Origin of the sequence: Pseudomonas sp. PDM09 (genome assembly GCF_014852305.1) — a bacterium.
GTDB lineage: Bacteria > Pseudomonadota > Gammaproteobacteria > Pseudomonadales > Pseudomonadaceae > Aquipseudomonas.
In genome coordinates this window covers 55912-112781 of record NZ_JACVBI010000007.1, presented here as the reverse complement: position 1 = coordinate 112781, position 56870 = coordinate 55912, and the positions used below count along the sequence as shown (strand labels likewise).

Annotated in this window: 54 protein-coding genes and 1 pseudogene (2 of these 55 only partly in view); 33 read left to right on the top strand and 22 right to left on the bottom strand. The window is 58.5% G+C overall.

Annotated features, from left to right (window positions below):
• From IB250_RS17880 to IB250_RS17770, 23 genes are all read left to right on the top strand, one after another.
• Positions 1–308: the 3' portion of a hypothetical protein gene (locus tag IB250_RS17880; protein ID WP_192345075.1), read on the top strand. 157 nt of this gene lie to the left of the window's left edge; 308 of the gene's 465 nt are visible here — the last part of the coding sequence; its start codon lies off the left edge, out of view; the stop codon is at positions 306–308.
• Between the two features lie 102 nt (positions 309–410).
• A complete protein-coding gene (locus IB250_RS17875) occupies positions 411–800 on the top strand; it encodes a hypothetical protein (RefSeq protein WP_192345074.1) in 390 nt (129 codons plus the stop codon).
• A 50-nt stretch (positions 801–850) separates the two neighbouring features.
• Positions 851–1303, top strand: coding sequence for a hypothetical protein (locus IB250_RS17870; RefSeq protein ID WP_318652700.1), 453 nt, complete (start codon positions 851–853; stop codon positions 1301–1303).
• A gap of 15 nt (positions 1304–1318) precedes the next feature.
• Entirely contained in the window at positions 1319–3106 is a 1788-nt protein-coding gene (gene tssF / locus IB250_RS17865; protein ID WP_192345073.1) for a type VI secretion system baseplate subunit TssF, read from the top strand.
• The gene (gene tssG, locus IB250_RS17860) at positions 3070–4077 is read left to right on the top strand and encodes a type VI secretion system baseplate subunit TssG (protein WP_192345072.1); all 1008 of its coding nucleotides are present in this window, start codon (positions 3070–3072) and stop codon (positions 4075–4077) included. The genes tssF and tssG overlap by 37 nt, the downstream gene beginning before the upstream one ends.
• A 13-nt stretch (positions 4078–4090) precedes the next feature.
• A complete protein-coding gene (gene tssH, locus IB250_RS17855) occupies positions 4091–6739 on the top strand; it encodes a type VI secretion system ATPase TssH (protein ID WP_192345071.1) in 2649 nt (882 codons plus the stop codon).
• A gap of 10 nt (positions 6740–6749) precedes the next feature.
• Positions 6750–8267, top strand: coding sequence for a sigma-54 interaction domain-containing protein (locus IB250_RS17850; protein ID WP_192345070.1), 1518 nt, complete (start codon positions 6750–6752; stop codon positions 8265–8267).
• Between the two features lie 93 nt (positions 8268–8360).
• Positions 8361–8501 (top strand): hypothetical protein, encoded by a 141-nt coding sequence (locus tag IB250_RS17845; protein WP_007894589.1) that lies wholly within the window; start codon positions 8361–8363, stop codon positions 8499–8501.
• 17 nt (positions 8502–8518) lie between these two features.
• Entirely contained in the window at positions 8519–9715 is a 1197-nt protein-coding gene (gene tagH / locus IB250_RS17840) for a type VI secretion system-associated FHA domain protein TagH (RefSeq protein ID WP_192345069.1), read from the top strand.
• 5 nt (positions 9716–9720) lie between these two features.
• Entirely contained in the window at positions 9721–10221 is a 501-nt protein-coding gene (gene tssJ / locus IB250_RS17835; protein ID WP_063342112.1) for a type VI secretion system lipoprotein TssJ, read from the top strand.
• A gap of 2 nt (positions 10222–10223) precedes the next feature.
• On the top strand, positions 10224–11555 hold the full coding sequence (tssK, locus tag IB250_RS17830; RefSeq protein WP_008007641.1) for a type VI secretion system baseplate subunit TssK: 1332 nt from the start codon (positions 10224–10226) through the stop codon (positions 11553–11555).
• Between the two features lie 5 nt (positions 11556–11560).
• On the top strand, positions 11561–12436 hold the full coding sequence (gene icmH / locus IB250_RS17825; RefSeq protein WP_007894606.1) for a type IVB secretion system protein IcmH/DotU: 876 nt from the start codon (positions 11561–11563) through the stop codon (positions 12434–12436).
• A 13-nt stretch (positions 12437–12449) separates the two neighbouring features.
• Entirely contained in the window at positions 12450–15989 is a 3540-nt protein-coding gene (gene tssM / locus IB250_RS17820) for a type VI secretion system membrane subunit TssM (RefSeq protein ID WP_192345068.1), read from the top strand.
• Complete coding sequence (locus IB250_RS17815; protein ID WP_192345067.1) at positions 15989–16717, top strand: PP2C family protein-serine/threonine phosphatase; 729 nt, start codon at positions 15989–15991, stop codon at positions 16715–16717. The genes tssM and IB250_RS17815 overlap by 1 nt, the downstream gene beginning before the upstream one ends.
• Entirely contained in the window at positions 16714–17730 is a 1017-nt protein-coding gene (locus tag IB250_RS17810; protein ID WP_192345066.1) for a serine/threonine-protein kinase, read from the top strand. Before IB250_RS17815 ends, IB250_RS17810 begins: the two co-directional genes overlap by 4 nt.
• Before the next feature lie 28 nt (positions 17731–17758).
• On the top strand, positions 17759–19795 hold the full coding sequence (locus IB250_RS17805; RefSeq protein WP_192345065.1) for a type VI secretion system tip protein VgrG: 2037 nt from the start codon (positions 17759–17761) through the stop codon (positions 19793–19795).
• A 5-nt stretch (positions 19796–19800) separates the two neighbouring features.
• Positions 19801–20820 (top strand): tetratricopeptide repeat protein, encoded by a 1020-nt coding sequence (locus IB250_RS17800; protein ID WP_192345064.1) that lies wholly within the window; start codon positions 19801–19803, stop codon positions 20818–20820.
• An 18-nt stretch (positions 20821–20838) separates the two neighbouring features.
• Positions 20839–24033, top strand: a complete 3195-nt coding sequence (locus IB250_RS17795) for a hypothetical protein (protein WP_192345063.1) — start codon at positions 20839–20841, stop codon at positions 24031–24033.
• The gene (locus IB250_RS17790) at positions 24023–24934 is read left to right on the top strand and encodes a tetratricopeptide repeat protein (protein ID WP_192345062.1); all 912 of its coding nucleotides are present in this window, start codon (positions 24023–24025) and stop codon (positions 24932–24934) included. Before IB250_RS17795 ends, IB250_RS17790 begins: the two co-directional genes overlap by 11 nt.
• Positions 24935–25126: a hypothetical protein gene (locus IB250_RS17785; RefSeq protein WP_192345061.1), complete on the top strand. Its 192-nt coding sequence runs from the start codon at positions 24935–24937 to the stop codon at positions 25124–25126. It begins immediately after the preceding gene.
• A 342-nt stretch (positions 25127–25468) separates the two neighbouring features.
• A complete protein-coding gene (locus IB250_RS17780) occupies positions 25469–25975 on the top strand; it encodes a hypothetical protein (RefSeq protein ID WP_192345060.1) in 507 nt (168 codons plus the stop codon).
• A gap of 135 nt (positions 25976–26110) precedes the next feature.
• On the top strand, positions 26111–26650 hold the full coding sequence (locus tag IB250_RS17775) for a hypothetical protein (RefSeq protein WP_192345258.1): 540 nt from the start codon (positions 26111–26113) through the stop codon (positions 26648–26650).
• A 42-nt stretch (positions 26651–26692) separates the two neighbouring features.
• Entirely contained in the window at positions 26693–28057 is a 1365-nt protein-coding gene (locus IB250_RS17770) for a lysozyme inhibitor LprI family protein (protein WP_192345059.1), read from the top strand.
• Between the two features lie 128 nt (positions 28058–28185).
• On the opposite strand, the gene IB250_RS17765 is transcribed toward IB250_RS17770, so the two are convergent.
• Complete coding sequence (locus tag IB250_RS17765; RefSeq protein ID WP_192345058.1) at positions 28186–28569, bottom strand: DUF6124 family protein; 384 nt, start codon at positions 28567–28569, stop codon at positions 28186–28188.
• 588 nt (positions 28570–29157) lie between these two features.
• On the opposite strand from IB250_RS17765, the gene IB250_RS17760 reads away from it, so the two are divergent.
• Complete coding sequence (locus tag IB250_RS17760) at positions 29158–29541, top strand: SCP2 sterol-binding domain-containing protein (protein ID WP_192345057.1); 384 nt, start codon at positions 29158–29160, stop codon at positions 29539–29541.
• Between the two features lie 120 nt (positions 29542–29661).
• Here the strand turns inward: IB250_RS17760 and IB250_RS17755 are convergent, their stop codons facing one another.
• From IB250_RS17755 to exbB, 7 genes are all read right to left on the bottom strand, one after another.
• On the bottom strand, positions 29662–29913 hold the full coding sequence (locus tag IB250_RS17755) for a hypothetical protein (protein ID WP_192345056.1): 252 nt from the start codon (positions 29911–29913) through the stop codon (positions 29662–29664).
• A 202-nt stretch (positions 29914–30115) separates the two neighbouring features.
• Positions 30116–31516: an aminoacyl-tRNA deacylase and HDOD domain-containing protein gene (locus IB250_RS17750; protein ID WP_192345055.1), complete on the bottom strand. Its 1401-nt coding sequence runs from the start codon at positions 31514–31516 to the stop codon at positions 30116–30118.
• Between the two features lie 78 nt (positions 31517–31594).
• Complete coding sequence (gene recG, locus IB250_RS17745; protein WP_123499435.1) at positions 31595–33670, bottom strand: ATP-dependent DNA helicase RecG; 2076 nt, start codon at positions 33668–33670, stop codon at positions 31595–31597.
• Positions 33671–33679: 9 nt separating this feature from the next.
• Positions 33680–34609 carry a hydrogen peroxide-inducible genes activator gene (locus tag IB250_RS17740; protein WP_008007618.1) on the bottom strand — a complete coding sequence of 310 codons (930 nt, stop codon included), beginning with the start codon at positions 34607–34609 and terminating at the stop codon, positions 33680–33682.
• Positions 34610–34884: 275 nt separating this feature from the next.
• Positions 34885–35631 carry an energy transducer TonB gene (locus IB250_RS17735; RefSeq protein ID WP_123499437.1) on the bottom strand — a complete coding sequence of 249 codons (747 nt, stop codon included), beginning with the start codon at positions 35629–35631 and terminating at the stop codon, positions 34885–34887.
• Positions 35628–36056 carry a TonB system transport protein ExbD gene (exbD, locus tag IB250_RS17730; RefSeq protein ID WP_192345054.1) on the bottom strand — a complete coding sequence of 143 codons (429 nt, stop codon included), beginning with the start codon at positions 36054–36056 and terminating at the stop codon, positions 35628–35630. Before exbD ends, IB250_RS17735 begins: the two co-directional genes overlap by 4 nt.
• A gap of 6 nt (positions 36057–36062) precedes the next feature.
• On the bottom strand, positions 36063–37019 hold the full coding sequence (gene exbB, locus IB250_RS17725) for a tonB-system energizer ExbB (RefSeq protein WP_008073416.1): 957 nt from the start codon (positions 37017–37019) through the stop codon (positions 36063–36065).
• A gap of 190 nt (positions 37020–37209) precedes the next feature.
• On the opposite strand from exbB, the gene IB250_RS17720 reads away from it, so the two are divergent.
• Positions 37210–38067 carry an SDR family oxidoreductase gene (locus tag IB250_RS17720; protein WP_192345053.1) on the top strand — a complete coding sequence of 286 codons (858 nt, stop codon included), beginning with the start codon at positions 37210–37212 and terminating at the stop codon, positions 38065–38067.
• Between the two features lie 140 nt (positions 38068–38207).
• Here IB250_RS17720 and IB250_RS17715 read toward each other — a convergent pair whose 3' ends face one another.
• The 6 genes from IB250_RS17715 to IB250_RS17690 all read right to left on the bottom strand — a co-directional run bounded on the left by IB250_RS17715 (position 38208) and on the right by IB250_RS17690 (position 43499).
• Positions 38208–38948 (bottom strand): hypothetical protein, encoded by a 741-nt coding sequence (locus tag IB250_RS17715; RefSeq protein WP_123499443.1) that lies wholly within the window; start codon positions 38946–38948, stop codon positions 38208–38210.
• Positions 38949–39004: 56 nt separating this feature from the next.
• Positions 39005–39385 carry a RidA family protein gene (locus IB250_RS17710; protein WP_095633622.1) on the bottom strand — a complete coding sequence of 127 codons (381 nt, stop codon included), beginning with the start codon at positions 39383–39385 and terminating at the stop codon, positions 39005–39007.
• 23 nt (positions 39386–39408) lie between these two features.
• Entirely contained in the window at positions 39409–41514 is a 2106-nt protein-coding gene (gene spoT / locus IB250_RS17705) for a bifunctional GTP diphosphokinase/guanosine-3',5'-bis pyrophosphate 3'-pyrophosphohydrolase (RefSeq protein ID WP_007934594.1), read from the bottom strand.
• A gap of 57 nt (positions 41515–41571) precedes the next feature.
• Positions 41572–41835: a DNA-directed RNA polymerase subunit omega gene (gene rpoZ, locus IB250_RS17700; protein WP_007894670.1), complete on the bottom strand. Its 264-nt coding sequence runs from the start codon at positions 41833–41835 to the stop codon at positions 41572–41574.
• 167 nt (positions 41836–42002) lie between these two features.
• Positions 42003–42623, bottom strand: a complete 621-nt coding sequence (gene gmk / locus IB250_RS17695) for a guanylate kinase (protein WP_007894672.1) — start codon at positions 42621–42623, stop codon at positions 42003–42005.
• 12 nt (positions 42624–42635) lie between these two features.
• On the bottom strand, positions 42636–43499 hold the full coding sequence (locus tag IB250_RS17690) for a YicC/YloC family endoribonuclease (protein ID WP_123499449.1): 864 nt from the start codon (positions 43497–43499) through the stop codon (positions 42636–42638).
• A 268-nt stretch (positions 43500–43767) separates the two neighbouring features.
• On the opposite strand from IB250_RS17690, the gene rph reads away from it, so the two are divergent.
• Positions 43768–44490, top strand: a complete 723-nt coding sequence (gene rph, locus IB250_RS17685; protein WP_008007612.1) for a ribonuclease PH — start codon at positions 43768–43770, stop codon at positions 44488–44490.
• Between the two features lie 29 nt (positions 44491–44519).
• On the top strand, positions 44520–44888 hold the full coding sequence (locus IB250_RS17680; protein ID WP_030132446.1) for a DUF4870 domain-containing protein: 369 nt from the start codon (positions 44520–44522) through the stop codon (positions 44886–44888).
• A 175-nt stretch (positions 44889–45063) separates the two neighbouring features.
• Here the strand turns inward: IB250_RS17680 and IB250_RS17675 are convergent, their stop codons facing one another.
• Complete coding sequence (locus tag IB250_RS17675; RefSeq protein ID WP_007934608.1) at positions 45064–45843, bottom strand: exodeoxyribonuclease III; 780 nt, start codon at positions 45841–45843, stop codon at positions 45064–45066.
• An 82-nt stretch (positions 45844–45925) separates the two neighbouring features.
• Between IB250_RS17675 and pyrE the strand changes: the two genes are divergently transcribed.
• Complete coding sequence (gene pyrE / locus IB250_RS17670; protein ID WP_007894680.1) at positions 45926–46570, top strand: orotate phosphoribosyltransferase; 645 nt, start codon at positions 45926–45928, stop codon at positions 46568–46570.
• 160 nt (positions 46571–46730) lie between these two features.
• Here pyrE and argB read toward each other — a convergent pair whose 3' ends face one another.
• From argB to coaBC, 5 genes and pseudogenes are all read right to left on the bottom strand, one after another.
• Complete coding sequence (argB, locus tag IB250_RS17665) at positions 46731–47636, bottom strand: acetylglutamate kinase (protein WP_007894690.1); 906 nt, start codon at positions 47634–47636, stop codon at positions 46731–46733.
• A 25-nt stretch (positions 47637–47661) separates the two neighbouring features.
• Positions 47662–49065: pseudogene (locus IB250_RS17660) on the bottom strand (phosphomannomutase/phosphoglucomutase); the annotation flags it as partial.
• Positions 49056–49256, bottom strand: a complete 201-nt coding sequence (locus IB250_RS17655; RefSeq protein ID WP_123720225.1) for a hypothetical protein — start codon at positions 49254–49256, stop codon at positions 49056–49058. The gene IB250_RS17655 and the pseudogene IB250_RS17660, both read right to left, overlap by 10 nt.
• 65 nt (positions 49257–49321) lie before the next feature.
• Positions 49322–49777, bottom strand: coding sequence for a dUTP diphosphatase (dut, locus tag IB250_RS17650; protein ID WP_007894692.1), 456 nt, complete (start codon positions 49775–49777; stop codon positions 49322–49324).
• A 5-nt stretch (positions 49778–49782) separates the two neighbouring features.
• Positions 49783–50991: a bifunctional phosphopantothenoylcysteine decarboxylase/phosphopantothenate--cysteine ligase CoaBC gene (gene coaBC / locus IB250_RS17645; RefSeq protein ID WP_063342132.1), complete on the bottom strand. Its 1209-nt coding sequence runs from the start codon at positions 50989–50991 to the stop codon at positions 49783–49785.
• Positions 50992–51126: 135 nt separating this feature from the next.
• On the opposite strand from coaBC, the gene radC reads away from it, so the two are divergent.
• On the top strand, positions 51127–51801 hold the full coding sequence (gene radC / locus IB250_RS17640; protein WP_192345052.1) for a RadC family protein: 675 nt from the start codon (positions 51127–51129) through the stop codon (positions 51799–51801).
• 135 nt (positions 51802–51936) lie between these two features.
• Here radC and IB250_RS17635 read toward each other — a convergent pair whose 3' ends face one another.
• Complete coding sequence (locus IB250_RS17635; RefSeq protein WP_192345051.1) at positions 51937–53523, bottom strand: ABC transporter substrate-binding protein; 1587 nt, start codon at positions 53521–53523, stop codon at positions 51937–51939.
• A 444-nt stretch (positions 53524–53967) separates the two neighbouring features.
• Between IB250_RS17635 and rpmB the strand changes: the two genes are divergently transcribed.
• Positions 53968–54201, top strand: a complete 234-nt coding sequence (gene rpmB, locus IB250_RS17630; protein ID WP_007894701.1) for a 50S ribosomal protein L28 — start codon at positions 53968–53970, stop codon at positions 54199–54201.
• An 11-nt stretch (positions 54202–54212) separates the two neighbouring features.
• Entirely contained in the window at positions 54213–54368 is a 156-nt protein-coding gene (gene rpmG / locus IB250_RS17625; protein ID WP_007894709.1) for a 50S ribosomal protein L33, read from the top strand.
• A gap of 175 nt (positions 54369–54543) precedes the next feature.
• Here the strand turns inward: rpmG and IB250_RS17620 are convergent, their stop codons facing one another.
• On the bottom strand, positions 54544–54906 hold the full coding sequence (locus tag IB250_RS17620; RefSeq protein WP_192345050.1) for a cupin domain-containing protein: 363 nt from the start codon (positions 54904–54906) through the stop codon (positions 54544–54546).
• Between the two features lie 227 nt (positions 54907–55133).
• Here IB250_RS17620 and IB250_RS17615 point away from each other — a divergent pair, with 227 nt between their 5' ends.
• Both IB250_RS17615 and IB250_RS17610 read left to right on the top strand, forming a co-directional pair.
• Positions 55134–56627 (top strand): aldehyde dehydrogenase, encoded by a 1494-nt coding sequence (locus IB250_RS17615; protein WP_192345049.1) that lies wholly within the window; start codon positions 55134–55136, stop codon positions 56625–56627.
• A 184-nt stretch (positions 56628–56811) separates the two neighbouring features.
• Positions 56812–56870, top strand: partial view of an MFS transporter gene (locus IB250_RS17610; RefSeq protein ID WP_192345048.1) — the start only. 1084 nt of this gene lie beyond the right edge of the window; 59 of the gene's 1143 nt are visible here — the first part of the coding sequence; it begins with the start codon at positions 56812–56814; its stop codon lies beyond the right edge, outside the window.

The following is a 56870-nucleotide window of genomic DNA, read 5'->3' as shown; positions in this document are numbered from 1 at the left end:
TTTCGAAAAAAAGCCCGTCTGGGCAATATCTTATCGAGTCTGTTCCTGCAAGCTCGCTTTTGACTCCGCGAGACTTTGTCTATCTGCGATTCACCGATTTAAACAACCAAAATCAGGTTTACCGTACACCTCTTTTTTCCGAATTGGAGTTGGATATGCGCGCCGATGAAGATGAAAAAACGGTGGGTGTTGTATTTATAGAACTTGATAAGTCGAGCAAGTCTTTTACGTTGGGAATTTCCAGCCCGAAAAAGCACTGGTTGAATTTTTTTATCAGCAATACGCCTTACAGGGTTCTGGAAAATTGATGCTGGGGTCAGTGACCCAGCAAAAAGGGGACTGTCCCCGTCCCCGTTTTTCCGGGCGAACTGGATAAATATGGAATTTGGAATAAGCAGGTTGGCAAATAAATGAATAGTCAAATAGTCATAGGGTTCCTGATTCATTTTCTGGCATGTGCACTTTACATTGTCATGAATAATTATGCGGTGCCAATCTACAAAGAGATGGTGGGCGGGTTGACGTCTCGTGGTGTCGCTATCGGGATGGGGATGTATGTGATTTTTTACTTTTTTGTCTTTTGTAATTTCATTATTGTTTTTGTTAAGAAGATACCAGTAAAAATTGGTATAGCCGTATTTATGGTCTTGGCTATTTTGTATTACATGCTTCCACAATACCCTGTTCGAGGTATGGCATATAGTGCGCTGTCGGGAAGTTTGACTTTTATTGCAATTGCCATGTCCAGTTTGCTGGTAAGGGTTTGGACGAAGTTTTTCCCAAAACGTGAATCGCTGTGAGCAAGGTAGTGATATAGGTACAAAAAAGCGTTTAATTAATGGAGCCTGATGTGAATTCCAATTCGACACCGATGAGTTGCGCCGTTTCTAATGGTTCTCAGGTCGCGAAAATAACTTTCGGGGCTATTGCTTACTTATTGGTGATCGTTTTGTATGTATTTGTTCATGATCTTGGAGTTTCTCTTTATAAAGAACGAATGGGCGGCTTCACGGCGAGGGGCGTTGCTATTGGGATAACTGCTGAGCTGATGTTTGGATTTTTTATATTCATCAATGTAGTTGTTTTCGTGCTGCCTAGAGTGGCTTTGAAGTTTGCAACGATAGTGCTGATGGTCGCGATCGTACTTTTCTATTTTCTTCCTGAGAATCCAGTTCGTGCGATGGCATACAGCATGCTGACAGGAGGTATGAGTGTCATCGCGTTATTCACACGCTCACTAGTTCATCGACTGATTGTCCGATGCTGGCTTCGTGCTAGTGCGGTAACTTCACTAAATTCATGATCAGGCAACTACTCCATGTCCTTTAACCACTACTACCAAAGCGAACTCACCGCACTTCGCCAGTTAGGTCGTCGTTTCGCCGAGCGTAGCCCGGCGTTGGCGCCTTTTCTCGGGCAAGCCGGGCGGGATCCGGACGTGGAGCGGTTGCTGGAGGGCTTTGCGTTCCTGACCGGTCGCCTGCGCCAGAAGCTCGACGACGAGTTGCCGGAGCTGAGCCATTCGCTGATGCACCTGCTGTGGCCCAACTACATGCGGCCGCTGCCGGCGTTCAGCATTTTGCAGTTCGACCCGTTGAAGCGTTCCGGGCCTGCGTTGAGGGTCGAGCGTGATACACCGGTGGAGAGTGTGCCGGTCGATGATGTGCGCTGCCGTTTTCGCACGTGCTATCCGACCGAGGTGTTGCCGCTGGATCTGGCCGCGCTGACTTACTCGGTGAAGGGCGACGGTTCGCTGTTGAGCCTGCGCCTGGAGATGAGCGCCGATGGTCACCTTGGCGAGTTGGAGCTGAGTCGTCTGCGCCTGCACTTTGCCGGTGAGCGCTACATCAGTCAGATGCTTTACCTGAGCCTGTTGCGCAACCTCGAAGGCATCGAGCTGATCCCGCTGGATGGCGCCGGCAAGCCTATCAACGGTGTGAGCGGCCAGCCGATGGCGTTCAAGATGCCGGGCGACCGTGTGCAGCCGGTGGGTTTTGCCGAAGAAGAAGCGTTGATCCCGTATCCGCTGAACACCTTCCGCGGCTATCGCTACCTGCAGGAATATTTCGCCTTCCAGGACAAATTTCTCTTCGTTGATATCAACGGTCTGGACCTGCTCAAGGCACTGCCGGAAGACACGCTCAAGCAAATGCGCGGCCTCGAATTGCGTTTCGATATTCGCAAGAGCGGCATCATGCGTATGCGTCCGACCCTGGACAACGTGAAGCTCTACTGCACGCCGATCGTTAACCTGTTCGAGCACGATGCTTTGCCCATTCGCCTCGATGGCAAACAGGACGAATACCTGCTGCTACCGGCCGAATACGACCTGCAAAACTGCGGCGTGTTCTCGGTGGAAACCGTCACTGGCTGGAAGCCCGGCGGCCTCGGTTATCAGGAATACGTGCCGTTCGAATCCTTCGAACACGACCCAAGTTTCGACGTGCCCACCAGCCGTCCGCATTACAGCATCCGCCAGCGTTCGTCCTTGCTGCACGACGGCCTCGACACCTACCTGAGCTTCGGCATCCGCCACACCGAAGCCCACGAAACCCTGTCGATCGAGCTGATGTGCACCAACCAGAACCTGCCGCGCAAGCTCAAGCTCGGCGACATCTGCATGGCCTGTGAAGAGACGCCGGAGTTTTTGAGCTTCCGCAACATCACCCCGGCCACGTCGAGTTTCGCGCCGCCGCTGAACCGTGACTTCCTCTGGAAGTTGATCAGCAACATGTCGCTCAACTATCTGTCGCTGGCCGACGTCAATGCGCTGAAGGTGATTCTCGAAACCTACGACCTGCCGCGCTACTACGACCAACACGCGGAAAAAGTCAGCAAGCGCCTGCTGGGCGGGCTCAAGTCGATCAAGCACCAACACGTCGACAGATTGCACCGAGGGTTGCCGGTACGCGGGTTGCGCACCGAGCTGACCATCGACCCGGAAGGGTATATCGGCGAAGGCGACCTGTTCGTGTTCGCTTCGGTTCTTAACGAGTTTTTCGCGCTTTACGCCAGTCTCAATTCGTTCCACGAGCTGCGGGTAAAAAGCACACAGGGAGAGGTGTACCAATGGACACCACGTATGGGCCTGCAGCCCCTGCTTTAAGCGGGCTGACCCGGGTAATACGCGAGTACTCGCTGTTTCAGGCCGTGCTGCTGGTGATTGACCGGCTGCGCGATGCGCACCCGTACCTGAGCGAAGACGACCTGTACGACCAGCTGGAATTCCAGGCCAATCCGAGCCTGGGTTTCCCTGGCAGCGACGTCGATCGCGTGGAGTTTTTCAAAGAGCATGGGCAGATGCGTGCGCGGTTGCGTTTCAACCTGATCGGCCTGGTCGGTTCCGGTTCGCCGCTGCCGGCGTTCTATGGCGAACAGGCCCTGGGCGACAGCGAAGACGGCAATCCGACCCGCAACTTCCTCGACCTGTTTCACCATCGCCTGCAACGGCTGATGCTGCCGATCTGGCGCAAGTACCGCTACCGCGCGAGCTTCCAGAGCGGCGCCCTCGACCCGTTTTCGGCGCAGCTGTTTGCCCTGATCGGCCTCGGTGGCGAAGAGATCCGCAAGGCCCAGGAACTGAACTGGAAACGTCTGCTGCCGTACCTCGGCCTGCTCAGCTTGCGGGCGCACTCGGCGGCGTTGATCGAAGCGGTGCTGCGCTACTACTTCAAGCACGCCGAACTGACCATCGAGCAGTGCATCGAGCGCCGCGTCGAGATCCTCGACGAGCAACGCAATCGCCTGGGCCGCGCCAACAGCATGCTCGGCGAAGACCTGGTGCTGGGCGAACACGTGCGCGACCGCAGCGGCAAATTCCGCATTCACATCCGCGAGCTTGACTGGCAACGCTTTCACGAATTCCTGCCGATCGGTTTCGGCTACCAGCCGCTGTGCGCGCTGGTGCGGTTCACCCTGCGCGACCCGCTCGATTACGACATTCGCCTGGTGCTGCGCCAGGAAGAAATCCGCGAACTGCGCATCGGTGAGCAGAACGCCTGTCGCCTGGGGTGGACCAGTTGGCTCGGCCGCGAGAAAGCGGACGGCGTGGTGACCCTGGGCAGCAAAATTCATTAAGGACAGATGACACATGATCAACGTAGACCTGCAACAACTGATCCAGGCGCTGGACGCCGAAACCCGTCGTGACCTGGAAAGTTCTGCCGAACGCTGCGTCGCCCGTGGCGGCAGCAAGATCCTCGTCGAAGACTTGCTGCTGGGCCTGCTGGAGCGCCCGCAAGGCCTGCTTGCACGGGCGTTGCAGGATGCCGAAGTGGACGCTGGCGAACTGAGCGCCGCGTTGCAATCGCGGGTCGAGCATAGCGCCTCGCGTAACCCGGTGTTCGCCCCGGAACTGGTGCAGTGGCTGCAAGACGCCTTGCTGGTGGCCAACCTCGAATTGGGCCAGAGCCAGGTCGAGCAAGCCGCGTTGATCCTCGCACTGTTGCGCAACCCGATGCGCTATGCCGGCAGCCGTTATCAGTCGTTGCTGGCCAAGCTGAACATCGAGCGCCTGAAAGAATTCGCCCTGTCGCAGAAAGAACAACCGGCCACCGGCAAACCCGCCGTGCCCGGCGAATCGCTGCTGCAGCGCTTCACCCACAACCTGACCCAACAGGCCCGCGACGGAAAACTCGACCCGGTGCTGTGCCGCGATGGCGCGATCCGCCAGATGGTCGACATCCTCGCCCGTCGCCGCAAGAACAATCCGATCGTAGTCGGTGAAGCCGGCGTCGGCAAAACCGCGATCGTCGAAGGCCTGGCCTCGCGCATTGCAGCCGGTGAAGTGCCGCAGGTACTTAAAGGCGTTGAGTTGTTGTCGCTGGACATGGGCCTGTTGCAGGCCGGTGCCAGCGTCAAAGGTGAATTCGAACGTCGCCTCAAAGGCGTGATCGACGAAGTCAAAGCCTCGCCGAAACCGATCATCCTGTTCATCGACGAAGCCCACACCCTGATCGGCGCGGGCGGCAATGCCGGCGGCTCCGACGCGGCCAACCTGCTGAAACCGGCCCTGGCCCGTGGCGAGTTGCGCACCATCGCCGCGACCACGTGGGCGGAGTACAAAAAATACTTCGAGAAAGACCCGGCCCTGGCCCGTCGCTTCCAGCCGGTGCAACTGCACGAACCGACCGTCAGCGAAGCGGTGACCATCCTGCGTGGCCTGGCTCAGGTCTACGAGAAGAGCCACGGCATCTACCTGCGCGACGACGCGGTGGTTGCAGCGGCTGAACTGTCTGCTCGCTATCTCGCTGGCCGTCAGTTACCAGACAAAGCCGTCGACGTGCTCGACACCGCATGCGCCCGCGTGCGCATCAGCCTCGCCGCCGCCCCGGAAAGCCTGGAGCGCTTGCGTGGTGAGCTGGCCGAAGGTGGCCGTCAGCGTCAGGCCCTGCGCCGTGACGCTGAAGCCGGTTTGCTGATTGACCATGAAGCGCTGGACGCTCTGGAAGATCGCCTGGCCGATGCTGAAGACGAAAGGGTCGCCCTCGAAACGCTGTGGACCGAGCAGAAAGCGCTGGCCGAGCGCCTGCTGGAGCTGCGTCAGCAACTGGCCAAGACCCGTGAGGCCGCCGCCGTCGAACCGACCATCACGGTTGAAGAAGACGCCGAAGGCACCGTGATCGAAACCCTGCCAATAGACGAAGCACAAAGCGTCGTGTCCCTGGAAACTGCGCTGAACGAAACCCACCGCGCCCTGACCGAGGCCCAGGTCAAAGAACGTCTGGTGAGTTTCGAAGTCTGCCCGCGTCTGGTGGCCGAAGTGATTAGCGCCTGGACCGGCGTGCCATTGGCGCAACTGGCCCGTGAGCACAACGCCAAGGTCGCGAGTTTCGCCACCGACCTGCGCACGCGCATTCGTGGTCAGGAACAAGCGGTTCATGCCCTCGACCGTTCGATGCGCGCCACCGCCGCTGGCCTGAACAAGCCTGATGCCCCGGTCGGCGTGTTCCTGCTGGTCGGCCCGAGCGGCGTCGGCAAGACCGAAACCGCCCTGGCCCTCGCTGATTTGCTGTACGGCGGCGACCGCTTCATCACCACTATCAACATGTCCGAGTTCCAGGAGAAGCACACCGTCTCACGTCTGATCGGTGCGCCGCCGGGCTACGTCGGTTACGGCGAGGGCGGCATGCTCACCGAAGCCGTGCGGCAGAAACCGTACTCGGTGGTATTGCTCGATGAAGTCGAGAAAGCCGACCCGGACGTGCTCAACCTGTTCTACCAAATCTTCGACAAAGGCGTGGCCAACGACGGGGAAGGGCGCGAGATCGACTTCCGCAACACACTGATCCTGATGACCTCGAACCTGGGCAGCGACCGCATCAGTGAACTCTGCGAAAACGGTGCGCGGCCGACTGCCGAAGTCCTCGAAGAAACCATTCGCCCGGTGCTCAGCAAGCACTTCAAACCGGCGTTGCTGGCGCGGATGCGCGTGGTGCCTTACTACCCGGTCGGTGGCCCGGTGCTGCGCGAGCTGATCGAAATCAAACTCGGCCGTTTGGGCGATCGCCTGAACCGTCGCCAGCTGGATTTCAGCTACTCCCAGGACCTCGTCGATCACCTGGCCGAACGCTGCACCCAAAGCGACAGTGGCGCACGCCTGATCGACCACTTGCTGGACCTGCACGTGCTGCCGCTGGTGGCTGACCGTTTGCTCGATGCCATGGCCACCGGCGAAAGCCTCAAGCGTGTGCACGCGACGCTCGACGGCGACGCCAGCGTGATGTGCGAGTTCGCCTGAGGTGGGTGTGATGTTCACTCAAGTGCCGCAACCGCTGGTCTATGCCGAAGCCTTGCTGGCGCAGTTTGCCAGCCTGTCGCGCGCGGCGGACGGTGCTGCGCTGCTGGGTGACTTCGTGCGCGGTTTGGCCGAGCTCAGCGGTTGCGAGCTGACGCAACTGTACCTGCTGGACGCCACACACACCTGCCTGGGGATGAACGCCGAGTGCCTGAACGGCGTCCTGCAACCCCGAGAAGCGGCGAGCCTGCCGGCGGATTACAACGGTGAACAACTGCTGCAATTCTCCTTATGCCAGAACCGCGTGGTATGCCTCAGCGAGCTGAGCGGCAGCCTGCACGAAACCAGTTTCCTGCCGCTCCAGGCCACGCCTTGGCAGTCGTTGTTGTGCGTGCCGTTGGTCAATCAGCAAAAGGCTGTCGAAGGTTTGTTGCTGTGTGCCAGTCGCCGGCAGATCGACCTGCAAGGCTTTGCTGATTCCCTCGGTCAACTGGGCTCGTTCGTGCTCGGCCAATTGCACTTGCTGCAACGTTTGCGTCGGCCGGCTGGCGATACACGACCGGCGTCGGTCAGCGTCCCGAGCGTCAGCGGTTATGGCTTGATCGGCAAGAGCGCGGCGATGCGCCAGACCTATTCGCTGATCAGCAAAGTTTTGCACAGCCCGTATACCGTGCTGTTGCGCGGCGAAACCGGCACCGGCAAGGAAGTGGTCGCGCGGGCGATTCACGACTGCGGCCCGCGCCGGTCCCAGGCATTCATCGTGCAGAACTGCGCGGCGTTCCCCGAGAACCTGTTGGAAAGCGAGCTGTTCGGCTACCGCAAAGGCGCCTTCACCGGCGCCGACCGCGACCGTGCCGGGCTGTTCGACGCGGCCAATGGCGGCACCTTGTTGCTCGATGAAATCGGCGACATGCCGTTGTCCCTGCAAGCCAAGCTGTTGCGCGTGTTGCAGGAAGGCGAGATCCGCCCGTTGGGTTCCAACGACACCCACAAAATCGACGTGCGCATCATCGCTGCGACTCACCGGGATTTGGCGGTGCTGGTCAGCGAAGGCAAATTCCGCGAGGACTTGTACTACCGCCTTGCGCAATTCCCGATCGAGTTGCCGGCCCTGCGTCAGCGCGAAGGCGACATCCTCGACCTGGCCCGGCACTTCGCCGACAAGGCCTGCGCGTTTTTGCAACGCGATGCCGTGCGTTGGTCCGACGCGGCGCTGGATCACCTGTCCGGTTATGCCTTCCCCGGCAACGTTCGCGAACTCAAAGGTTTGGTCGAACGCGCGGTGCTGTTGTGCGAAGGCGGCGAGTTGCTGGCCGAGCATTTCTCCCTGCGCATGGAAGCCATGCCGGAAGACAACAGTCTGAACCTGCGCGAACGCCTGGAGCAGGTCGAACGCAGTTTGCTGCTCGATTGCCTGCGCAAAAACGACGGCAACCAGACCCTCGCCGCCCGCGAACTCGGATTGCCGCGCCGCACGCTGCTTTATCGCCTTGGGCGCCTGAATATCAATTTGGGTGACTTCGATGGGTAGGCAAAAGACCGTCGATTTCACCTCATTCGCTTCTAACAGCGCCACCCAAACGGGTCGGCGCTTTGCGCTTTGTCTACCCCTGGAGACCCTCTGATGCCTGTTCGTCACTGGCAAGCCGTCCTGCTGACCCTCGTCGTTCTATGCGGCCTTGGCGGCTGTAGCGGCAATTACAAATACAACGACAACACCTATCGCCCATTGGGTGATCCGCAGGCGGTCAATCGCGGCAAGTGACCGCAAGGAGTATCACCATGGAACTGGTTTTCGAAATGCTGAACACCAAGCAGTTCGTGCCCACGGATTTGTGCCAGAAGACCTTCAAGCAGGCCGGTGGCGTGATCGGCCGGGGCGAGGATTGCGACTGGATCATCCCCGACCGCAAGCGTCACCTGTCCAACCACCACGCGTTGATCAGCTACCGCGAAGGCACGTTTTTCCTGACCGACACCAGCAGCAACGGTATCCAGGACAGCGAGAGCGGTGCGCGTCTGCGCAAAGGCGAGTCGATGCGCATCGAGCACGGCAGTGTGTACGTGCTGGGTGACTTCGAGATCCGCGCGCGACTGGTGCGCGACCCGGCGACCTTCGACGTTGAAGTTGGCCGTCCGCAGGCCGCGGGCAGCATCATTCCGGACGATGCCTTCCTTGACCTCGACCCGTTGAATGCCCTCGACCAGCAAGAGCGCGTGTACTCGGAAATCGATGAACTGATTTCCCCGAGCACCACGATCGAAGACACCCGTCAACGCGCCGACTACGCGCGCATCGACATGGAAAGCCTGATGGTGCCGGAGCTGATCGCCGCCCCGGCAGAACCTGCGCCAGCCCCGCCACCCAAAGCGGTCGAGCGTCAGAGCGAAGGTTTCTGGGAACGCTTCGGTGCGGCATTGGGCATGGACCTCAAAGGCCTCGACCACGACGCTCGCGAAGCCCTGGCCCTGAACGCAGCGCGCCTGCTCAAGCAGAGCGTCGGCGGTTTGCAGCAAAGCCTGCGCACCCGCAGCGAACTGAAAAACGAACTGCGCCTGGCTCAAACCACCGTGCAAGGCACTAACAAGAACCCGCTGAAATTTGCCGTCGATGCCGGCGAAGCGCTGGGCATTCTGTTGCAGGGCAACAAGCCGGGCCAGTTGCCGGCCGAGCAAGCGATCTCCCGTGCGTTCCGCGATTTGCAGGCGCATCAGGTGGCGTTGCTGACCGCTAGCCGTGCTGCCGTTCGCGGCACCCTGGAACACTTCTCGCCGCAACAGCTGACCCTGCGTTTCGAGCGCGACAACAAGCCGTTGCTCGCCACCTCCGGCAGTCGCTGGAGAGCCTACGGGCGTTATCACCAGGCTCTGCGTCTGGACGATGACTGGAGCGAGCGCCTGCTGGCCCGCGACTTTGCCCAGGCCTATGAAGAACAGATTCGCCTGATTTCTACCCTTCACACCGACCACCAAGGATGATGCGCATGTCTCGCTGCTCGACCGCTTTTTTCAAGACGCTGACGGCGCTCATTGCCCTCGTGCTGTTGGCCGGATGCTCGTCGTTGTCGCCGTATTCCAAAGTGACCAAAGTCAACCTGAAGCTCACCGGCAGCGATCAGCTGAACCCGGACCTCAACGGGCGTCCGTCGCCGATTGTCGTGCGTCTGTTCGAGCTCAAGCACCCGGTGACGTTCGAGAACGCCGACTTCTTCAGCCTGTACGAACGCGCCAAGGAATCCCTGGTCCCGGACCTGGTGGCCAGCGAAGAACTCGAACTGCGTCCGGGTGAAACCGTCGAGCTCAAGCTCAGCGTGGAGGAGGGCAGCCGTTACGTCGGCGTGCTCGCGGCCTACCGCGACCTGCCGGAAACCAAATGGCGCTACACCGTGCAAATCACTGCGCTGGAAGTCACCGTGGCTGACCTGACCCTCGATCAGGCCGGCATCCGCAATACCCATGAAACGCTCGCCAAGGCGGATGACTGATCATGAATGCGCATAAAGTCATTTGGCAGGAAGGCATGCTGCTGCGTCCGCAGCACTTCCAGCACAACGATCGTTACTACGACCACCAGATGAAGACCCGCACCCAGTTGCTGGGCAGCTACATCTGGGGCTTCCTGAACCTGGAAATCGACTTGCAGTTCCTCAACATGGGCAAACTGGTGATCAGCCAGGCCTCGGGGATTCTGCCGGACGGCAGCCTGTTCGAACTCGGCGGCAACACCGAGCCGTTGGCCCTGGACGTACCGCCGAACACTGGCAACACGCCAATCTATCTGGCGCTGCCACTGGTCACCGGCAACCACATCGAATCTCGCCGCCCGGAGCAGTCCGACGTGCTGGCGCGCTACACCGCGTACGACGCGGAAGTCGCCGACTCCAATGCCGGCGACGACTCCGCCAGCCAGGTCAGCTGCGGTCGTCCGGACTTCAAACTGTTGCTCGGCGAGCAGCAGAGCGACCAGGCCTACGTGAAACTGAAGATCTGCGAAGTGCTCGACACCACGCCCGACGGCGTGATCAGCCTCGACCCCGACTTCGTGCCGACCTACATTCAGGCGCACTCGTCCAGCTACTTGCTGTCGTGCCTCAAAGAAGTCATCAGCATGCTCGGCCACCGGGGCGACACGATTGCCGAGCGGATCAGCTCCAACGGCAAGGTCGGTGGCGCGGAAATCGGCGACTTCATGATGTTGCAACTGATCAACCGCACCGAAATGCTGCTGCGCCATTACCTGGGCCTGGAACAGGTGCACCCGGAAGAGTTGTACCGCACGCTGCTGACCATGCTCGGCGATCTGGCGACGTTTTCCAGCGAGAGCAAACGCCCGCGTCTGGACAGCCGTTACCAGCACAGCGACCAGGGCGCGAGTTTCCGCAAACTGATGGAAGCGATTCGTCAGGTGCTGTCGATGGTGCTTGAACAGCACGCCATCGAGCTGGTGCTGCAAGCGCGTCAGTACGGGATCATCGTGTCGCCCTTGCACGACCACAAACTGCTGGGCTCGGCCTCGTTCGTGCTCGCGGCCAGTGCCAACTGCGACTCCGAAGAACTGCGCCATCGCTTGCCGGCGCACCTCAAGGTCGGCCCGGTGGAGCGCATCCGCCAACTGGTCAACCTGCACCTGCCGGGCATCAAGGTCAAACCGTTGCCGGTGGCCCCACGGCAGATCGCGTTCCACTCCAACAAAACCTATTTCATCCTCGAACTCAGTTCCGAAGACCTGGCGCAACTCGAGCGCTCCGGCGGCTTCGCGTTCCACGTGTCCGGCGAATTCGCCGAGCTTGAACTGAAATTCTGGGCCATCAGGAACTGACCGACATGATCAAGGACATGGAATACAACCAGGACGACAAAACCGTCCTGCTCGACCGCCAGGGGCACGGCCCGGCGTCGAGTCCGCTGACTGACTTCGCTGCACCGCCGCGTTTCGAACAGCTGGAAGAACGGATGATCTACGCCGCGCGCCTGCGCCCGGCCGAAGCGTTCAACATCAGCCTCAATTCGTTGGTGGCAGCTGCTTCCGAGCTGCTATCGGAAGTGGTGCGACTCAAGCACAGCGACACCCGTGAAGACCTGTACGCGCTCAACGAGCGACTGACCGCCGGGCTCAAACTGTTTGAAGTGCGTGCGCTGCATAACGGCGCTGAAAGCAGTCAGGTGATGGCCGCCCGTTACGTGCTCTGCACCGTGGTCGACGAAGCCGTCGTCACCACGCCGTGGGGCAACGAAAGCGAGTGGTCGCAGATGAGCCTGCTCAGCAGCTTCCACAACGAAACCTTCGGTGGCGAGAAGTTCTTCCAGCTGCTGGATCGCCTGTCGAAAAACCCGGTCAAGCACCTGCCAATGCTGGAGCTGATGTACCTGTGCCTGTCCCTCGGTTTCGAAGGCAAGTACCGGGTGCAGGCTCGCGGCATGCTCGAGCTCGAAGGCATCCGCGACGCCTTGTATCGGCAGATTCGGCAACTGCGCGGCGACGTGCCGCGTGAACTGTCGCCGCATTGGGAAGGCTTGAACGATCAGCGCCGCAGCCTGGTGCGCATCGTGCCGGCGTGGATGGTGGTGCTGTTTACCGTGGTCTGCCTGGTGGTGATGTATTCGGGCTTCGCCTGGGTATTGGGCGAGCAACGCGAAACCGTTCTGCAACCTTACCAGCAGCTGGATCCGGCCGCGGTTCAGCCGCAGTCGAAGCCGTAAACAGGGACGTGTGATGAAAAAGTTTTTCAAGAAAGTCGGCGTTTTCCTGCGCCAGACCTGGGTCTGGACCCTGCTGCTGGTGCTCTTTATCGCCCTGCTGGTGTGGTTCGTCGGGCCTCTGCTGGCGGTCAATGACTACAAGTTCTGGGAAGGTTCGACCTCCCGCCTGCTGACCATCAGTGTGCTGTTCCTGATCTGGGGCCTGACCATGGTCTTCGTCAGCTGGCGCGCCGGTGTGCGCAAGAAGGCCATCGAAGAAACCGAAGACGGCCAGGACCGTATCCGCCGTGAAGAGCTGATCGACGAAGAGCAGAAAGAGCTTCGCGTACGCTTCAAGGATGCGTTGAAAACCCTGAAGACCTCGAGCCTCTATCGCGGTCGCAGTGAACGCTGGCGCAGCGATTTGCCGTGGTACTTGCTGATCGGCCCGCAGGGCAGCGGCAAGACCAGCCTGCTGGACTTCTCGGGGCTTGAGTTTCCGATCAACAAGATCGACCGCAAACTCACCCGCGACACCCTCGGCACCCGGCATTGCGACTGGTACTTCGCCGACCACGGCGTGCTGATCGACACCGCCGGGCGTTACCTGACCCAGCCGGATGCGGAAGTCGATGGCAGCGCATGGAGCACCTTGCTCGACCTGCTGCGCAAGCGTCGCCGCAACCGTCCATTGAACGGTGTGTTGGTGACCATCCCGGTGGAAACCCTGCTGGGCGGCAGCGAGCAAGACCTCGACACCCTGGCCCGCCAGGTGCGTGCGCGTCTGCAAGACGTGCATCAGAAACTGCACGTCGACGTGCCGATTTATCTGGTGCTGAGCAAGGCCGACCGCCTGCTCGGTTTCGACGAGTTCTTCGATCAACTGACCCGCGAAGAAAGCGATCAGGTGCTCGGCACCAGCTTCCGCAAAGAGCAGAGCGGCACTGACGTGGCTGTGCTGCGCGCCGAGTTCGAAGAGCTGCTGCGTCGCCTCAACAGCCAGGTGATCATGCGCATGCACCAGGAGCGCGACACCCAGCGCCGTGGTCGCATCCTCGACTTCCCGCATCAACTGGGGCAAATCGGCGAGCGTCTGTGCCTGTTCGTCGACATGGCGTTCACCGGCAACCGCTACCAGCGTGTCAGCCAGTTGCGCGGTTTCTACCTGATCAGCGCACCGCACCTGACCGAACAGATGGATCAGACCACCGCCAGCATCGGCGCCAACCTGGGCATGAACGCTGGCATGCTGCCGACCCTGCGCAGCGGCCGTTCGCGGTTCATTCACCATTTGCTCAGCCGGGTGATTTTCCCCGAGGCCGATCTGGCCGGTCTGGACAAGCGCGAGCGCAGCCGCATCCATTGGGGCCAACGTGCGCTGTACGTCGGCGCACTGGCGGCGCTGGCGCTGTTCGGCATGTTGTGGGCCGGTGGTTTCTCGGCCAACTACGAGCGTCTGGAAAACCTGCGCTCACTGGCGCAAACCTGGAATCAGCAACGCTCGGCCCTGACTGCACGCGATGATTCCATGGCGGTGCTCAAGACCCTCGACACCCGCTACGCGGCGACCCAGGTCTTCCCGAACAAAGGTGACGTGTCGTACCACGAACGCGGTGGCCTGTACCAAGGCGAAGACGTCAATACGGTGGTCAAGAGCGCCTACGAGCGTGAGCTTGAAGCGCAATTGTTGCCACGGGTCGCGACGCTGCTGGAAGGGCAGATCCGCGCCAACATGAAGGACCGCGAACGCCTGCTCAACAGCCTGCGTGCGTATCTGATGCTGAACATGAAGGATCGCCGCGATGCTACGTGGCTCAAGGATTGGGTCGCTACTGACTGGTCCTTGCGCTACGCCGGCAACACCGCAGTGCAGAACGGCTTGAACACCCACTTCGAGCGCTTGCTCAAGCAGCCGTTTATCTACCCGCTGAACGAGCAACTGGTGGCGCAGGCGCGTCAGGTGCTGCGTAGCGAGTCGCTGGCCAACGTGGTTTACCGGATGCTGCGCGAGCAGGCTCGCAACCTGCCGGAATACCGTCTGAGCCAACACATCGGCCCGCAGGGTTCGTTGTTTGTCGGCACCGATTACGTGATTCCGGGGTTCTACACCCAGCAAGGTTATCAGCAGTACTTCTCGGTCCAGGGTTCGGCGCTGGTCACCGATATCCTGCGTGACAACTGGGTACTGGGCGAAGGTTCGGGCATCAGCGGTATGGACTTGCGTCGCCTGATGGTCGAGCTGGAGCAGCTGTATTTTCGCGACTACGCCAACTTCTGGAGCGAAGCTGTGGGCCAGGTGGCACTGCCCGCGATCAGCGATTTCAGTGAGGGTGCCGAGCAACTGGCGGGCCTGACGTCGGCCAATTCTCCGGTGCTGCAACTGCTGGTGGAAGTGCGCGAGAACACCCGGTTCCCAGCGGAAGCCGAACCGGTTGATGAAGCTGCGGATGCCGCTGCAAAACTGGGCGAGCAGAAGGGCAAGCTCGGCAAGTTGGGCAAACTGGCGTCGGCCGCAGCGGATGCGGCGTCTGACATGGCCGCGACCAAAAACCTGCCCGACACCGCGAAGAAATCACTGCAACGTCGCTTCGAACCGCTGCATCGTTTGCTGGACGACAACAACGGCCCGGCCGCTGATTTGACCCCGGCACTGACAGCACTCAACGACCTGCAACTGCAACTGTCGAGCCTGGCCCGTGCCAGCGCGCCGGAACAGGCTGCGTTCGAAATGGCCAAGACCCGCATGAGCGGCCAGCGTGATGCGCTGAGTAACTTGCGCAATGCCTCGAACCGTCTGCCGCGCCCTGTCAGCGTGTGGTTCAACGTGCTGGCCGAAGACACCTGGCGTCTGGTACTCAACGATTCCTACCAGTACCTGAACCAGCGTTATCAGAGCGAGCTGTACAGCTTCTACGGCAAGGCGATCAACAAGCGTTACCCGTTCAGCGCCCACAGCACCAGCGACGTTGCGATCAGCGACTTCCGCGAGTTCTTCAAGGCCCAGGGCATCGCCGACCGCTTCTTCGACAACTACATGCGTCCGTTCGTGAGTGGCGATCCAGGCAACTACCGCCTGCGCAGCATTGACGGTCACAGCATGCCGATCTCCAAGGTCTACCTCGACCAGATGGCCGCGGCACAAGTGATCCGCCAGAGCTTCTTCGCCAGCAACCCGGCCGAGCCGCAAGTGCAGTTCAAACTGGAGCCGTACACCCTCGACCCGGCCGTCAGCCGTTCCGAGTTCAAGTTTGGCGACAAGACCATCGAATACCGCCACGGCCCGATCGTGCCGGTGTCCTTCAAATGGCCGACCGACGCTGAAGACGGTCGCACCAGTCTGGTCCTCGACAAAATGGCCGGCCGCCCGATCGGCATCGAGAAGAACTCCGGCCCATGGTCGCTGTTCCGTCTGTTCGATCTGATGCAGACCGAATACCTGACCGGCCGTGACGTGCTGGTGCTCAAGGCTGACGTGGGTGGCCTGCGCGCCAACTACTTGCTGTCGAGCCAGCGCACGCCGAACCCGTTCGACATGGGCGTGCTGCGTACTTTCCGTATGCCGGTGCAGCTCTGATGCTGGTTGCCAGTCCCTGGCGCAGCGCTGCGCGTACCGATCCGGGCAAGGTTCGGGCGCGCAACGAAGATGCTTTTCTCGACTGTCCACAGCAGGGGCTGTGGGTGGTCGCGGACGGCATGGGCGGTCATCAGGGTGGCGACATCGCCAGCCAGTTGATCGTAGCCAGCCTGGCGGAATTGCCGGTGCAGGACGACTTCGACGAACGACTCAAAGGGGTTCGCCAGTGCCTGCACTGGCTCAACCGCCGCTTGGGTCAGGAGTTGACCGTCACCGCCGGGCGCCACGACAGCATCATGGGCAGCACCGTGGTGGCGCTGCTGGTGGAAGGCAATCGCGCGGCCTGCATCTGGGCCGGCGACAGCCGCTGCTATCTGTGGCGCGGCCAGCGTTTATATCAGCTGTCCAAGGACCATTCGCTGCAACAACAACTGATCGACGAGCAGAACATGAGCGTCGAGCAAGCCCAGGCTCATCCGGCCGCCCATGCCCTGACCCGTGCGGTCGGGGCTGCCGAGCAGCTGACCCTGGACGTGCTCGAACTCGAGGTCTATCCCGGCGATGCGTTTCTGCTGTGCAGCGACGGTTTGTATCAAGGGCTGACTAGCGATGCCCTGGGCAACGCCCTGAGCCTGACCGCGCCGCACGTTGCGCTGGAACGTCTGTTCGACGGCGCGCTGCGTGGCTCGGCCCGGGATAATCTGACTGCCGTGGTGATCCGCCAATGACTGAACTCATGCCGCTGATCGACGACCTGCTGGTGACCGAGGAAGAAGCCAATAACCTGACTTACTTCGCCTTCGCCACGCCTCTAAACGCAAAGCCGCATCAGGCCGAGCCTGCGCTGATGCCGACCCGGGCCAGTATCGGCGAACTGCCGGACGTGCTGGCGGGACGTTACCGTATCGAGCGCCTGCTCGGTGCCGGTGGCATGGGCGCGGTTTACCGCGCACGGGACTTGCTGAGCGAACAGTTCGGCGATCCCGATCCTTACATCGCGCTGAAAATCCTCAGCGAAGAATTTGCCGAATCGCCGGACGCCAGCGCCTTGCTCTACAGCGAGTTCGCCCTGACCCGACGACTGCGCCACAACAACGTGCTGCGACCGCACACCTTCGAAGTGGACACCGACTGCCAGCGCGCCTTCATCACCATGGAACTCATGCGTGGGCTGACCCTGGACAAATTACTCTGCGAGCGGCCCCTGGGCCTGCCGTGGATAGAACTGCGCGACATCGCGCTGCCGCTGCTCGACGCGCTGGCCTACGCTCACGCTCGCGGTGTGCTGCACGGCGACATGAAGCCGAGCAACGTGATGCTCAGCGAAGAGGGCGTGCGCCTGTTCGACTTCGGCCTCGGCCAGGCGCAAGAGGGCATCTTGCCCGGCCTGCCACACCTGAGCCGCAACCGCTTCAACGCCTGGACCCCCGGCTACGCCGCCCCCGAACTGCTCGAAGGCCAACCGCTGTCGGCCAGCGCGGACGTGTACGGCGTGGCCTGCGTGATCTACGAACTGGCGGGCGGCAAACACCCGTTCCGCCGCTTGCCCTCGACCGAGGCCCGCGACGGGCACCTCGAGCGCGAGCTGCAGGCTCCGCGGAACCTACCGAAACACTGCTGGCCAGCGCTGCGCACCGCGCTGAGTTTCAACGCGGCAGAACGCAGCATCACTGCCACCCAATTGCGTGACGCCTGGGGCGCCACTTCGTCCTGGCTACAACGTCTGCGACTTGGGGCGTAACGGATGACATTCGAACAGGGAGCACTTTATGTTCAACCCAGCTAACGAAACGCACTTCAGCCTGACCGTCGAAGACTATGCAGGCGACCTGCAAGTGCTGTCGTTCACCGGCACCGAAGGCATCAGCCAGCCGTATCGCTTCGACCTGGAACTGGTCAGCGAAAACCCGGACCTGGACCTGGAAAAGCTCCTGCACAAGCAGGCGTTCCTCGCATTCGACCCGAAAGGCAGTGGCATCCACGGCCAGATCTACCGCGTAGCCCAAGGCGATGCCGGCAAGCGCCTGACCCGCTACAAAGTCTCCCTGGTGCCGCAGCTGCAATACCTGCATCATCGCACCAACCAGCGCATCTACCAGCAGATGTCGGCGCCGAAAATCATCGCGCTGATCCTCGAAGAACACGGCATCAAAGGCAACGCCTACCGCTTCCAGCTGAACACCCCGTGCCCGGACCGCGACTACTGCGTGCAATACGACGAAACCGACCTGCACTTCGTCCAGCGCCTGTGCGAAGAAGAAGGCATTCACTACCACTTCCAGCACAGCGAAAAAGCCCACCTGCTGGTGTTCGGCGACGACCAGACCGTGTTCCCCAAACTCGGCCAGCCAACGGCTTATGTACAAGGCAGCGGCATGGTCGCCGATGAACCGGTAATCAAAGGCTTCAAACTGCGCCTGGAAACCCGCACCGGCCGCGTCACCCGCCGCGACTACGACTTCGAAAAACCCAACCTGCGACTCGAAGCCGGCTATAAACCCGACGGCGAAAGCACCGAACCGGACCTCGAAGACTACGACTACCCCGGCCGCTTCCTCGACCGCGCCCGCGGCAAGTTCCTCAGCCAACGCGCCCTCGAACGCCACCGCGCCGACTACCAGCAAGCCGAAAGCCATGGCGACCAGACCACCCTCGCCAGCGGCCACTTCCTGGAAATCTCCGATCACCCGCGCACCGAGTGGAACGACCTCTGGCTACTCACCGAAATCGTCCACGAAGGCAAACAGCCGCAAGTGCTCGAAGAGTCCGTGACCAGCGACACCACCAACAACAAAGACGACTTCCACCAGGGCTACCGCAACCGCTTCCTCGCCACCCCGTGGAACGTCTTCTACCGCCCCGCCCTGGAACACCCCAAACCCCGCGTCCTCGGCAGCCAGACCGCCATGGTCACCGGCCCCAAAGGCGAAGAAATCCACTGCGACCAATACGGCCGCATCAAAGTGCAATTCCACTGGGACCGCGAAGGGTTGGCTGATGACAAAACCAGTTGCTGGATGCGCGTCTCTTCGAGCTGGGCCGGCGACCGCTACGGCGCCATCGCCATCCCGCGCATCGGCATGGAAGTGCTGGTGACCTTCCTCGAAGGCGACCCCGACCAACCGCTGGTGACCGGTTGCCTGTACCACAAGGAAAACCAGGTTCCCTACGACTTGCCAGCGAACAAAACCCGCACCGTATTCAAAACCCTCAGCTCACCGGGTGGCGGTGGGTACAACGAACTGCGGATTGAAGACAAGAAGGGCGCAGAGCAGATCTTTATTCATGCCCAGCGGGATTGGGATGAAAACATTGAGCACGACCAGAAGATTCGCGTGGGGAATGAACGCCACGACACGGTGGTGAAGAACACCTACACCGAGCTGAAGGCTGAAGAACATCGGACCACGATTGCGGATCGCAAGAGTGAAGTGCGGGTGGATGATCACCTGACGGTTGGGCAGAACCAGCATGTGAAGTTGGGGACTGCGCAGCTGACCAGTGCGGGGAAAGAGATTCACCTGAAGGCTGGGGACAAGATTGTTATCGAAGCCGGGATGGAGCTCACGGTTAAGGCCGGTGGGAGTTTTATCAAGCTCGATGCGGGTGGTGTGACGGTTGTTGGGCCGGTGGTGAAGATTAATGCCGGTGGCTCGGCGGGGAGTGGGACCGGGATTGGGATTAAGCCACCGGTGCTGCCGGGGGCTGCGGATAAGGATAAGGCGGGGAGTTTGATGGATCAGGCGGTGGGGAATGCTCCGCCTGAGAAGGTTAAACCGAAGGCTTTTTTTGTGTTTTCTGAGTGATCGACATGAATGGTGTGTTGAAGAAGAGCAATGGCTTCGCTGTAGCGGTTTTCAGTGTGTCGCTGCTGAGCCTGTTTCATAGCAGCGTTTATGCGGATGAGTGCCCGTCTGAGGATTTTGCCCAATTCCTTCCGGCGTTCTCTGCGAATGCTGAAACCCAGCAGCGGTTGACTGCGATGACGGTGAAGTCGCTGGTTTTGAAACCGGTGGGAGAACATGGGGTTTTTGAGCCGCAAACGACGGGAGTCAACAGTTCCAATTTGGCGTTTCCGCTAATGGCGCCCGTAGCCACAGACAAGACAGAAGGTGTCGAAGTCGAAGCGATCGACGACAGTCACTTCAATGTTGTGGATAAGCGGGCGGGTAACAGCAACATCAATATCTTCAATTTTTCTCGGCAGGCGTGTTGGGTCTTGGAGGGAGTTGAGGATTGGTCGATTAGTGAGAAAGATCTCGTAGTGGCGAGCAATCCTCACATGAGCGAGGCAGAGAGCTTTTGCTTTCAACGTGCGGAAGCCTTTAGAGGTTTGGGAGGGCTGGAGCAGTACCGACTCACGGGGGAGTTGTTTGAAGCCTCTCTGGAAAACTATCTATGCGCTGCAGCTTCCGGCGATCCTCAAGCCAGTTTGAATGCTGCAAGTTTGAGTCTTTCCGGTATGGCGCCGCAGTTAAAAAACGAGAAGGTTGAGCAGCTATTCAAGGCAGCAGCAACCACCTTGCCGGAGGGGGCAATGAGTCTTTCGTTATTTTATTGCGTTGGTAACAACATTTCCTCTGACGGCCCTTGCCAGCATCCAGCACAGGCTGAAGAAGCGCTGACGCACGCTGCCCGTATGGGAAGTGCCTTCGCGACAAATGCACTCGGGCGTGCCTTTGAAACGGGAGAATTGGTTACAAAGGACATGTCCAGGGCGGTTGCTTGCTACCAACTCGCTGCCAAACAAGGCAGTAAAGGGGCTATCGCACATCTGGACCGCTTGAATAAGCAGCCAGCCGGAACTTTCAAAGCCAGCTATTGCTATTGATTATTGCAGGAAGCAGAAATGACAGAGCCACTTGATTTTTCGAGCAACTATACCAGCGCTAATTATATATATAAGGAGGGAGGGAACGGTTTTGACGTTGAGAATGGAAAAAAAATTGTCGACTGCTCTCATATGGTTAATTTGCTGCTCACAAGTGCCGGCTACGAAGTACCTTATCAGAATACAGCGGCTCTCAATGGCGGGGAGGCCCTTCAATACTATGATGTGATTAGCCCTGCTAATGTAAAGCGTGGAGATATCGTCCTCTGGATTAACGCAACGTCCAATCATGAAAATAAGACGTTAAATCATACGGGGATTGTCGAGTTTTATGACAGCACATTAGACTCTGAGTTTGGCAAGTTCTTTGGGGCACAAAGTTCTGGTCCAGCCACTGCACCATTCGGTGCTTTTGGGAAAGCCTGGTATTGGCCAGTTCCAACAAAGTTTTTGAGAGTTAAAGAGTCGACAAGGACGGGGGGGAATCCAACTCCGACACCTGCACCTGCACCTGCACCTGCACCTGCACCTGCACCCGCTCCAGCGACATCGCCGTTAATGAACTTCCAATATCCTTTTAGAAAGGCTGACGGAAAACAGTTCACTGATGCTGAGGAAGTCTACAAAGCACTTGAGGGTGAAAAGTCAGGCCATTACCTGCTGGGGAGCAACAAATTTTGGCATGGCGGCATCCACATCAGCGATGCAAGTGCCCCACAATGCGTACTGAATGAGCCGATACGCTGCATGGCCGATGGCGAAGTCGTTGCGTATCGCCTTAACGAGGATTATTTGGAGTCGACCTTCGGTGACAACGAGAAAAAGCTGAAATATTCCAACTCCTTCTGCCTGGTGCGTCACGAGTACAAGTCGGCACCCAATCCGGAAGATGGGCCAAACAAAGGTAAGCAAAACAAGCTGAATTTCTACAGCTTGTATATGCATCTTTTGCCCTTTAAGCGCTACCCGTTAGCCGAGGATGAAAAACCCAATCCTGTAGTGACCATGACGGTAAGCGATTTCAAAGCGTACGATGATTTTCCCGCATCGAGTAACTTCCCGTATCCCGGTAAGTTAACGAAACACACTAAACTTGAGGTGCTGGATAGGAGAGCGGTCGGGAGCGTTACCTATGCCAAAGGAAAAATCCTTTCTGGTAGTGTAAAACACGGGGCAAGTAAAGTTCGCGAAGTCGGTCAAGAGGTTTGGTTTGCTTATTTGGAGAATGATGCTCCATATCAGAACTCCAACCACAAGGCTATTTGGGTAGCTGACGCTATTCCTGAGCGTGCCAGGCCAAAGTATTGGCAAGGGAAGGTAAAAGCTAAAACGACTCAACGTTTAGCTATGTACGGTGCACCAGCAAACCCTACGAATGGGCAACCTGCAGGTGCTCGCATTGAAAATAATCGAGAGATAACGGTCGATAGCACCATCGAGTTCGATAGCAAAGACGTTTTGAATCTGGTTGTCGACAATAAACTGCGGCGTATGGCCCCATGTACACCGTTGGACGCTAGCATATGGACAGGTACGGGGAGCGTACCGTCAAATTTCTGGGCCATTGTCGAAAGCGATCCTGAAAGTCAGTACGTACGGTGGGAAACGGTAACTCCTACAGAATTTGATGTTGTATCAACAAGCATCGGCATCAAGGCTGGCGACCCGATTGGTTACTTGGGTAAAACTGAAAACCTCGTCAATGAGCAAGGTCAGACAGACAGTAAATTCCAGGTTCACGTGGAGATGTTCACCGCCGAGGCTGATGTCAAAAACTTTCTCGACAACCTCGCTGGCTTGAAGCTTGGCAAGCAGTACCTGTATTTACCAATTGGAACCAAGCTAAAGAAAAAATTGCCTGCTACTGGCACCAGCGATCCAATCAAGAATGAGCATGCGATTGACTTCAACAAGGCTCCTGTTATCAAGGAGGGCAACGAGGATTGGTATGACATCAGTGTTGTTGAGGGTGATCAAACTATTTCTGGACTGATCAGAAAGGCTGGCGCTGAAATTATCACTCAGCATGACTGGACGAAGTTGGGCTTTCAGGTAGTTGAGGAGTCCAACGCCACGGCGGATGGCTTTCTCGATCCCGAAGACATGCCGCAGTTCTTCAAGGATCTTTTCAAAAAAATCGATAAAAATAACGATGGTGACGTTGATCCAGAAGAGCTCGCCGACGCATTGAAGAATGCTGACACTAGAGGTCAGTGGGCGAAACTAATTGCCCATCATCCAACCGAGTGGAAGTTCACAGCAGATTCTGCGAAATGGAGTAAGTTAGACAAAATACTGGAAGCAGTTCCAAAAATGTTGAAGCACGAAAAAGAAAGAATAACTAATTACATTTTTTGGGAAGAACTTGCCGGCAAGGCAGTCATGAGTTCGGATGTGATTTGGCATTTTCATCCGATTAGCTTCGTAGACAATTTTCTATCATCTGTATGTATTCCTTTGGAGAAGGCGCAAGAAATTGCCCTTCTGGTTTCTTCCGGCTATGAGGGCTCAACCTCAAACACGCTGGATTACGAGGCCGTGGCTGGTAACTTTGATGGTCAAGGCGTGTCTTTTGGCATAATTCAGTGGAATTTCGGGCAAGGTACACTTGGGCCATTATTGCTGGCGATGAGGTCGGAGAATCAAGCCAAGTTTGATAGCTGTTTTGACGCCAATATGAACTTTCAGACTTTGCTTAATGCGATAAATGCTGCGAGCATCCCTTCTCAGATGAATTGGGCTACAGGTGTAGCTGCTAGCAATCCTAACTGGAAGTCCGCCTTTAGGAAAGTTGGTGAAGTGGAGGAGTTCCGGAAAATACAGTTGAAATTTGCGGCTCATTACAATGAGAATATTAAATCGTGCCTTACATTAATGCGAGAGCTTGCCCCGCATTTAATGGTGAAAGTTCAGTTGAGGACGTATTGTGCTTTGTTTGATTTGTGTGTGCAGCAAAATAATCTAAATAGCGCTAAGGAATTAATTCAGACGGAGTTCCCAACTGCCCAAATTACAAGTCAGAAAGAGCTTCTTGTATTTGTATGTAAGAAGCGTGCTGAAAAAGCCTTAACTGCTTGGAGGTCCGACGCCTTTAGTCGCCGAATGGGAATAATTCAAGGGCAAGCATACACTGCGACAATGAATGGTATAACTAAAACTAGAAGTAATTCAAATTACGGTTTGATAATAGAAGGAGACGTGTGTGAAATTTAATAATTTTTATTTTCTGGGGGGGCTGGTTTTTGCGGCTTCCTCTTTGGTTGCTGCCCAAGACTTGGTTTGTGATTCTGATAGTAATGTGTGCACAGTTGTGGTTGCCGAAAATTATTGTGGGGCAGGCGAGACGGCGAAAACTAAGTGGGATATACGTACTGGGGAATATATTTTAAGTTGTGAGTGCAATTGCACTTCCCAGGAGAATACGTTCTGGTTTGTTTCTGGTGTCAATAAGGAATCTGTGAAAAAAATTGAAACCAGTAAGATAGTAAGTACTATCGACTTAAGAAAAAATAAGGATGGGGTCCGAGATATTTTTGGTTTGGTTCCTTATTGCACGACTCTGCATGCGGGCTCAGATAAGCTAGTTAGCTTGCAAAAAATTCCAAGCGCGGATAATTCCCCATATCCTTATTGCTATGAGGTTGATGGGTCGGTTCCATCAGAGCTTTGTTCTACGTCGGAATGCAAGGGTAAGAAGGAGCTGGTTACAAAAGTCACCAGCTCTATAAAGGCTGAGACTCTAATTGAGTTCAAAAACGCTACTGCGAGACTTTACAAGGACAAAGTGCGCTTCCAGGACTTTCCTAAACGGGTATTCGTGGAAAGGTACATTGCTGAGTATGCGTATTCAGTGATCAATCAGCAATCGTACAATGATATCGCATACTATTGGCAACAGGCGGGCTTTAATGAAGATGCTATTTGGTTGCTTGAAAAGGTGATATCGAATAGTCCTGAGCGTACAGTTGCCTACCTTAATATAGCCGATGCGTACTGGTCGAAAGGGGATAAGCAGAAGGCATCTGCCAACTATAAAAAGTATGCCGATCTGATGGTGTCATCAGGTAAGCAGAAAAAAATTCCTGAGCGTGTTAACGAACGAAGTAGACTATAAATGAACAGCCACGGATTTTTGGCGATATTAAATAAGTCCGACTTTGATCGAAAATTGAAAGCGAAAGGGGCTGGAGTGAAAAGGAGCGAAAAGGGAACGAGCGAAAAGGGAACGGATTTATTTTTGTGTTTTGTGAAAGGTGGTCACGCCTATTTATCGGGCTTGGTAACCGCAACGGAACTCGATAAATAGATCTGTCCCGATTGTTTTTAAAAATCGGGCCAATAGAACAAGCGATCCTGTAGCTGCGAATGTTGTATGGCGAGTGGATGTGTGCGAGGACTTTAACTGGAAAACACATCAGTGTAACGTTTCTCTCCGTGCGGAGAATAGGCTGAGCAATCCGACACTAGACCTAGTGGGGCGTCATGTGAATACAGGTAAGCCAACTACAACTATACGTATGAATGGATTACCTGAAAGAAGGGATGCTTTTACTAACGTACAGGCTATACTGTCGGATCTACTATATTCAAGTCCGGAGCCTGGAGAGTTGCCTGCATCAATTCCTTCCTTTATTAAGAGGCAGAAACAGTGATTAAGGTCGCAGCTTTGTATTTGTTGTCCTCATTTTTGCTGGCGCACGCCGGAGAGGGTCTAATTGTTGAAAGCAACGGCTGTATGATGAAAGTGAGGGATTTCTCTGGTTTCTCATCTGGGAAGACAAGTGAAGGTGAGACCATTGTCAAATACAAATATAAAGACGGTAGGGTGCGGGATATTAAAATCGGCTGCGAAGATATGACTTTGGCGGATGCAATATCTGGCGATTATGTGCAAGAAAAAGATGGATTGAAAGTTGGCACTGGATCGCATCCACTATCAAAAGCAAGACTGTACTCTGGTAGCAATTGGTCTGGAGTAGAGGGTGTGTATTTTTTAGGTGCCGTTTGTTTTACCACCTCATTTGAGGCAGGCAAGAATCATGTATTTTTTATAGAAACATGTGGCGAGGAAAAGGACACGAATGAGGTGAGGAAAAGCTTTCTGTCGCTGCTTAAGCATGCTGAAACGTATTACGTTGAACCTAGTGATAAATAACTGCAACGCAGGGGCGCAAATCTATTTTTGCTGTTAGGTATAAATATATCTGTCCCCTTTCCTCTGTAATCCACTCACGCGTTTGGTTTCCATTATTTGTTGTTAATCCTTTTTTTGTTTAAGCAGGTTGTTGTGATGCGTAAATTTTGTTTTTCATTATTGGTGTTTATTCTCTGTAGGGTCTCCGTGGCTCAGGACGATAGCTTCTATCTGCGGGGGGCAGTAGTAGATGGACCATATACAACAACTGTTGTAGAAAATGCGGAGTTATCGGTTTTGGAAACGGGAGATGCAGAGTATCCCGTGTCTTTAGTCCTCGATGTAAAAAACAGCGATGGGGTATTGGCCAGACAGCTAGTTGATAAATATGATGTTGCTGGTTCGCCGCCTAAGGTCGAATCGATATTTTTTTATCCGGTCCAGGATGTAAAGAATGTCTTTGTTTTGGTTTCTTGGGAACTTAACCATAGAGGCATTGGCACCTACGGTACTCTGTATCAGATCTATGCTTATGCACGAAGTAGTAGTGGTAGGCTGATCTCCAATCAATTGATTCAGGCTAATAGGTACTTGAGCGGGATCGATGGCTTTAGTGAGGGTGTGCCACAAACGTTTGCTTATAAAGATGCGGCCTCAATAAAGGCATATGTAAAGAAGCACCTTAATACGCCATAACCCCTTACGAAGGGTGTGTAAAAAACTACAAGGATGATTGGGATGAATCAGTTTATCGGGCTCATTGTTGGAGCAATGTTTAGTGGCCTGCTAGGTTGGCCCACTGCGTTTGCGCAGGATGATTGCAACGAGATCACCATAAGCGAGCAAATTGACAGGTGTTCTGATGTCGCGAAGAACGATGCCGATTCTCAGTTGAATACGAGTTACCACCAGTTGATGGCTCGACTCGAAGCGCAGTATCGAGTCGAACCCGACACTGGGGCGGCGTATACGGCGAAGGTCAAAGAAGCACAGCGTGTGTGGATAAAATTGCGCGATGCGAATTGTCCGCTCGAAGCGTTTGAGATTAAGCCTGGCACGTCCGCCTATGTGGCGACGGTGAACAATTGCATCGCAAGAATGAGCCGCGAGCGTACAGTTTTTCTGGACAATATTGCGCCCGACATCGTGAGTGGTTCAGCTGTTGGGCGAAGGTCAGACGTCTCGTGTCCATCCCAGAACTTTGCCCAGTTTCTGCCGGCGTTCTCCGCCAATACTGAGTCCCAGAAGCGCCTCACTGCGCTGGCGGTGAAGATACTGGTGTTGAAGCGGACAGAAGACCCGGGCCGATTTGTACCTCTTATTACTGCGGAGACAGGCTCCGGTTTAGCGTTTCCGTTGATGGCTGCGATGGGGGAAGGTAAGACTGAAGGGATTGAGATCGAACCAGTCGACGACCGTCACGTTAACGTTGTGGATAAACGAGCAGGTAACAGCAACATCAAGATTTTTAACTTTTCTAGAAAGGCATGCTGGGCGCTTGTGGGTGTTGAAGATTGGTCGATCAGCGAGAAAGAGCTTGTCGCATCCAGTAAGCCAGGAATGAGCCGCGCCGAGAACTTCTGTTATCAGCGTGCTGAGGGCTTGGGTGGGTTAGGGTCTTTTGAGCAATACCGTCTGACTAAGGAGTTGTTTGAAGCGTCCTTGGAGAACTATGTCTGTGCTGCAGAGTCGGGTGATCCACAGGCAAGTCTGTCGGCGGCAAGCTTGAGTCTTTCGCAGATGGCACCTCAGTTGGAAACCAGCAAGCTTGAGGCTCTGTTTAAAGCGGCATCGACGACACCGAGCGGCGCGTTGGGTTATGCCACTTATTTTTGTAACGGTAATTCCACCGACTATAACGGCCCTTGCCTGCACCCCGAGCAGGCAGAAAGGGAAGTTATTCGCGCGGTTTCCATGGGATCCACAGAGGCGATTAACTATCTGGCTTCTTCTTTTGAGAGTGGCGAGTTGGGAACGAAGGATATGTCCCGGGCGTTGGCCTGTTATCAGTTGTCAGCTGACAAAGGTAGCCCGCAGGGTAGCGACAGCGTGAAGCGGTTGGTTTCGCAAGGCTCAGCCATAAAGGCTAGCCACTGTCTGTGAATTTCGCTGGGCAGATATAAACGTTGAAGAAGGGGACGTTCAACTGGTCGATCGTATTGAGGCTCGGTGCGATTTTGGTTCATCAAGAAGGGGGACGCGAAGCCCCCCGTTCTCTATTCGCGAAGTTGCTACGCCTTCGACCGATACTCCGCCGGATTCGGCGAATCAATGTGATCCAGCGCTCGCTCCACCAACAACCGGACCCCATCCGCCAATCTGCTGAGCGCCAAGGCTAAGGAGCGCCGTGTACCGTCCACGTCGTCGGCCAGGTTGGCGGCGATGGCGCTGATGGACAGCAGGTCTTCCGAGGCGTTGGCCAGGAGGGCTTCGGTGTCGATGTCGGGGGAGACGGTGAAGAGCTTACCTTTGCGTGGTTTGGGTTTTTCAGTGGGCGGCGGGCCAAAGTGGTGGTCTAAGGCGCGTTCGGCGGCTTCGTGGAGTTTTCTGGAATCAAAGGATTCGTAGGGGGATGTGGCTTCGTTTTCTGGTGGATTCGGTGTCGGCTTGATCATAGATGTAGCTTCCTGGAATTAAGAGGCTGACACCGTTTCGCTTTGCACTTCGAAGAGGTGGCAGCTGTGCGTTGGTGTGCAAGACCGGTCCAGGGGCCGGCAGACCCGAAGGTCTCCGACGCACAGCCGCCATAACGATCCGCGAGCATAGGAAAACGCTCGATGAATTGCCATCAACGATTGTGCACCTGGATCGGACTTGCACGTCCGAATCACCGATTTTGCGGTGACGAACAGAGGTTATCGATGAGGGACCAAGCTGCCTAGTTCATGGACAGCCCGGCGTTTTGAAGGAAATGTCCGATAAGTTTGAGGGCATCAAGATCAAAAGATCGCAGCCTTCGGCAGCTCCTACAGGAATGTGTTTCTTCAGGTGTAGGGCGGGCGTTGGGTGTGACGCGGAGCGTCACGGGATGCATTCCCACGCGAGAGCGTGGGAACGATCAAGGTTGAGGCGGTAAAGCGTGACTTGGTGGTCATCATGCGGGAAAAGCAGTTCATCTTCTTCTAACGCAACACGATGGTGGCGTTCTGGCTTGAAGCCGCTACACTGCGCCGGCCGTTCATTTTTCTTTTGAGGCTGTGCGCATGAAATTTCGTTTTCTTCTGTGGATGCTGGGTTTGTTGATGGGTAAGGCCAGTCGGACTAATCCTGCGTTTCAGCAGCAGTTGGGTGACAAGGCATTGGTGTTTCAGCTACAGACCCTGGACGGGAAGGTGGCGCGGCATTTCTTTGTGAAGGATCAGCGCATTACCAGCAAGTCGGGTGTGTATGCCGAGCCGGCGTTTGCGATTGCGTTTAAGGATGCCGCGTATGGTTTTGCCACGATGCAGGCGAAGAACAAGCAGTTGGCGTTTATGACCGGGATTCAGGACAAGTCGATTCAGATCAAGGGCAACCCGGCGTTGGTGATGTGGTTTCAGGGGTTGACCAAGTATTTGAAACCGAGGAAGGCCAAGCCGAAGGCATAGGTCTTTCAGGTAGCTCGCCGGGATTTTCGAGAGCAGGCTAGCCTCTTCAGCCATCCGACTCAGGAGGCTCGCGGGCGTCGAGTGGCTGTGCGGCCTCTAAGTCGTTGAGCGGATTAAAAATCATGCGCTATGTTTCTGCGCACGTCTCTCCTGAAGGTAGCGCCCTTGCAGCGCCAGGATCTCAGACTTGCTTAGAACGCCTTTTCTCTTGAGATTGACGAGTAACTGTTCGATACCATCCAACTCGACGACATCGCCAGCCAAATGGGTAATGCTCACGGCCATACGACTCATGCCGTCACGTCCAGCAGTGACCTTGTTTTCTTTCGCAAGCTTACGGACTTGGCTTGCAACACTGGCTGTTTGGGTCATGGGAAAGCCCTCTATTTGCCGTCAAATCATAGCCGGGCGCTTGCTTTCTGTCGTTGCTGGCTCGGTCGAGCGGGAGCAAGCTCCCTCGCCACAGTGGGATGGTGGTGATTCAGGTGGAACGAGTTGGGTTCTTCGCGGGCAAGCCTCGCTCCTACAGGGATCGCCTGAATCCTGCGGGAGCGAGGCTTGCCCGCGATGCTTTTTAGGCCTGGCTGAATTGCGAAGCCAGTTCGCGCAGCAGCACTTCTGCTTCCAGAACTTTGCTGACCACGTCGTTGGCTTTGTCGCGAGTCAAGCCAACACGCTCCAGCAACGCATCCGGAATGTCTTCATCCGGCCCAGACCCAATCCCGCGGCTGCGCAGCAGGCGTACGGCCAGGCACACAAGGTTCGGGTATTCGGCGTAGTCGCCGTCGTAGCTTGGGTCGTGCTGGAAGCGCAGGGCGGTGGCCAGTTCGTCGGGCATGTCCCAGTAGCGCATCAGCCATGAGCCGATCTGTTCGCGGCTGATGCCCAGCAGGTGTTGTTCCACGTAGCTGTGGCACAGGTGCGGGTTGACTTCCAGGTGGCGGCAGATCAGCGAGAAGTGCGGCGGGAACACGTGGGCCAGCAGCAGGTAACCGAAGTTGTGCAGCAGGCCGGCGAGGTAGGTCAGGCCGGCTTCCGGGCGCTGGGCGCGGGGCATGGCGCGGGTCAGGCCTTCGATGACGGCGGCGGTGTAGATCGATTGCTGCCAGTACGGCGTGGTGTGTTGCGGGTGGTCTTTGGGCAGGCTCAGGGTTTTGCCCAAGGCCAGGCCCAGCGCCAGGTTGATCACCAGGTCGAAACCCAATACCCGGACGATGGCGTCTTCCACTGAACGAATCTTGCCCGGCGAGGCGTAGTACGGCGACGCTGCCCAACTGACGACTTGTGCGGCGAGGGCCGGGTCGGTTTCGACGACGCCGGTGATGTCGTCGATGGTGGCGTTGGGGTCGACGCGCAGTTTGATGATTTTCTGCGCGGTTTCGGCCAGCGGCGGAATCTCGATGGTCTCTTCCAGGCGCTGCTGGATGCGCCGCGCGGTGAACGCTTGCACGGCCTGGGTGATTTCCTCGCGGTCATCGTCGGGGCGGTCGAGGTTTGGACGGATGCGGTTCACGGCTTCGCCGAAATTGCCGGCGCTGGCCTTGGTGAGCATGGTTTTGAAATCGTCGCTGGAGATTTCCAGCAGCACGCCCGGCTCTCCCGAGTTGATCAGCAACGTCGGTTCGCGCAGCAGGCTTTCTTCATACAGGCACGGCGAGCTGGTGAGTGCCGGCAGACCGGGCAACAGGCTCAGGCTGTGTTTGCCGAGCATTTTTACCAAGCGTTCGGTGGGTACGGCGGTCAACCGGCGGCCGGTGAGTTCGGCGAGGCGGTTGAGGTCCAGCAATTGGCTCTGGGGGAACAGCACCATGAGCGCGCCGACCGCATCGTCCAGCAAAACTGCCTGCACTTTACGCGCGGCGTTCAGGCCGTGATGGTCGAGGACTTCTTCATAGGCGATGCCCAGTTTGGCGAGCAGCAGCCGAATAACAGACGGAGCGTGCGGGGTTTCGGGGGCGAGGGCAGCTTCTGTCATGGTCTGTATCCGTTTGCAAACAATTGCAGGAGTATAACCAGCTTGATTAACGCCAGGGTCCAGAAACTGCGACAGTGCTCACACTTGGCCGTATTGCTGCCCATGGCGTAGCCAGCGGTCGAGCAGCGGGCTGACGTGATCCGGCCAGCGTTCGAGCAAAGCCTGAGCGGCGTCGCGCACGGCGGGCAGCAAGTCGGCGTCGCGCATCAGGTCGGCGACCTTGAATTGCAGCAGACCGGTCTGGCGGGTGCCGAGCATTTCGCCGGGGCCACGCAGTTCGAGGTCTTTTTCGGCGATGACAAAACCGTCGTTGGTTTCGCGCATGATGCCCAGGCGCTGACGGCCGATCTGCGACAGCGGCGGATGGTAAAGCAGCACGCAATGGCTGACGGCGCTGCCCCGACCGACACGGCCACGCAGTTGGTGCAGCTGCGCGAGGCCGAGGCGTTCGGGGTTTTCGATGATCATCAGGCTGGCGTTGGGCACGTCGACGCCGACTTCGATCACGGTGGTGGCGACCAGCAGTTGCAGGTTGCCGGCCTTGAACTCGGCCATCACCGCAGCTTTCTCGGCGGGCTTCATGCGACCGTGGATCAAGCCGACTTTCAACTCGCCGAGGGCGGCGGTAAGGTCTTCATACGTGGTTTCGGCGGCCTGGCAGGTCAGCTCTTCAGACTCTTCGATCAGCGTGCACACCCAATAGGCCTGTCGCCCTTCGGCACAAGCGCCGCGCACCCGTTCGATCACTTCGACGCGACGGGTGTCGGTGACCAGTACCGTGTTTACGGGCGTACGGCCGGGTGGCAGCTCGTCGAGGATCGAGGTGTCGAGGTCGGCGTAGGCGCTCATGGCCAGCGTCCGGGGAATCGGCGTGGCGGTCATGATCAGCTGGTGCGGACACATCCGTCCGCCGACGCCCTTCTGTCGCAATGCCAGGCGTTGCTGCACGCCGAAGCGATGTTGTTCGTCGATGATTGCCAGCGCCAGGTTCTTGAACTGCACCTCTTCCTGAAACAACGCGTGGGTGCCGACCACCATTGGCGTACCGCTGGCGATTTGCTCCAGCGCGGCGACACGATTTTTACCCTTGAGCTTGCCGGCCAGCCACGCGACTTCGATGCCCAGCGGTTCGAGCCAGCGCTTGAAGGTGATGAAATGCTGCTCGGCGAGAATCTCTGTGGGCGCCATCAATGCGACCTGATAACCGGCCTCCAGCGCTTGCAGTGCGGCGAGGGCAGCGACCACGGTTTTGCCGGCGCCAACGTCGCCCTGGATCAGCCGTAGCATAGGCTCGTGCTGACTGAGGTCGTAAGCGATTTCGTTGCCGACCCGTTGCTGGGCGCCGGTCGGTGTGAAGCCGAGGTTGGCCAAATACTGAGTCGGCAGCTTCGTGGCTTTTGGCATCGACGGCGCGCGCAGGGCACGCATGCTCTCACGAAGGCGCTGCTGGGACAGTTGATGGGTCAGCAGTTCTTCGAAGGCCAAGCGGTGTTGTGCCCAGTGATGACCGAGGGCGAGTTCGTCGACATCGGCATCGGCGGGCGGGTGATGCAGGTAACGGATTGCATCGGCCAGCGGCGCCAGTTGATAGTCCCGGGCCAGTTCGGTCGGCAGCCAGTCGGGCAGGCTGCTGGGGCCGAGCAGGGTCAGGGTTTGCATGCACAACTGGCGCAAGCGCTGTTGAGTCAGGCCTTCGGTGAGCGGGTAAACCGGGGTCAGGGTTTCGTCCACCGGCGGTGGCTCGTCGCCGGTGATGGCGCGGTATTCCGGGTGGTAGATCTCCAGTCCCGAGGCACCGGGCCGCGCTTCGCCGTAGCAACGAATGCGCGTGCCGCGTTTGAGGCCTTCTTTCTGGGCGTTGCTGAAATGGTAGAAGCGCAGGCTGAGCCCGCCGGTGCCATCTTGCAGACGGACAACCAGGCTGCGGCGTCGGCCCATGACCACGTCGGCGCCGCTGACGGTGCCTTCGATCACGGCGTCCTGACCCGGTCGCAAATGGCCGATCGGGACCACACGGGTGCGGTCCTGATAACGCAGCGGCAGGTGGAACAGCACGTCCTGGAGATTCTCCAGGCCGACCTTGGCCAGTTTCTCGGCCATGGCTTCGCCGACACCCTTGAGTGCCGTCACCGACACTTGCGACAACTCGGTCATGGCAGCGACTTAACCGGCCACCACCGGCGCTGGCGGCTTGGCCACCGAGCACAGGCGGATGGAGTCGGCGAGGATTTCAATCGCCTTCGGCCGCGGGAAGCTCGCGCGCCAGGCGATGGCCACGGTGCGAAACGGCACCGGCGCGCTCAGTGGGCGTACTTCGATCACGCCGGGAGCGTAGTGGTGGCTGTCCACCGCCGAGAGCGGCAGGATCGAAATGCCCAGGCCGGAGGCGACCATGTGGCGAATGGTTTCCAGCGAGCTGGATTCCACCGTGGTGTGTTTGGCGCCGTCGTTGCCTTTGGCCAGGGTCGGGCAGGCTTCCAGCACTTGATCGCGGAAGCAGTGGCCTTCGCCGAGCAGCAGCAGGCTCTTGTCGTTGAGCAGGGCGGCGTCGATGGATTCTTTTTGGGTCCACGGGTGCTGGGCCGGCATCAGGACGTAGAACGGCTCGTCGTAGAGCTGCAAGGTCAGCACGTCGGCTTCGTTGAACGGCAGGGCGATGATGATCGCGTCGAGCTCGCCGTTGCGCAGTTTGTCGCGCAGCACGTGGGTGAAGTTTTCTTCGATGTACAACGGCATCTGCGGGGCGACCCGGTGCAGTTGTGGAATCAGGTGCGGAAACAGGTACGGGCCGACGGTGTAGATCGCGCCAACTTTCAGCGGCGCGGTCAACTGGTTCTTGCCGGCCTGGGCCAGCTCGCGGATGCCTTGGGCCTGCTCCAGGACTTTCTGTGCCTGGGCGACAATGCCTTCGCCGACCGGAGTCAGGCGCACGGCGCTCTTGCTGCGCTCGAAAATCAGCACACCGAGTTCGTCTTCAAGCTTTTTCACGCCCACCGACAGGGTCGGCTGGCTGACGTGGCAACGCTCGGCCGCGTGGCCGAAGTGCTGCTCTTGGGCGAGGGTAACGATGTAGCGTAATTCTGTCAGAGTCATAGCAAGCGTCCATGAAGTTGCGGGCCAAGCATACCGGCTGCAATCGATAGACGCACGTTATCAGACTGAGTGTGTTGAGTGACACTGGGCAATGCAGGTTTGCCGTTGCCAGATATGCAAAAGGCACCTTTCGAGTGCCTTTCACAGGTTTTGTAGCCGCCGAAGAACCTGTGGGAGCGGGCTTGCTCGCGAAGAGGGAGTGTCAGTCGACATCAATATTGCCTGACACACCGCTTTCGCGAGCAAGCCCGCTCCCACATTGGTTCGGCAGTGTCTTAACGGCGGCGTTCCAGCGAGTAAACGAACGGTGCAACGATTTCGATGGAGCCGTTGTTCAGCATATCGGCCGGTGGCTTGGGCAGCGGTTGGGCGCGGCGGATCATTTCCAGGGTGGCCCGGTCCAGATCGGCGTTGCCGGAGCGGCCCACCAGTTCGAACGACAACACGTTCCCTTCGGCATCCACCACGAAGCGCAGACGGTTCAAACCTTCCTTGCCCCGCGCCTGTGCACTGGCCGGGTACTTTTTGTACTTGGCCAAGTGCGCGAGCAGGGTGCCTTGCCAACTGGCCTTGGCCGCTTGCTGCGCCGGCGATGGGCCGGGTGCCGGCTGAGCGGATTTCTCCGTCGGTGCCTGGGTCGGTTGCGCGTCGCTCGGTTTTTCCTCGGAAGGTTTCTCCTTCGGCGGCTCCGGCTTTTTCTCCACAGGCTTGGGCGGTTGAGGCTTCGGCTTGGGCTTGACCGGTTTCGGTACAGCGATCTCGGCCTTCGGCGCTTCAGCCAGCTTCGGTATCGGCAGTTCTTCCACCGGGGCCGGTGGCTGTGGCGGCGTGATCACCTTTGGTGGTGCGGGCGGTGGCGGGGCCGGAACCGGCGCCAGCTCGACCATCATCGCTTGCGGCGGCAGCTCGATCGGCGGGCGCGACGTCCAGTTCAGCGCCAGCGCAATGGCCAGCGCATGGACGCCCAGCACCACGGCCAGGCTCCCGCTGTAACGCGTCAGCTTTTGGCGCGTGTTGATCATTTCTTGGCTGCCGTCTCGAGTCCGACCAGGCCGACCTTCAGGTAGCCAGCGGCGCGCAGGGCGTCCATCACGCTCATCAAGTCGCCGTAGTCCACGCCTTTATCGGCCTGGAAGAAGATCGTCGTGTCTTTCTTGCCCTGGGTCTTGGCGTCGAGTGTGGCGCCGAGGGTCTCGGCCTTCACTTCGTCTTCGCCGAGGAACAGGCGCTGGTCAGCCTTCACGCTGAGGAACATCGGTTTCTCTGGCCGAGGTGCAGGTTTGGCGGTAGAGGCGGGCAGGTCGACCTTGATGTCCACGGTGGCCAGCGGCGCCGCCACCATGAAGATGATCAACAGCACCAGCATCACGTCGATGAACGGCGTGACGTTGATTTCGTGGTTCTCGGCCAGATCGTCGTCTGCGCCTTCTTTCAAATGCAGGCCCATGGCCGATTACCCCACTTTCACCATGTGCGGTTGCGAGCTGCGCTGCTCGGTCGGCAGGTGGTCGAGATCACGGCTGACCAGCAGCAGGACTTCTGCCGAGGCGTCGGACACTTGTGCCTTGTAACCGGCGATGGAGCGGGCGAAGACGTTGTAGATGACCACCGCAGGAATCGCTGCAACCAGGCCCAGCGCGGTTGCCAGCAGGGCTTCGGCGATGCCGGGAGCCACGACGGCGAGGTTGGTGGTCTGGGTTTTGGCGATGCCGATGAAGCTGTTCATGATGCCCCACACGGTGCCGAACAGGCCGACGAACGGCGCGGTGGAACCGATGGTGGCGAGTACGCCGGTGCCGCTGCTCATGTTGCGACCGCACGCAGCGACGAGGCGCTCCAGGCGGAAGCTCACACGTTCCTTGATGCCTTCCTTCTCGCGGCTGTTGGCCGACAGGCGCATTTCTTCCAGCGCGTCGTGGACCAGCAGGTTGGCGAGGGTGCCTTCCTTGGCCGCCGTCGCACTGGCTTCTTTAAGGGTGGCGGCTTTTTTCAGGTGGACGATTTCAGTGCGCAGACGACGCTTGGCGCCCATCAGCTCGAAGCCCTTGGCGATCCAGATGGTCCAGGTGATGATTGAGGCGATGGCCAGGCCGATCATCACGATCTTCACGATGATGTCGGCGTTCTGGTACATGCCCCACGGCGACAAGTCATGGGCCATGCCCAGCGTATTGTCGGCTTCGAGGACTTCCGGCACGTCAGCGGCGTCTATGGCCTGGACCGGATCGGTCGCGGCAGGTGTCACGGCAGGCGCGGCGGGTGTTTGAGCGGCAGCAGGCTGGGTGGCCGGCGCTTGTGCATCGGCGAAGGCGGCGGTCGGCGCCAGCATCAGGCTGAGCAGCAGGGCGGCCACCGCGCTCCAGGCGCGAGGTCGTTTGGTTGGCGAAGCGGGGAATTGATTGGGTGTCATGCTGGCCGGACCTGAAAGGGAAAAAACGGTAAATGTTCTTCCAGGCCTCGTGAGGCCGAGAACAAAAGTGGCAGGCATTATTGCAAGTAATTCTTGTTAACAAAAGTAATAGAGTATCTTTTTTTCCTTCATTGCTAGCCGCGTGTCCTTTGCCGACGCTAGTCTGTAGCTTTCCGATAGGAGTTTTCTGATGTCCGCGCCTTCTGTTTTGATCGCCGGCTGCGGTGATGTCGGCAGTCGTCTGGCTACGCAATTGCTGGCTTGTGGGTGGGAAGTTCACGGCTTGCGGCGTGATGTCTCACGCCTGCCACAGGGCGTGATTGGCGTTGCCGGCGACTTGTTCAGTAAAGACTGCCCGGCGACCTGGCCAATCGGTGCGGTGGATTACCTGGTGTATTGCGTGGCGGCTACCGATCACGATGAGGCCGGATACCGCGCCGCTTATGTGCAGGGTTTGCAGCACGTGCTGGAATGGCTGAGCGACTATGGGCAAGTACCCAATCGACTGCTGTTCGTTTCCAGCAGCAGTGTTTACGGCCAGCAGAGCGGTGAGTGGATCGATGAGACTTCGCCGACGGTGGCGGGCGGTTACTCGGGGCGTTTGATGCTCGAAGCCGAGCAGGTGGCGCTCGATAGCGGCATCCCGGCCAGTCTCGTGCGCCTGACCGGTATTTATGGTCCGGGTCGAGAGAGGCTGCTGACCCAGGTCCGCCGCGGCTATCGCGTGGCGATCGATCCACCGTTGTACGCCAACCGCATTCATGTCGACGATGCGGCGGGATTGCTGGCGTTTCTGCTTGAGGCGGATCAACGCGGGGTGGCGCTGGATGATTGCTATATCGGCGTCGACGATGCGCCAGCACCACTGGCAGAAGTGGTGGGCTGGCTACGAGAGTATTTAGGCGTGACCGAATGGGATGACGACGCGAGCGTGCGGCGCACTGGCAGCAAGCGCTGCAGCAATGCCCGGGCGAAGGCCTTGGGCTGGGCGCCGAAGTATCCGAGTTTCCGCGAAGGCTACGCTGCGATCCTCGAAGGCCGCTGCTGAAATCCTGTCACCCCAAAACAATTGTGGGAGCGAGCCTGCTCGCGATGGCGGTTTAACAATCAACGATGATGTTGAATGTTATGGCCTCATCGCGAGCAGGCTCGCTCCCACATGGGTTCTGCGTTGACCTCAGGGCCGGGTTACTGTTTTTCCAGCAACCACTTGCGATCACCCGGCGTAAACGAAGGCATCTCGTCCGCCAGTGCGGTATTCACCGTCTGGAAAATCTCCAGTTCCTTGCCCTTGCGCGCAAAGATCCAGGTATTGCCCTGGCCGTTCACCTGCAGCCAGATGTTGTCGTTGCCGCCGCTCATCGACGCGCAATCGCCCGCCAGGCACAGGGCATAACGATCAGCACCGGGCAGGCCGGCGACCTGGCCATCGGCCTGGAACTGCACGGTGTTGCCTTCGCCCGGGCCGCTGACGATTTTCCAGCTGCCGCCCATATAAGCCGAATACAGCGCTCGCTCGAAACTCGCGCCAATCGGTGCGCCTTCGGGTACCGGGACCGATGCACGGTCGAAGACTTGCTCCGGCTCGTTGTCGTTGGCGGCCTGGCTCAGTTGCTTGCCATCACGCTTCAGCTCGCTGGCGGAGCTGCCATAAAAGTCGACTTTCCACGCGCCGGACTCTTCGCCCAGCAGCTTGCCTTCGACGTTTTCAAAACCATTGGTGTAGCGGGCCTGACCGGCTCGGGTGTTGACGTCCCATTCCAGGTTCGGGCCATAGGCCTGGAGCGCTTCCCGCAGGGGGCCGCCCTTGGATGCAGCATCGATCGCCGACTGATTGATCCAGGTGCCGCTGATATCACGATCGGCAGGATCGCTGGCACAACCGCCCAAGAGAAGGGCGACCAGCGAGAGAGCTAGCGCTTGGCGCATGGTGGAATCCTTTCAAAACAAGATCGGCGCAGCCTTTAGCGGGCTGCGCCGCACGTTTACTCGATGACCAGAATGGCATCCATTTCAACCTGCGAACCCTTCGGCAGGGCTGCTACGCCGATGGCGGCGCGGGCTGGGTAAGGTTGCTCGAAGTACTTGCCCATGATCTCGTTGACCTTGGCGAAGTGGCTCAAGTCGGTGAGGAAGATGTTCAGTTTGACGATGTCCTTGAACGAACCACCGGCCGCTTCAGCCACGGCTTTGAGGTTCTCGAACACCTGGACGGTCTGGGCTTCGAAGCCTTCAACCAGTTCCATGGTTTTTGGGTCCAGAGGAATCTGACCCGACATGTAAACGGTGTTGCCAGCCTTGATCGCCTGGGAATAAGTACCGATGGCGGCCGGGGCCTTGTCGCTGTTGATAACGGTCTTGGTCATGTATGACTCCTTGTGAAGGGGGGCTACGCGCGCATGCGGGTGATGCGAATCACCCCGGTCAGGGCGCGCAGTTTCTTGATCACGCGGGCCAGGTGCACGCGGTCGTGCACACTGACCACCAGTTGGACCACGCTGATACGACCGTCGCGTTCGTCCATGCTGATTTTTTCGATATTGCCGTCGGCCGCGTTGACGCTGCTGGCCAGCAGGGCGATCAGGCCGCGCTGGTGTTCCAGTTCGACGCGCAGCTCGACATTGAATTCGCCGGTGACATCCTTGGCCCACGAGAGCTGGATGCATTTTTCCGGGTTGTGACGGATTTCGCTGATGTTGCGGCAGTTGTCCAGGTGCACGACCATGCCTTTGCCCGCGGACAGGTGGCCGACAATCGGGTCTCCCGGGATCGGCGTGCAGCACTTGGCGTAACTGAGTACCAGGCCTTCGGTGCCACGAATCGCCAGCGGGCCTTCCGGGCTTGGCAGCTGTTCGCCTTCGCCGAGCAGGCGACGGGCGACCACGTAAGCCATGCGATTGCCCAGGCCAATGTCTTCGAGCAGGTCTTCGATCAGTTCGAGGCGGTATTCGTGGAGCATCAACTGCACGCGCTCGGCCGGGACTTTTTCCAGGGAGCTGTCGAAGCCGTTGAGCACCTTGTTCAGCAGGCGTTCGCCGAGGCTGATGGACTCGGAACGGCGTTGCAGTTTCAGCGCATGGCGGATATGAGTCCGCGCCTTGCCCGTGACCACGAAGTTGAGCCAAGCCGGGTTCGGCCGCGCGCCGGGGGCGCTGACGATCTCGACCGTGGAGCCGCTTTGCAGCGGTTCGGACAGCGGTGCGAGACGACGATTGATCCGACAGGCAATGCAGCTGTTGCCCACGTCGGTGTGCACCGCGTAAGCGAAGTCGACCGCCGTGGAGCCTTTGGGCAGCTCCATGATCCGGCCTTTGGGCGTGAACACGTAGACCTCGTCCGGGAACAGGTCGATCTTCACGCTCTCGATGAATTCCAGCGAGTTGCCGGCCCGTTGCTGCATTTCCAGCACGCCTTTGACCCACTGACGGGCGCGGGCGTGAGTGCCTTTGGGCTGCTCGTCGCCGCTGGATTTGTACAGCCAATGGGCGGCGATGCCATTGTTGGCCATCTCTTCCATTTCACGGGTGCGGATCTGGATTTCGATCGGTACACCGTGCATGCCGAACAGCGTGGTGTGGAGCGACTGGTAGCCGTTGGCCTTGGGGATCGCGATGTAATCCTTGAAGCGCCCCGGCAACGGTTTGTACAAATTGTGCACGGCACCCAGCACGCGGTAGCAGGTATCGACCTTGTCGACGATGATCCGGAACGCGTAGACGTCCATGATCTCGTTGAAGGCTCGACGCTTGCCGCGCATTTTTTTGTAGATGCCGTAGAGGTGTTTCTGACGACCGCTGACCTCGCCCTGAATGCCGTCGATGGCCAGGCAGTGGCTGAGGGACTCTTCGATCTTGTTGACGATTTCCTTGCGGTTGCCCCGGGCGCGTTTGACCGCCTGGTTGATCCGTGCGGAGCGCATCGGGTGCATGGCCTTGAAGCCGAGGTCTTCGAATTCTATGCGGATGGCGTGCATACCCAGCCGGTTGGCGATGGGCGCATAGATTTCCAGGGTTTCCTTGGCGATCCGCCGGCGCTTTTCGCCGGACAATACTTCCAGGGTCCGCATGTTGTGCAGGCGGTCGGCCAGCTTGACCAGGATCACGCGAATGTCGCGCGCCATGGCCATGGCCATTTTCTGGAAGTTTTCGGCCTGGGCTTCGGCTTTGGTCTCGAAGTTCATCTGGGTCAGTTTGCTGACCCCGTCGACCAGTTCGGCCACGGTTTCGCCGAACTGCGCTTGCAGCGCTTCCTTGGCAATACCGGTGTCTTCGATCACGTCATGCAGCATGGCCGCCATCAGGCTCTGATGGTCCATATGCATGTCGGCAAGAATATTCGCAACCGCGAGTGGGTGCGTGACGTACGCCTCACCGCTGCGGCGGCGTTGGCCATCGTGGGCTTGTTCGGCGTAGAAGTACGCTCGGCGGACCAGGTTGACCTGGTCCTTGCCGAGGTAGGTCGATAAGCGATCGGCGAGGGCGTCTATGCTCGGCATGATAATTCCTGCCGTTCGTTGTGACCCCGCGCCGTGCTACGTCGACCAGGCATGGACTTATACTGCCTCGTTGGACTCGTCCTCGAACGCTGCGAACAGCGGTTCGTCTTCGACGATTTCTGCGTTGGCGATGAACTCGTAGCTCATCAGGCCTTCGGCGATTTCACGCAGCGCTACAACAGTAGGCTTGTCGTTTTCCCACTGAACCAGGGGCTCTTTGCCGCCGGTGGCCAGTTGACGGGCACGCTTGGTGGACAGCATGACCAGCTCAAAACGGTTTTCCACGTGGTTCAGGCAGTCTTCAACGGTTACGCGGGCCATGGTATTCCTCGGAGCGAATGCAATATGCGCGCTGCCCGGGTGGGCGAGCGGACTCAACAGTTTAAAAAATCACCAGCGATTAGGGAAGCGCTGATTTTTTGACCAAGCCCATCAACGCGCTATAAGTGCCAATGTAAAGCCCTTGCAGCGCTTTTGGGAAGTGCTGTTTAGCCGAGCAATTCAGCCAAAAGTTTTCCGTTACGCTGCTGCTGACGCTTCTGATGCAGCTGATTGGCGCGGAAAATCGCCTGCAAATCGCGCAGCGCGTGGGCAAAATCGTCGTTGATGATCAGGTAGTCGTAATCGACGTAGTGGCTCATTTCGCTGACGGCTTCACGCATTCGGCCTTCGATGACCTCGTTGCTGTCCTGGCCGCGATTGTTCAGGCGCTGACGCAAGGCTTCCAGGGATGGCGGCAGAATGAAGATCGAGCGGGCCTGGGGCATCAACTTGCGCACTTGTTCTGCGCCCTGCCAGTCGATTTCCAGAATCAGGTCGTGGCCTTCATCCAGGGTTTGCTGCAGGTGGCTTTGCGAGGTGCCATAGAGATTGCCGAACACTTCGGCGCGTTCGAGGAAATCCCCGTGCTCGATCATCTTCACGAACTCGCTGCGTTCGACGAAGTGATAGTTCACGCCGTTCACTTCACCGGGGCGCATGGCGCGGGTGGTGTGGGAGACCGAGACACGGATCTCCTGGTCGGCGTCGGTCAGAGCCTTGACCAGACTGCTCTTGCCCGCGCCCGAAGGGGCGGAAATGATGTACAGGGTGCCGGTGCTGTGGGTCATGTCGGGTTTGCCTTACTCAATATTCTGCACTTGTTCGCGCATCTGCTCGATCAACACTTTGAGGTTGACCGCCGCTTGGGTGCTGCGCGGGTCGAAGGCTTTGGAGCCCAGTGTGTTGGCTTCGCGGTTGAGTTCCTGCATCAGGAAGTCCAGGCGCCGACCGGCAGCGCCACCGGATTTAAGTACCCGGCGAACTTCGATGATGTGAGTGCTCAGGCGATCCAGTTCTTCGGCGACGTCGCTCTTTTGCGCGAGCATGACCATTTCCTGTTCCAGTCGCTGCGGGTCGAGGTCGGCCTTCATGTCGGTGAAGCGGTCGAGAACTTTCTGGCGTTGGGTGGCGAGCATCTGCGGGACCAGCTCACGCAGGATCACCACATCCCCTTCAATAGAGGTCAGGCGCTCGTCGATCAATCGCGCCAGCTCAGTGCCTTCGCGCTCGCGACCGGCCTTGAGTTCTTTCAGGCCCTGATGGAACAGCGCCAGGGCTTCGGCATTCAGCGCTTGCGGGTCGGCGGCGTCGGCCACCAATACGCCGGGCCAGGCCAGGACTTCCAGCGGGTTCAGTGCGGCGGGGTTCTTGATCAGGCTGGCGACCGTCTCGGCGGCAGCGACCAGTTGCGCGGCGCGCTCGCGGTCCACTTGCAGCGGTTTGCCGGTGCTTTCTTCGGTAAAGCGCAGGGTGCATTCGAGCTTGCCCCGGGACAGTTCCTGGCGCAGGGCTTCGCGGACCGCGCCTTCGAGGTCGCGGAAAGATTCCGGCAGACGCAGGTGGGGTTCCAGGTAGCGGCTGTTGACCGAGCGCAATTCCCAGCTCAGGGTGCCCTGGACGCCGGCTTTCTCGACGCGGGCGAAGGCGGTCATGCTGTGCACCATGGAGGTACCTCGCAATGCAGGTCGGCGCGTAACCCATGGTTCGCGGACCCGCTATCTGTGAATTAAAGCCGACAGGCAGCAAAGGCGCAGGATTGTAGCGCAGTGGGGCGGATGCGCCCAAACACACGCTGTGACAAAGAGCTGCAGGCCGTCGGCTAAGCTCTATTCAGGGGCTTCAATCGTCGGGCGATATTTTTAGAAGTGCCCACTGGCGGCCCACGGCTCTATAATGCTCGGCAGTTTTCCGTCCTCCGTACAGGTAATCCCTATGAAACGTCCAAGTGGTCGCGCTGCCGATCAGCTCCGCTCGATCCGCATTACCCGCAACTACACCAAACACGCCGAGGGTTCTGTACTGGTCGAGTTCGGTGATACCAAGGTCATCTGCACCGTCAGCGTCGAGAATGGCGTGCCGCGTTTCCTCAAAGGTCAGGGTCAGGGTTGGTTGACCGCCGAATACGGGATGCTGCCCCGCGCTACCGGCGAGCGTAACCAGCGTGAAGCGAGCCGCGGCAAGCAAGGCGGCCGTACGCTGGAAATCCAGCGTTTGATCGGTCGTTCCCTGCGCGCTGCGCTGGACATGACCAAGCTGGGCGACGTCACCCTGTACGTCGACTGCGACGTGATCCAGGCCGACGGCGGCACCCGCACCGCGTCCATTACCGGTGCGATGGTTGCACTGATCGACGCCTTGAAAGTGATCAAGAAGCGTGGCGGCCTCAAAGGTGGCGACCCGCTCAAGCAAATGATCGCTGCCGTTTCGGTGGGCATGTACCAGGGCGAGCCTGTGCTTGACCTCGACTACCTGGAAGATTCGGCTGCCGAGACTGACCTCAACGTGGTGATGACCAGCACTGGCGGCTTCATCGAAGTACAGGGCACTGCCGAAGGCGCGCCGTTCCAGCCGGAAGAGCTGAACGCGATGCTGGCACTGGCGAAGAAAGGCATGATCGAGATTTTCGAACTGCAGAAGGCCGCACTGGCCGACTGATCGGACCTGCTCCACGCAAGGAGGACGCCATGAGTGACGAGCAACTGCCGCTACCCACACCGAGCCGAGAGGTTCGTCAGTGGGCGATGTTTTGTCACCTGTCCGCCTTGCTGGGGATCTGGCTGCCATTTGGCACGCTGATCGGGCCGTTGATTCTCTGGCAGATGAAGCGCGAGTCCGACCCGTTCATCGACGCGCAAGGCAAGGAGGCGCTGAACTTTCAGATCACCGTCGCCATTGCTTCCGCCATCTGCTTCCTGCTGATGGTGGTGATCATCGGGTTTTTCCTGTTTGGTCTGGTCGCGATTGGTGCGCTGGTGCTGACGATCATTGCTGGCGTTAAAGCCAATGAAGGGTTCCCTTACCGTTACCCATTCACGTGGCGCCTGATCAAGTAAACGCCGACACCAATCCCCTGTGGGAGCGGGCTTGCTCGCGAATGCGGTGGGTCAGTCAACTTCAATGTTGAATGTTAAGCCGTCTTCGCGAGCAAGCCCGCTCCCACATTGAATAATCATTGCCCACAAAAAAGCCGACAGTGAAGTCGGCTTTTTTGCGTCTGCGAAAAGACGCTTAGATTGTCAGCGTCCAGTCGTAGTCCACGATCAGCGGTGCGTGCTGCGAGAACCGTGGCTGACGTGGCAGGCGTGCGCTGCGTACGAAGCGGCGCAGGCCAGGGGTCAGCAACTGGTAATCGAAACGCCAGCCCAGGTTGAGCATCTCGGCCTGTTCGTTGTCCGGCCACCAGCTGTACTGGTCGCCTTCACGGCTGACTTCGCGCAGGGCATCGACATAACCCATGTTGCCGACAATCTCGTCCATCCAGGCACGCTCAGGTGCCAGGAAGCCCGGGGATTGCTGGCTGTCGCGCCAGTTCTTGATATCCAGCTTCTGTTGCGCCACGTACAGCGAGCCACAATAAATGTACTCGCGACGTTTGCGCCGCTGTTTATCCAGATAACGGGCGAAGTCGTCCATTAGCTTGAACTTCTGGTTCAAATCTTCATCGCCGTTCTGCCCCGAAGGGAGCAGCAAGGTCGCGATGCTGACCTTGTCGAAATCGGCTTGCAGGTAACGCCCGTAGCGGTCGGCTGTCTCGAAGCCGAGACCGCTGATGACTGCCTTCGGTTGCAACCGCGAGTACAAAGCCACGCCACCTTGGGCGGGAACTTCAGCTTCGCAGGCATAAAGGAAGTAGCCATCCAGTTGGAAGGCTGGATCGTCCAGTTCAAAGGCGGAGGCGCGGGTGTCCTGCAGGCAGATGACGTCGGCATTCTGTGCTTGCAGCCAACTGAGCAAACCACGCTCGACTGCAGCCTGAATACCATTGACGTTCACACTGATGATCCGCATAAGTGGCCCCAAAAATCGCGTGCGGGTATGATACACGGCGTCTACCTAATTAGCTAAATCCGTGGTATTTGGGGTTTTTTTCATGCAAGCGTATCAGCGCGACTTCATTCGTTTTGCCATTGATCGTGGCGTTTTGCGCTTCGGTGAGTTCACCCTGAAGTCTGGGCGCACCAGTCCTTACTTCTTTAATGCCGGCCTGTTCAACTCGGGTTCTGCCTTGGCGCAGCTGGGTCGTTTCTATGCGGCAGCCATCGTCGAGAGCGGTATTTCGTTCGACGTGCTGTTTGGCCCGGCCTACAAAGGCATCCCGTTGGCGGCGACCACCGCCGTGGCGCTGGCCGAACATCATGGTCGTGATCTGCCATGGTGCTTCAACCGCAAGGAAGCCAAGGCCCACGGTGAAGGCGGCAGCCTGGTCGGCGCGCCATTGACCGGCGACGTGCTGATCATCGACGACGTGATTACCGCAGGCACCGCCATCCGTGAAGTGATGCAGATCATCGCTTCCCAGGACGGCGCCAAAGCCGCGGGCGTGTTGATCGCCCTGAACCGTCAGGAACGTGGCAACGGCGAGTTGTCGGCCATCCAGGAAGTGGAGCGTGACTTCGGCATCCCGGTTATCAGCATTGTTTCGCTGAATCAGGTGCTCGAGTTCCTGGCAGATGACCCGCAGCTCAAGCAACACCTGCCGGCGGTTGAAGCCTACCGCGCACAATTCGGCGTCTAACCGCAATTCCTTGTGGGCTTGCCCGCGATGACGGATTCACACTCGACGGCGATGTTGGCTGACAGATAGCTATCGCGGGCAAGCCCGCTCCCACAGGAATTGCGGAACAAAAAAAGACCCCGCTCAGCCAGGCTGAGCGGGGTCTTTTGGTTTGTGTGGCTTAGTGACGCTTGCGATTACTGATCAGCGTACCCACACCCGTATCGGTGAAGATTTCCAGCAGAATCGCGTTTGGCACCCGGCCATCGATGATCAACGAGCTGCCCACACCGCCTTGTACCGCTTCCAGCGCGCAACGAATCTTCGGCAGCATGCCGCCATAGATAGTGCCGTCGGCGATCAGGTCATCGACCTGTTGGGTCGTCAGGCCGGTCAGAACCGTGCCCGACTTGTCCATCAGGCCGGCAATGTTGGTCAGCAGCATCAGCTTTTCAGCCTTCAGCGCTTCGGCCACTTTACCGGCCACCAGGTCAGCGTTGATGTTGTACGACTCGCCGTTGGCGCCGACGCCAATTGGCGCGATCACCGGGATGAAGTCGCCTTTGACCAGCAGGTTCAACAGGTCGGTGTTGATCCCGACCACTTCGCCGACGTGGCCGATGTCGATGATTTCCGGCTGGGTCATTTCCGGCGTCTGACGGGTGACAGTGAGCTTTTTCGCGCGAATCAGCTCGGCGTCTTTACCGGTCAGGCCGATGGCGCTGCCGCCATGACGGTTGATCAGGTTGACGATGTCTTTGTTGACCTGGCCGCCGAGGACCATTTCCACCACGTCCATGGTCTGCGCGTCAGTCACGCGCATGCCATCGATGAAGTGGCTCTCGATCGATAGACGCTTGAGCAGGTCGCCGATTTGCGGGCCGCCACCATGAACCACCACCGGATTGATGCCGACGGCTTTCATCAGCACGATGTCGCGGGCGAAGCCGGTTTTCAGCTCCTCGCTTTCCATCGCGTTGCCGCCGTATTTGATCACCAGCGTCTTGCCGACATAGCGGCGAATGTAAGGCAGCGCTTCGGACAGGACCTTGGCGGTGTTGGCGGCGGCTTCGCGTTCGAGGGTCATTCAGGGCTCCGGGTGTTTCTATAGATCAAAACGGTAATTGGAGATCAGGTGCAACGCGTTTCAGTTGGACGTGGAACACATCCTTGATGCGCTGCAATTCAGCCTCGTCATCGGCCTCGAAGCGCAGCACCAGCACCGGTGTGGTGTTGGAGGCGCGAACCAGGCCCCAGCCTTTGGCATAGTCGACTCGCACGCCGTCAATGGTGGTCAGGTCGGCGCCTTCGCCCCATTGCGCATCGTGCAGTGCATCAATGATGCTGAATTTGCTCTCTTCGGTCACATGGATATTGATCTCTGGCGTAGAAATATCGTTCGGGAAGGTCGCAAACAACTCTTCCGCGGTGGATTTTTCCTTGCTGAGGATCTCCAGCAGCCGTGCGGCGGCGTAAATGCCATCGTCGAAACCGAACCAGCGCTCCTTGAAGAAGATGTGCCCGCTCATTTCGCCGGCCAACAGGGCGCCGGATTGTTTCATTTTCTTTTTGATCAGCGAGTGACCGGTTTTCCACATCAGCGGCCGACCGCCATATTCCTTGATCAGCGGGATCAGGCGGCGGGTGCATTTGACGTCGAAGATGATTTCCGCGTTCGGGTTGCGCGCCACGACGTCGCGGGCGAACAGCATCAACAGGCGATCAGGGAAGACGATGCTGCCGGTGTTGGTGACAACGCCCACACGGTCGCCGTCGCCGTCGAAGGCCAGGCCCAGGTCGGCGTTGGTTTCCTTGACCTTGGCGATCAGGTCCACGAGGTTTTCAGGCTTGCCCGGGTCCGGGTGGTGATTCGGGAAGTTGCCATCGACTTCGCAGAACAGCGGGATGACTTCGCAGTTCAGGGCTTCGATCAGTTGTGGGGCAATCACGCCGGCCGCGCCATTACCGCAATCGACCACGACTTTGAGGCGGCGGGCCAGTTTGATGTCCTGGACGATTTCAGTGTTGTAGCGGTCGAGGATTTCGACCTTGGTGATGCTGCCCTTGCCGCTGCTCAGGTTGTTGGTCTTGAGGCGCTCGTGCAGGGCCTGGATCTGTTCGTTGGCCAGGGTGTCGCCAGCGATGACGATCTTGAAGCCGTTGTAGTTCGACGGGTTGTGGCTGCCGGTGAGCATCACGCCGGATTTGCCGGCCAGTACGTTGGCGGCGTAGTACAGCGCAGGCGTTGGCACCAGGCCGACATCGCTGACGTGGCAACCGCTGTCGGCCAGGCCCTGGATCAGTTGTTCCACCAGTTCCGGGCCGGACAGGCGGCCGTCACGGCCGACGGATACGTTGGGTTCGTTCTGGGCCAGGCTCTGGGAGCCGATGGCGCGACCAAGCCAATAAGCTGTTTCAGCGTTCAAGAATTCCGGGACGGTGCCACGAATGTCGTAGGCGCGGAAGATGCTGTCGGGGAACTTGGGTGCGACTTGGGCTGGGGTGCTCATTTCTGGAAATGCTCCATCTCTAAAGTGGCTGGACAAGCCTGCGAAAAATTCGTGGGCTGGCTCAAACTGAAGGGTATGACGGCGTTTTCGGCAGAGAGTTCGTGGTGTGTAAAGGCCATGCCATCAGCATCGGCGAGCAATTGGCCGGCCAATGCCTTGATTTCCAGTGGTAAACCTTCCAGGTGACGTCTTTGCAATTTTCATCCTTAAAATGCAGAGGACAGGTCAGGCCGGGCAGCGCTCCCAGCCTGAATGCCCATGATCAGTGGCTGCCCGAGTGTCCGAAACCACCGGTACCACGCTGGGTTTCGACGAACTCTTCGACCATTTCAAAATGCGCTTGAACGACCGGTACCAGCACCAATTGGGCCAGGCGTTCGCCTACCACCATGTTGAAATCGGTCTGGCCACGGTTCCAGCACGACACCATCAGCGGGCCCTGGTAATCGGAGTCGATCAGGCCGACCAGATTGCCCAGCACGATGCCGTGCTTATGGCCCAGACCCGAGCGCGGCAGAATCAAAGCCGCCAGGCCCGGATCGCCGATGTACACCGACAGGCCGGTAGGGATCAGCAGGGTTTCACCCGGCTTGATGACGGTGTCTTTTTCCAGCATGGCGCGCAGGTCGAGGCCGGCGGAGCCTGGCGTGGCGTACTGTGGCAGCGGGAATTCAGTACCGATGCGGGGGTCGAGGATCTTGGCTTGCAAAGCGTGCATGTAAATTAAACCTGGTTCAGACGTTCGGCGATAAAAGTGATCAGCTGGCGAGCAATCTTGCTCTTGCTGGTCTGGGCGAAGAGTGTGGCGTGCAGCTCACGGTCGATCACGCTGCAGGCGTTTTCTTCGCTGTTGAAGCCAATACTCGGGTTCGCGACGTCATTGGCGACGATCAGATCGAGGTTCTTGTCTTTCAACTTGCGTGCAGCGTAATCGAGCAAGTGTTCGGTTTCGGCGGCGAAACCGACACTGAACGGACGGTCGGGACGGGTGGCGATGGTGGCCAGGATGTCCGGGTTGCGCACCATCTGCAGCAACAAGCCGTCGCCGTTCGTAGGGTCTTTCTTGAGTTTCTGTGGGGCGACGACTTCCGGGCGGTAGTCCGCGACCGCAGCAGAGGCGATGAACAGGTCGCAAGGGATCGCCGCTTCGCAGGCGGCGAGCATGTCGCGGGCACTGACCACGTCGATGCGCGTGACGCGATCCGGGGTCGGCAGATGCACGGGACCTGTGATCAGGGTCACGCGGGCGCCGGCTTCTACCGCGGCTTCGGCCAGGGCAAAGCCCATTTTGCCGGAGCTGTGGTTGGTGATGTAGCGCACCGGGTCGATGTTTTCCTGGGTCGGGCCGGCGGTGATCAGCACGTGTTTGCCGGTCAGCGCCTGGCGCTGGAAGCAGTCTGCCGCGCATTGGGCGAGGTCGGTGGCTTCGAGCATGCGGCCCATGCCGACGTCGCCACAGGCCTGGCTGCCGGAGGCCGGGCCGAAGACCTTGAGGTCACGGCTTTCGAGGGTGTGCAGGTTGGCCTGGGTCGCCGGGTCGCGCCACATGGCCTGGTTCATCGCCGGGGCAACCGCGACCACCGCGTCGGTGGCCAGCACCAGCGTGGTCAGCAGGTCGTCGGCAATGCCTTGGGCCAGGCGGGCGATCAGGTCCGCGGTGGCGGGGGCGATCAGCACCAGGTCGGCCCATTTGGCCAGCTCGATGTGGCCCATCGCGGCTTCGGCCGCAGGGTCCAGCAAATCGAGATGGACCGGATGCCCGGACAAGGCCTGCATGGTCAGCGGGGTAATGAATTCGCTGCCGCCGCGGGTCATGACCACGCGCACTTCGGCGCCCTGGTCGATCAGGCGGCGAACCAGCTCGGCGCTCTTGTAGGCAGCAATACCGCCGCCGACGCCCAGAACGATGCGTTTCCGATACAGCCGCTGCATAGGTCTGCCTTTCATTTCGTTGATGACTGCATGGCGATACCCCCTCCCCAGGAGTGAAATCGCCCGCAAAAAAGATGGGCTACGATATCACAGCGACCGCTACGGAACAGCGGCGCCCACAGACATGGAGGTGTTATGAGCATTCGCGATTGGCCGGCGGCCGAGCGGCCGCGGGAGAGGTTACTGGAGTTAGGCTCGGGGAGTCTTTCGGACGCCGAACTGCTGGCGATTTTTTTGCGTACCGGCGTATCCGGCAAAAGTGCAGTAGATCTGGCGCGACACTTGTTGACTCAGTTTGGCGGCCTGCGTTCGCTACTGGAGGCTGATCAAAAAACATTCAGCAAACAATTAGGACTCGGACCCGCGAAATTCGCTCAGTTGCAGGCAGTTCAGGAAATGGGCAGACGGCATTTGGCCGAACGTTCGCGCTATAAGTCGGCGTTGGAAAGTCCGCAGGCTGTGCGTGATTATCTGAAGTCGATGCTCCGCCATGAGCCCCACGAGGTGTTTGGCTGCCTGTTTCTGGACTCCAGGCACCGGGTATTGGCGTTCGAAGCGCTGTTCCGCGGCTCCATCGACAACACCAGCGTCTATCCACGGCAGGTGGTCAAACGCGCTCTGGCCCATAACGCCGCAGCGCTGATCCTGTGCCACAACCACCCGTCGGGCAATCCCGACCCCAGTCAGGCCGACCGAATGCTGACCAAGCGCCTGCAAGAGGCCTTGGACCTGATCGATGTGCGGGTACTCGATCATTTCATCGTCGGTGACGGCGATCCGCTGTCCATGGCCGAGTATGGGTGGATGTGAGAGGAGGCCGGAAGAATACGAAACCAATGTGGGAGCGGCTTGCTCGCGAAGGCGTCGTGTCAGTCGATATCAATGTCTACTGATAGGCCGCCTTCGCGAGCAAGCCCGCTCCCACAGGTTTTATGGTGACGCTAATTATTTGAAGTTGACCTTCGAATAGTCCTGCCGGCCAAACGGGCTGACCGAGTAACCCTGAACATCCTTACGTGTCAGCGCGAAGGCCGTCGGGTGCACCAGTGGCAGCCACAACGCCTGTTGCTGGATCTGCGCCTGGGCCTGTTCATAGAGCTTGGTGCGCACACCTTGCTCGCCGGTGGTCTTGCCGGCGCTGATCAGCTTGTCCAGGTCCTGGTTGCAGTAACGGGCGAAGTTGGTGCCGGATTTGACCCCCGCGCAGGAAAACTGCGGTGTGAGGAAGTTATCCGGGTCGCCGTTGTCGCCAGCCCAGCCCATGAACAACAGGTCGTGCTCGCCGGCCTTGGCGCGGCGAATCAGTTCGCCCCATTCGATCACCCGAATTTCGGCCTGGATGCCGATTTCCGCCAGGTCAGACTGAAGTAATTGTGCGCCGAGGCTCGGATTGGGGTTCAGCAGGCTGCCGGAAGGGCGGGTCCAGATGGTGGTCTGGAAACCATTCTTGAGCCCGGCCTTGGCCATCAGCGCACGGGCCTTTTCGACGTCATGCGAATAGCCCGGCAAGCCTTTGGCGTAACTCCAGGTATTGGGCGGGTATGGGCCGTTGGCGGGTTCGGCGGTGTCTTCGAACACGGCTTTGACGTAGTTGGCCTTGTCGAACGCGAGATTGATCGCCTGGCGTACTTCAGGTTTATCCAGCGGCGGATGCTGGCTGTTGATGCCAACGAAGGCGGTCATGAAGGCATCGGTCTTTTCGACTTTCAGGGTCGGCTCTTTCAGCGCCGCCTGTACGTCCAGCGGTTTGGGCGACAGGGCGATCTGGCACTCGTTGCGGCGCAATTTCTGCAAACGCACGTTGGCATCCGGAGTGATGGCAAAGATCAGCGGGTCCACCGAAGGTTTGCCACGGAAGTAATCCGGGTTGGCCTTGTAGCGAATCGAGGCGTCTTTCTGGAAGCGCGTGAAGATGAACGGGCCGCTGCCGATCGGCTGGCTGTTGAGTTTCTCCGGCGTGCCGGCCTTCAGCAGTTTGTCCGCGTACTCGGCCGAGTAGATCGAAGCGAAACCCATGCTCAGAGTGGGGAGGAAAGTCGAGTCCGGGTGGTCGAGGGTGAAGCGGATGGTAAGCGGGTCCAGTGCGTCGATCTTCTTGATCAACCCCGGTAACTGCATCGACTGGGCGTGCGGGAAGCCGCTCTGGGCGACTTTGTGCCATGGGTTCGCCGGGTCGAGCATGCGGTCGAAGCTGAACTTCACGTCTTCGGCGGTCAGGTCACGCGTCGGGCTGAAGTATTCGGTGCGGTGAAATTTCACCTGCGGGTGCAACTTGAAGACGTAGGTCAGGCCGTCGGGCGTGACTTCCCAGCTGTCCGCCAGGCTGGCGACCACTTTGCCACTGGCCGTGTCGAAGTCCACCAGGCGGTCCATCAGCACGTCGGCCGAGGCGTTGGTGGTGGTCAGCGAGTTGTATTGCACCACATCGAACCCTTCCGGGCTGGCTTCGGTGCAGACGCTCAGGGCGGCAGCCATAGCCTGTGGGCTCAGTAGAAGCGGGGCGAGCAGCAGCGGTAGGGCAGCGAGGCGCATGGTCGGATTCCTTTACAGATCGAAGGCCCATCTGCAAGTGCAGTCTGGAAAAGGCTTACCCTAGTGGGCTCTTTTGCAAATGACTATCCCCTTTTTCATTTTAAGGGGACTATGTGCGCTTGTTTCGGTGATGCGGGCCGAGGAAAACCCGGAATCGGTCGGTTGGCCGATTCTCTGCGACGAGCGGTCTTGATCGGCGACAGCCTTTATCCAAGGCGCCCGGCGGCCGAAAAATGGGGAATTTATCAAGTCCGCGCATACGGAATGTTGTTGCTCTCCAGTCTTTCTGGTATAAAGCAGCGCTCTTTTCTAGGGGCCCGGTTCCTTCACTGTAGGTGTAGCCGGTAAGACCTCTAAAGAAACGCGGCGCCTGGCGCCAAATGACTGAGAGATTAAGCGGCCAACCCATGCCGGGTTGGGCATGTGGTTTTAGAGGGCTGAGGCATGTCGAGAGTATGTCAAGTTACCGGTAAGGGTCCGGTGACTGGGAATAACATTTCCCACGCAAACAACAAAACCCGTCGTCGTTTCCTGCCGAACCTGCAGCATCACCGCTTCTGGGTTGAAGAAGAGAAACGTTTCGTGCGTCTGCGCGTATCTGCCAAAGGCATGCGTATCATCGACAAGCGTGGCATCACTGTCGTGCTGGCCGAAATCCGCAAAGCCGGCAAGATCTAAGGGAGCTAATCATGCGTGAATTGATTCGTTTGATTTCGAGCGCCGGTACTGGTCACTTCTACACTACCGACAAGAACAAGCGCACTACTCCGGACAAAATCGAGATCAAGAAATTTGATCCGGTTGTTCGTAAGCACGTGATCTACAAGGAAGGCAAAATCAAGTAATTGATTTTTCCCGACTTACGAAAAAGGCCCGTATCGCGAGATACGGGCCTTTTTTGTTGCCTGTCGGTTATGCGTTGGCTGCCAGTGCGCCTTCGCGGACAAGCCTCGCTCCTACAGAGTGGACGCGATGCACCGAGGCTTGCCCGCGAAAGGCTGGCCCAGCTAACACAACTCCTCAAGCCTTCTGTTCAAACACCACATAAATCTTGCGGCAAGGCTCCAGCACTTCCCAGGTGCCTTTGAAACCGGCCGGAATCACGAAGCGATCGCCCACGCGCAGGGTCTTGGCGTTGCCGTCGCCGTCACGCAGCACTGAAACCCCCTGAACGATTTCGCAGTATTCGTGCTCGGTGTAGTTCACTAGCCACTGGCCGACTTCGCCTTCCCAAACACCTGCGCTCATCTGCCCGCACGGGCTGTTGTAGTGGTTGTACACCGCTTGCTCGGGGTCACCCTTGAGGACTTTTGCAGGGGCGGGCCGATAACGATCGGGCTGGGTGTTGGCCTGGCTGAAATCGACGATATCCTGAATGCTCATGCTGGTATTCCCCCGTGATTGCGCTGGAAAATTGAAAGTCTATGTTTATTAAAATGAACATCGCAAGGCCGTTTGCCAGCCTTGTGTCAAATATATTGAAACTTCACCAGCCGCTGGTTTAGGGTAACGGTTGCCTTGAGCCGAAAAGCAGGCTGGCCAGGCAGAATTCCTGACAGCGCCCGCATAGAACACGGGGCACTCGTATTCAATAAGAGGAGGACACTCGAATGACCACCCTGACTCGTGCCGACTGGGAACAGCGGGCTCGCGATCTGAAGATCGAAGGCCGCGCCTACATCAATGGCGAATACACCGATGCCGTCTCCGGCGAGACCTTCGAGTGCATCAGTCCGGTCGATGGCCGTCTGCTGGGCAAGATTGCCAGCTGTGACGCCGCCGACGCCCAGCGTGCCGTGGACAACGCCCGCGCCACTTTCAATTCCGGCAGCTGGTCGCGCCTGGCGCCGACCAAACGCAAAGCCACCATGATTCGTTTTGCCGGCCTGCTCAAACAGCACGCCGAAGAGCTGGCTCTGCTCGAAACCCTGGACATGGGCAAGCCAATCAGCGATTCCCTGTACATCGACGTTCCCGGCGCGGCGCAAGCCCTGAGCTGGAGCGGTGAAGCCATCGACAAGATATACGACGAAGTCGCTGCCACCCCGCACGATCAGCTGGGTCTGGTGACTCGCGAGCCGGTCGGCGTGGTCGGCGCGATCGTGCCGTGGAACTTCCCGTTGATGATGGCCTGCTGGAAGCTCGGGCCGGCGCTGTCCACCGGTAACTCGGTGATCCTCAAACCTTCCGAAAAATCGCCGCTGACAGCGATCCGCATTGCGGCGCTGGCGGTTGAAGCCGGTATTCCGAAAGGTGTGCTGAACGTGTTGCCGGGCCACGGCCACACCGTGGGCAAGGCCCTGGCCCTGCACAACGACGTCGACACGTTGGTGTTCACCGGTTCGACCAAGATCGCCAAGCAACTGCTGATCTACTCCGGCGAATCGAACATGAAGCGCGTCTGGCTGGAAGCTGGCGGCAAGAGCCCGAACATCGTGTTCGCCGATGCGCCGGACCTGCAAGCCGCCGCCGAAGCCGCTGCCGGTGCCATCGCCTTCAACCAGGGCGAAGTCTGCACCGCCGGTTCGCGCCTGCTGGTCGAGCGTTCGATCAAGGACAAATTCCTGCCGCTGGTGATCGAGGCCCTGAAAACCTGGAAGCCGGGCAATCCCCTGGACCCGGCAACCAATGTCGGTGCGCTGGTGGACACCCAGCAGATGAACACTGTGTTGTCCTACATCGAGTCCGGTCACACTGATGGCGCCAAACTGGTGGCGGGCGGCAAGCGCATTCTTCAGGAAACCGGTGGCACTTACGTTGAGCCGACGATTTTCGATGGCGTGAGCAACGCGATGAAAATTGCCCAGGAAGAAATCTTTGGTCCGGTGTTGTCGGTCATCACCTTCGACAGCGCTGAAGAAGCCATCCAGATCGCCAACGACACGCCTTACGGTCTGGCCGCTGCAGTCTGGACTGCCGACATCTCCAAGGCTCACCTGACCGCCAAGGCTTTGCGTGCCGGTAGCGTGTGGGTCAATCAGTACGACGGCGGCGACATGACCGCGCCGTTCGGTGGCTTCAAACAGTCCGGCAACGGTCGCGACAAGTCACTGCACGCGTTCGACAAGTACACCGAGCTGAAGGCGACCTGGATCAAGTTGTAATGTGTAGCAGGGCTCCGGTTCATATCCGGGGCCCGATGCAACATAGATCCCTTGTGGGAGCGAGCCTGCTCGCGATAGCGGTCTGACAGTCGACGTCAATGTTGAATGTTGCTCCGTCATCGCGAGCAGGCTCGCTCCCACAGTGTTTTGCGCTGTACATAAAATATCCACAGGAGCGTGGAACATGCGTTGGGCGACGTATTTCGCCGTTTTGGCGTCTGTCTTGAGTGTCGGCCTGGCCCT

Bases quoted from the DNA above. Each gene is read 5' to 3' on its own strand.
- IB250_RS17755 (WP_192345056.1), bottom strand. From the start codon at position 29,913: ATGACCCAAACAGCCAGTGTTGCAAGCCAAGTCCGTAAGCTTGCGAAA.
- radC (WP_192345052.1), top strand. From the start codon at position 51,127: ATGAGCATTCGCGATTGGCCGGCGGCCGAGCGGCCGCGGGAGAGGTTA.
- gmk (WP_007894672.1), bottom strand. From the start codon at position 42,623: ATGACCCACAGCACCGGCACCCTGTACATCATTTCCGCCCCTTCGGGC.
- coaBC (WP_063342132.1), bottom strand. From the start codon at position 50,991: ATGCAGCGGCTGTATCGGAAACGCATCGTTCTGGGCGTCGGCGGCGGT.
- icmH (WP_007894606.1), top strand. From the start codon at position 11,561: ATGATCAAGGACATGGAATACAACCAGGACGACAAAACCGTCCTGCTC.
- IB250_RS17775 (WP_192345258.1), top strand. From the start codon at position 26,111: ATGCGTAAATTTTGTTTTTCATTATTGGTGTTTATTCTCTGTAGGGTC.
- exbB (WP_008073416.1), bottom strand. From the start codon at position 37,019: ATGACACCCAATCAATTCCCCGCTTCGCCAACCAAACGACCTCGCGCC.
- tssK (WP_008007641.1), top strand. From the start codon at position 10,224: ATGAATGCGCATAAAGTCATTTGGCAGGAAGGCATGCTGCTGCGTCCG.
- rpmG (WP_007894709.1), top strand. From the start codon at position 54,213: ATGCGTGAATTGATTCGTTTGATTTCGAGCGCCGGTACTGGTCACTTC.
- IB250_RS17760 (WP_192345057.1), top strand. From the start codon at position 29,158: ATGAAATTTCGTTTTCTTCTGTGGATGCTGGGTTTGTTGATGGGTAAG.
- IB250_RS17815 (WP_192345067.1), top strand. From the start codon at position 15,989: ATGCTGGTTGCCAGTCCCTGGCGCAGCGCTGCGCGTACCGATCCGGGC.
- pyrE (WP_007894680.1), top strand. From the start codon at position 45,926: ATGCAAGCGTATCAGCGCGACTTCATTCGTTTTGCCATTGATCGTGGC.
- tssF (WP_192345073.1), top strand. From the start codon at position 1,319: ATGTCCTTTAACCACTACTACCAAAGCGAACTCACCGCACTTCGCCAG.
- spoT (WP_007934594.1), bottom strand. From the start codon at position 41,514: ATGCCGAGCATAGACGCCCTCGCCGATCGCTTATCGACCTACCTCGGC.
- IB250_RS17675 (WP_007934608.1), bottom strand. From the start codon at position 45,843: ATGCGGATCATCAGTGTGAACGTCAATGGTATTCAGGCTGCAGTCGAG.
- rpoZ (WP_007894670.1), bottom strand. From the start codon at position 41,835: ATGGCCCGCGTAACCGTTGAAGACTGCCTGAACCACGTGGAAAACCGT.
- tssH (WP_192345071.1), top strand. From the start codon at position 4,091: ATGATCAACGTAGACCTGCAACAACTGATCCAGGCGCTGGACGCCGAA.
- recG (WP_123499435.1), bottom strand. From the start codon at position 33,670: ATGACCGAGTTGTCGCAAGTGTCGGTGACGGCACTCAAGGGTGTCGGC.
- exbD (WP_192345054.1), bottom strand. From the start codon at position 36,056: ATGGGCCTGCATTTGAAAGAAGGCGCAGACGACGATCTGGCCGAGAAC.
- IB250_RS17805 (WP_192345065.1), top strand. From the start codon at position 17,759: ATGTTCAACCCAGCTAACGAAACGCACTTCAGCCTGACCGTCGAAGAC.
- IB250_RS17620 (WP_192345050.1), bottom strand. From the start codon at position 54,906: ATGAGCATTCAGGATATCGTCGATTTCAGCCAGGCCAACACCCAGCCC.
- IB250_RS17810 (WP_192345066.1), top strand. From the start codon at position 16,714: ATGACTGAACTCATGCCGCTGATCGACGACCTGCTGGTGACCGAGGAA.
- tagH (WP_192345069.1), top strand. From the start codon at position 8,519: ATGGAACTGGTTTTCGAAATGCTGAACACCAAGCAGTTCGTGCCCACG.
- tssJ (WP_063342112.1), top strand. From the start codon at position 9,721: ATGTCTCGCTGCTCGACCGCTTTTTTCAAGACGCTGACGGCGCTCATT.
- IB250_RS17740 (WP_008007618.1), bottom strand. From the start codon at position 34,609: ATGACTCTGACAGAATTACGCTACATCGTTACCCTCGCCCAAGAGCAG.
- IB250_RS17710 (WP_095633622.1), bottom strand. From the start codon at position 39,385: ATGACCAAGACCGTTATCAACAGCGACAAGGCCCCGGCCGCCATCGGT.
- IB250_RS17785 (WP_192345061.1), top strand. From the start codon at position 24,935: ATGAACAGCCACGGATTTTTGGCGATATTAAATAAGTCCGACTTTGAT.
- argB (WP_007894690.1), bottom strand. From the start codon at position 47,636: ATGACCCTCGAACGCGAAGCCGCCGCCAACACCGCCAAGGTCCTGTCC.
- IB250_RS17845 (WP_007894589.1), top strand. From the start codon at position 8,361: ATGCCTGTTCGTCACTGGCAAGCCGTCCTGCTGACCCTCGTCGTTCTA.
- IB250_RS17615 (WP_192345049.1), top strand. From the start codon at position 55,134: ATGACCACCCTGACTCGTGCCGACTGGGAACAGCGGGCTCGCGATCTG.
- IB250_RS17735 (WP_123499437.1), bottom strand. From the start codon at position 35,631: ATGATCAACACGCGCCAAAAGCTGACGCGTTACAGCGGGAGCCTGGCC.
- IB250_RS17765 (WP_192345058.1), bottom strand. From the start codon at position 28,569: ATGATCAAGCCGACACCGAATCCACCAGAAAACGAAGCCACATCCCCC.
- IB250_RS17720 (WP_192345053.1), top strand. From the start codon at position 37,210: ATGTCCGCGCCTTCTGTTTTGATCGCCGGCTGCGGTGATGTCGGCAGT.
- rpmB (WP_007894701.1), top strand. From the start codon at position 53,968: ATGTCGAGAGTATGTCAAGTTACCGGTAAGGGTCCGGTGACTGGGAAT.
- IB250_RS17750 (WP_192345055.1), bottom strand. From the start codon at position 31,516: ATGACAGAAGCTGCCCTCGCCCCCGAAACCCCGCACGCTCCGTCTGTT.
- IB250_RS17690 (WP_123499449.1), bottom strand. From the start codon at position 43,499: ATGGTGCACAGCATGACCGCCTTCGCCCGCGTCGAGAAAGCCGGCGTC.
- dut (WP_007894692.1), bottom strand. From the start codon at position 49,777: ATGCACGCTTTGCAAGCCAAGATCCTCGACCCCCGCATCGGTACTGAA.
- tssM (WP_192345068.1), top strand. From the start codon at position 12,450: ATGAAAAAGTTTTTCAAGAAAGTCGGCGTTTTCCTGCGCCAGACCTGG.
- tssG (WP_192345072.1), top strand. From the start codon at position 3,070: ATGGACACCACGTATGGGCCTGCAGCCCCTGCTTTAAGCGGGCTGACC.
- IB250_RS17770 (WP_192345059.1), top strand. From the start codon at position 26,693: ATGAATCAGTTTATCGGGCTCATTGTTGGAGCAATGTTTAGTGGCCTG.
- IB250_RS17635 (WP_192345051.1), bottom strand. From the start codon at position 53,523: ATGCGCCTCGCTGCCCTACCGCTGCTGCTCGCCCCGCTTCTACTGAGC.
- IB250_RS17680 (WP_030132446.1), top strand. From the start codon at position 44,520: ATGAGTGACGAGCAACTGCCGCTACCCACACCGAGCCGAGAGGTTCGT.
- IB250_RS17850 (WP_192345070.1), top strand. From the start codon at position 6,750: ATGTTCACTCAAGTGCCGCAACCGCTGGTCTATGCCGAAGCCTTGCTG.
- IB250_RS17875 (WP_192345074.1), top strand. From the start codon at position 411: ATGAATAGTCAAATAGTCATAGGGTTCCTGATTCATTTTCTGGCATGT.
- IB250_RS17795 (WP_192345063.1), top strand. From the start codon at position 20,839: ATGACAGAGCCACTTGATTTTTCGAGCAACTATACCAGCGCTAATTAT.
- rph (WP_008007612.1), top strand. From the start codon at position 43,768: ATGAAACGTCCAAGTGGTCGCGCTGCCGATCAGCTCCGCTCGATCCGC.
- IB250_RS17800 (WP_192345064.1), top strand. From the start codon at position 19,801: ATGAATGGTGTGTTGAAGAAGAGCAATGGCTTCGCTGTAGCGGTTTTC.
- IB250_RS17715 (WP_123499443.1), bottom strand. From the start codon at position 38,948: ATGCGCCAAGCGCTAGCTCTCTCGCTGGTCGCCCTTCTCTTGGGCGGT.